We start from the raw sequence: 52474 nt of genomic DNA on the forward strand, positions 1-52474 counted from the left end.
AGAAGAACCATGGGATTACCTCACTTCTTGGGGGTGTGAACGGGTTAGTGGCAGAGCAGGAGGCTGAGGTTGCTCGGCTTGTAGGACTCGCAGCCGAGAACGGTCAGCGTGCTGCCGCCACCGCCGCCGCCACCGCCGGTGGGGGCTTCCAGGGTCTGGAGGTCGAGAAGTACCATGTGCTTACACCTCCTTCAGTGGCTCGTGGGAGCGGAGCCGCTCGGCGGATCCACGCACAGGCAATGCCATGGTCAGGGCGCCTGTGCCGCCGGGCGGCCCGGTAAAGGGGAGGAACACCGGCCGGTCGTGCAGCGCGGTGCTCATCGCGAACAGGACTCCGGCCGTGCCGGTCGCGAAGTCCATGGAGAGCCGGAGCAGTTGGTCGCCGGGGAAGGCCAGCCCGCCGCCGTAGGGCAGCGCATGCCAGCTCAGTCCGTGGATCTGCTCGGCCAGGTCGATGTCGGGATCGTGCGGCGCCGGTCCCAGGCCCGCGGCGAGGGCCGCGATCATGCCGCTCCGGCCGGTGAACAGCCCCGGCTGGACGAAGTAGCGGCCCTCGGTGACGCGCCGGCAGCCGCTGAGCGCGGCGCGGAAGCCGTCGTCGTCACGGTGGGCCAGGTAGCGGGAGAGGACCACGCCGATGCCCACGGAGCCCTCGTCCAGGTAGGGCAGCGTGCGCCAGCCCTGGCTGACCTGCAACGTGCCGTCCTCGCCCGGGACGCAGCGCCGCAGGTCCTGCCGGAGCGCCACGGCGGCCAGGTCGAGCAGCGAGGCGTCGCCGGTCCGCTCGTAGGCGTGCAGGAACAGCAGGGCGGGACCGGAGGAGCCGTACATCAGCCCCGCGCGGGGATTGGCCCCTCCACTGGTCTCCGGCACGTCGTCGGGGCCGCCGAGCCTGTCGGCGCAGAGATCGACGATCTGGAGCGCCAGGTTGGTGAACGCCTGCTCCCGCGTCGTTGCGCCCAGGTGGAGCAGGTTCAGCCCGACTCCCGCGAGCCCACCGAACAGGCCCGGTTCCAGCGACTCCCACTTCTCCCGCAGGCACAGCTCGACCGTGTCGAGCGCGTCCTGGCGGTGCCCGAGCAGGTCCAGGACGTAGGCCACGCCGTGCAGGCCGTCGTAGAAGCCGATGCCCGTCCCCCGGGCGGGGGCCAGCGCCTTCCTGCGCAGCCAGTCCTCGTGCTCGGGGAAGCGGCCCAGCCCGGCCGCCTTCAGCGCGTAGAGCACGCCCGCCGCGCCGTAGGCGAGGTTGACGCCCCCGCCGGCCTGGAACTGGGCCACGTCGCCGGGGAAGAGCCGGTCCTCCCGGTCGGGGGTGGCGCTCGCCATGATCGCCCGGCACATCGCCTCTCTGGCCCGCGGCCAGCCGTCCCGGTCCAGCCGGGGGATCGGCCGCGCCGTCACCGGGGCCGTCCCCATGATGGTCCGGACGGCCTCCTCGACCACCTCGGGCGGCACGGGGAAGGTCTCGGTGACGAGCCCGGCCAGGTGGACGACCTTGGCCCGGTCGAGCGGCAGCATGATCGTGAGCTGGGGGGCGAACAGTCCCAGGCAGAGGCAGGCCAGGGCGTAGACGTCGACGTCGACGCCCTGCCGGTCGGCCGGCGCGCCGAAGGCCGGGTGGGCGAGGGCGGCCCGGCCGCGGTCCGCGGCGAGGGTCGCGACCTCGTAGTCGATCAGGACCAGCCGCCCCTCGCCGGTGAGGAGGATGTTGTTGGGGTGCAGGTCGCCGAAGACCACTCCCCGCCCGTGCAGGGACTCGACCGCCTGCCGGACCTTGGGGAGCACGTCGAGCACCCACTCGGTGTATCCGGCGACGGTCTCCTGGTCGCAGCCGGCCCGGGTCAGCGGATATCTCTGCACGAGGAGCCGCTGCAGCGGATTGCCGTCGACGAACTCCTGGACCAGGAAGTGGTGATCGCCGAGCGTGAAGTAGTCGAGCAGCGCCGGCACCGCGTCCAGCCCGGCCAGGCGCTCCAGCATGTCCCGTTCGTGTGCCAGCCGCGTCACCGCGTCCCGGTCGGCGGCGTCGAGCCCGGCGTGCGGGCGCGCCTCCTTCAGCACCACCCGTTCGTCGGTGCGCAGGTCCCGGCCGAGATATACGCCCCCGCCGTTGGAGAACTGGATGACGCTCTCGATGGTGTACGGCAGGTCGTTGGTCGTGACCGCGTTGCGGGCGGCCAGATGAGGCTCCAGGAACCCCGGGAGCGTCACCCAGGCCGGCAGGTGAAAGGCCGCTCCACGCGTGTCGGGGACCAGCCGTCCCTCGCCGTCCTCGACGGCGAGGACCAGCTCGCCGTTGCCGCCCAGGCAGCGCCGCGGCGTGAAGCCGCCGTAGCGCACGTAGAGGGGGCCCTCGCCGTAGCGGAGGTCGCTGAGGATGTAGGGGCCGCTGACGCCGCGGAGCAGCTCGTCGAGCTCCTTCAGCGTGAGTTCGAGCTGCCCCTCGTCCAGCGGGTAGATCGTCACGAGCTTGCCGCTGGACCCGCGGGCCGCCGCCTTGGAGTTCAGCATCGTCATGACCGGCCGGTTGCGCAGGAACTTGAACGCGATCCCGCGGGGCACGCAGTAGTCCCAGACGGCTTCCATGGCCCGCTCGGCGTCATCCAGGCACGCCGAGACGTGGATCTTCCAGCCCTGTGCCGGCGTCCGGGTGGCGAGGGGCGCGTAGTGCATCCACGTGTCGGTCGCCTCGTGCTCCCAGCCGTCCGGGACATCCCTGGCGACGAGTGCGAAATCGGGGTGATCGCCCCGGCGGCCGTCAAGGGTGTCGTAAAAGAGCCGGTCCGCGAGGCAATAAAGCTCATACTGGTCATTCACGGCAATCTCCCTGCTGTCTTCCAGAAGAGAGAATTACGGATAACCCGAGAAATCACCAGTTACAAACTCAACTACTCATACATGCGAACTTCACAGGTCTAATCATGAGCATGTGCGCCACCTGGGCTTTCGCCTTAAAAATGAAACTTATTCGGAAAATTTTCGCGGCACCTCGGCGATCAGGGTGAACCAGCCGCCCTCGCCGGCGGTCGCGCGCACCGTGCCCCCGAGCCGGGCCGCCCGGTCGCGGAGATTGCCCAGGCCGTCGCCGGCGGACGGCAGGGGGGCCCGCCCGGGGGCGCCGTCGTTGGCGACGGTCAGCCGCAGCAGGCCGTCGCGCTCGGCCAGCTCGATCACGCAGGTCCTGACCGCGCTGTGCCGCAGCATGTTCGTGACGCCCTCGCGGACCACGGTCCCCAGTGCGGCGCTCACCTCCCGGGACAGCCCGGCGGCCTCCATCCGGACCGTGCAGGCGGCCCCGAAGCTCGTGAGAAGGGCCTGGGCGCGCATGCTCTCGCCGTGCAGGGACAGGTGCCGGTGTGCCTTGGAGGCGTCGCGCACCGCGTGCGCGGCGTGCCGTACGGCCTGGAGCGCCTCGCCCAGATCCCCGCGCAGGCGCGCGTCGCCCGCCGCCCGCCGGTAGGCCAGCTCGCTCTTGATGGAGGCCAGCCAGAGCCAGTGCCCCACGAGGTCGTGCACGTCGCGGGCGAACTCCTCGTGCGCGCGGGTGACGGCCCTCTCCTGCTCGGCGCGCAACCGTCTGATCCGCAGCGCCAGGGTGACGGTTACGCCCAGTGAGATCAGGACGATCCCGGCTATGGCGACATATAGCTGGGGTGGCATCGACCGACTCTCACTAGAAGGACGGCATACCTGGACATAAACTCAAGAAATCGTTTAACTGTCAATGAAAAAGAACAATACTCTGCGGTAGAGAGGTGATCGCGAAAAATGGTGCCACCGTTCATCCATAACGTGTTGTTATAACCCGTCCGGAGATCAGTGGCAGGCGAGGAACCTCGGCTCCGTCCGGCGATCAGAGGAGGGCGAGGAGCCCCGGCCGCCCGGCGATCAGGGGAAGGCGAGCGGCAACGGGACGAGCAGGTAGGCCCCGCCGAGCAGGGCGGCACCCGCCACCAGCAGGAACAGCAGCACCCAGAACCCGCCGGGCAGGAAGGTCAGCCGGGCGAGCTGGTCGGCGTCGGAACCCGGGGCGTGGCCGTGCCGCCGCTTGCGCTGCAGCTCCACGATCGGCCGGACACCGCCGAACAGCAGGAACCAGACGGCCAGATAGGCGAGGACGGCGTCCACGTCGGGCGGGGCGTACCAGGTGAGGGCGGCTGTCGCCCCGCCGGTGGCCACCAGGCTGACCACGCCGAACAGATTGCGGATCAGCAGCAGCATGCAGAGCAGCAGCGCGATCACGATCGTGATCAGGATCGCCACGTAGCCGGCGGAGGTCAGCCACGCCCCGCCGAGTCCCAGCAGGGACGGGGCGACGTATCCGGCCGCGGCGGTCAGGATCATTCCCGGGCCGGTGGGCCTGCCCCGGGTCAGGGTGACGCCCGAGGTGTCGGATGTTAGGGATTCCAAACGATCAAGGGTGGGCGGCTGAGGGCGGGAACGCGCTGGCGGGTGGCGATGTTGACAGCCAAATAGGAGCTTGGTAGCTTGTGGAGAGGGGCAGCGAGGGCCGGTGAATCGGCCCTCAACGCTCCAGTCTGGGGCTAGCAAGACCATCTCCGGGCGGCCAGGTTGACACCCTCACAAGAGGTTGGTAACTTGGGAAGAGCAAGACGCCGAGGGGCCGGTAAAACGGCCCCGAAGCACATAAGTTGCCAGTCAAACAAGAGGCTGGTAACTTAGAAATAGCGCACCACCGCTGAACGGCTCCAAAGGCCAGGAGGCAGAGTGGAGACGCGCTAGTAACTTGACAATCTATGGGCACCGTCGCCAGAAGAACGGTCCGGGGCAGGTAGCTGTTGCTGAAAGGCACAGATCCTAGCCTCGTGAGGTGGAGATATAAAGACGGCTGTCATTCGCCGCGCCCCAGTCATAAGGTTCCGTGAAACGACCGAAAACCGTGGGCCCGATCTTCGGGCAACACCGGCTCTGGGTTGGGACCTGTCGTCATTTCGACGCACCCCAAGCGCACGGGCGGACCTCACAAAGATCCTTATGTACCGTGCGTTTGGAAGTCTGCCGAAACCCCCCGACAGAACTTAAGAGAGATCTACTTGCGGTCTACCTTTGGTTTACCCAGCAGACCCGTGCGACTACCGATGAGCAAGGAGTACCATCCTGTAGGTGCGCATACACTGCCAAGGATGTGACCCAAATGGTTAACCAGCGCATTGATTCCCTTGAGCTTCGACGACTCGTAGAAGCAGGTAGGACGTACAGGGAGATCGCAACACATTTCAATGTCTCTGTTAGTGGCGTTCAGCAAGCTGTTGAACGCATCGGATTACAAAAGAAAACTCTTTCGCACAAGAAGTTCTTACCATGGACTCTAGCGAAAGAGCATGGGCATTCCGGTCCCGCTACTTCCTTGCGAAACTTGTCCAAAGTTGCACAAGGGCAGCAAGTTCCCATCGCCAAGCTGAACACGGCCCTTCGTTGGGCCTACCGGCTACACGACGGGGATATGGACATCGACTACACCCCGGAGGACGGTTTCTTCGAGAAACCAGCCTCTGACCCCTGGCACATACGCATGGTCCTTGAGGACGTGCAGCGTGCCGTCGATGGAGACGACGAATAGAACGGGTGGCCCCTTGGCTTAGGGGCCACCTTTTCTATCACCTCATATAGTAGATTGGTAACACCATGAAGCTGGGACCGCTGGACCTCATTGCTGAACTCAACGCCCCCGAGGTCCTCTACAGCAACCACGGCCTCATGATCGTCTGCACTGGCGGACGGGACGGCAATCTCTACGAGATCCTGCCCAACGCAGGAGCGACAGTCGCCGACCTTCAGGACGGGATTGCGCACCTGCCGCAGGGCGCACTGCTCCGTGACGCCTTCAACGACGAAGGTGAGATCTGCATCAACTTCTGGAAGGCAGCCTAACTTTTTTCATGACCGCAAACAAGAGTTTGGAAACGGTCTATTGAGCCGACGAACATCAGTATCGAGACTCACATCCATCGCCCGCTGCGGCACGGCCTTCGAGCTGGAGCGCATCGAGCGCCTCCCCGCCCTGCCGGCCGGATGGACCATCCAGGGCATCGGCGTCCACGACGCAGCCGATGGCTGGGAGAAGTCCGGCCGGACGATGACCGTACAAGCCGCCCAGGAGATCTTCAAGACCACCTGGCGCGAGGAGATCGCCAAGGCCGACCAGCGGTTCCCCGACCGGGACCGCTGGCTCGTCGGAGGTCGTAAGAAGGTCCAAAACGACCTGATCGACCGCTACGAAGGCGGCCAGCAGCAGATCGCCGACTACATCCGCTACAACCTGGAAGACGACCAGTGGCGGCCCTACACGATGCCTGACGGCACCGTGGCCGCCGAAGTCGGCTTCGAGGTCGAGTTCGCAGGCGTCATCGTCCGGGGCTACATCGACCTGCTCATGGAGCACATCGAGACCGGAGAGTTGCGCGTCCGCGACATCAAGACCGGCAGCAAGATCCCCGACGTGCCGTTCCAGCTCATCGTCTACGCCATGGCGGTCAACGACGTCATCGGCGCGCAGGTGGAGTGGGGCGAGTACTTCATGACCCGCGACGGCAAGCCCACTGTGCCCATCGACCTCACCAAGCTGGACCACGAGTGGATCAGGACGTGGTTCCTCCGCCAGGTGCAGATCGAGGAACAGCGCCTCTTCCTGCCCAACTCCGGCGATGCCTGCCGCACCTGCGGCGTCATCATCCACTGCCCCCTGAAGAAGTAGGAGAGCCCTTGAACGATCTCGCCTCCGTGAACACCAGCCCCTTCGACGCCATCCGTCGCGTGGACGATCGCGGCGAGTACTGGACCGGCCGCGACTTCTGCACGATGGTCAACTACGCAACGTGGCAGATGTTCGAGAAGTCCATCGCCCGAGCCATCAGGGCCATTGACAACGCCATGGGTGCAGGCGCAGGTCAGGGCATGATTAATCGACAGATTAACCATGTCGCTCGTGGCTTCGGTGGCACGCAGGAGCAGGTGGACTACCGCCTCACCCGCTACGGGGCGTACATGGTCGCCATGAACGGCGACCCGAGTAAGCCCGAGATCGCAGCCGCCCAGAACTACTTCGCGGTCCAGACCCGCAAGCAGGAAGTCCAGGACGAGGTAGACCTGTCCGACCCCCTGGCCGCTCTGGAGCGTGAGACGGACCGCACCAGGCGGGCCATCGAGATCGCCAAGGCCGAACGGCAGCGCGCGGAGATTGAAGCCTCCCGCGCCGACTACGCCGAGACCAGGGTGGCCGCGCTGGAGCCGGCCGCCGACGCCTGGGAGGTCCTGGCCAACACTGAGCGGGACTACTCGGCGCGCGAGGCCAGCTACATCCTCAACCGGGACAGCGCCATCGACATCGGCAGCGTCCGGCTGTTCCGCAAGCTGCGAGAGCTGAAGGTGATCGACCAGAAGAACGTGCCGTACGCCAACCACACCAATCACGTCCGCCTGCGACTTACTTCTTACTTCCACCCCAGGAGCGGAGAGGACATGGCCGGCACCCCCCAGGTCCGGATCACCGTCCTGGGGCTGAAGTGGCTGCACAAGCAGCTCGGCGGCGTGGACAAGTTCGACCCCTCGTGGGTGGCCAATGCTGCTGCTTAGTCACGCCAAGAGAAAAGCCAAGTCCGCGGGCGCCCCTATCCCCGTGGTGTGGAAGACCCTCGCCGAGGCGACCGTCCATGTCCGGCGCTCGCAGGTCGCCATGGTGGCCGCAGCGCCAGGAGTAGGTAAGTCGGCCTTCACGCTCAACCTGGCGATCCGCTCAGGCTGCCGAGGCATCTACATGAGCGCCGACTCCGACGAGGTCACCCAGGCCATCCGAGCAGCGGCCATCATCACCGGCGATCGAGTCTTCGACATCGAAGCCGCCTACAAGGCCGGCAAGGCCGAGAAGTACGACAAGGTCCTGCGCGAGTACACCAAGATGTGGTTCGACTTCGACGCGGCCCCCTCCTTGACCCACATCGAGGAAGAGGTGATGGCCTACGCCTACGCCTACGGCAGATGGCCTGAACTGATCGTGCTCGACAACCTGGCCAACGTCTTCGATGAGGCGGGCGGTGAGGGCTTCACCGGCCTGGAAGCGACCATGTCGTTCCTGACCGACCTGGCCAGGAAGACCGAAGCCGCCGTCGTCGTCCTGCACCACGTCGTGGGGGACGCCGAAAGCGGAGACCAGCCTCTCAAGTTGAAGGACATCAGAGGGAAGATCTCCAAGCTCCAGACCCTCATCCTGGGGCTCGCCTACACCGACACCTACACCACCTCCGGCCGGGCCCTCGGGGTGTACGTGTTGAAGAACCGCTCGGGCAAGGCTTCAGCCTCCGGAGACCTGTCAGTCGAGCTGAACGCCGACCTGGACCGGATGCTCATCACCGACATGGAAGGACGGGCAGGAGAGAACCTGCCGGACGCGGTCTGGGATGACTTCAAGCAGGAGTTCGGCGAGGAGCACCTCAGGGAGCGTGAGGCCCATGAGGAGGTGTAAGCGGTGCGAGAAGAATCGCTCGGATCGATTCTTCACGGGGCCTCGCGGAAAAATCTGCACCACCTGCCAGAAGCAGGCCCGCAGCGAAGCCCACCACCGCCGCCGGGTCGGAAAGACCTACGGCCTGGAGGCCGGCGAGTACGACACCCTCTTCGCGGCCCAGGAAGGCAAGTGCGCCATCTGCCTGGGCACCCGACGCCAGCGCCTCAGTGTGGACCACGACCACCGCGACGGAGTTGTGCGGGGCCTGCTGTGCCGGATGTGTAACGGCAGGCTCCTCACAGCCGCCAGAGACCGGCCCGAGGTCTTGCGGGCCGCCGCCGACTACCTGGAACGCCCGCCCGCGATCGAGGTCATCGGACACCGCTACGCATCCGAAGAGGCCAACAACAACGGACGGCAGAGGAAGAAGCGATGAAGCAGACCAAGTACTACGAGTCCAAGCCTCCGACCGACTTGAGCCGGCCGCCCGTCAAGGAGCCCAAGCCCATCAACCCGGTGATCATGATCGCTCTTGGCAAGGCTCTTTTCCTCCGCTGAAACAGGAGGTTGGAAATGGCTGATCTCCCCATCACCCCACTGCTGGAGTACTTCGGCGCGAGCGTCCCTCACGTGGAAGCGGGCGGCCGATGGAAGTCGATGAAGTGTCCCTTCCACGACGACACCCAGGCGTCCGCCAGCGTCCGCTACGACGCCTTCAACTGCCAGGCGTGCCCGGCCAAGGGCAACGTCTACACCCTGGTAAGGAGGGTAGAACTCAATGAAGGCTGTAGTCCCCAGTCAGTCCTCCAGGCTGTTTACGGAGAAGACCTCAAGGGCGTACCACGACCAGCTCGACGACGAGGCTTTGGCCTATCTGACGGGCCCGGAGAGGCACCTCACCGAGGCGACCATCGCCAGCCACCGGTTCGGCGTCGTCCGTTCTCCTGAGCCTGGCCATGAGGCCGTGCGCAACTACCTGTCCATCCCCTACCTCACCCCGGATGGCGAGTGCATCGCCATCCGCTTCCGGAGACTGGGGGACGGCCCCACCCCCAAGTACCGCAGCATCGCAGGTGACATCCCGCGCCTGTACGGCACCGAGGCACTTCAGTTGGGTACACGCAACATCTGCGTGACCGAGGGCGAGTTCGATCGGGCCATTGCCACGCAGGCCGGCCTGCCCGCCGTGGGAGCGCCCGGAGCCAACTCCTGGGAGCCCGTCTGGCGGCGGCTGCTGGTGCAGTTCGACGCCGTCTTCGTGCTCCACGACGACGATGATGCCGGACGAGATTTCGTGACCAAGGTGGCCGGGGGATTGGACAATGTCCGCCCCATACCCATGAGCCGGGGGGATGTTACTTCCTTCTACGGGGAGCACGGGAGAGAGGGCCTGAGAGCGAAGCTCGGGGCCTGAACTCGGACAAGTCACACATCACGCATTCCTGGACCGTGGACACCCGTTCCAGGCCCTCTTTTTTTCGAGCCAAACAAGAGGTTGGTATCACGATGACCAGCGAGGAACTCGCCCAGGAAATCATGTCCGCCGTGGTAGCCGTTCAGGCCCGCATCCTCGGCGTCGGCAAGGCGCAATACGACGAGGGCTCCCAGCAGAAGTTCGAGCTGATGAGCCTCCAGGAGCTGGTCCAGTACGCAATGGAGGAGGTTGAGGACGGTATCGCCTACAACGTGATGCTGCGCTACAAGCTCACGCTGCTCAAGGAGGCTGTGGACCAGGCGTTCACCGGCTACGCCACCAACACGGCCAAGCACGCCAAGCCGGCCGCCCCGCCGGTTCCGCCGAGCGAGCCGGCCCCGGTGTCCGTCCACGCCCCGAACTACACCTCCTGGCCGTCAGCCTTCGACGCACCTCTTAGGACGCCGGCCGACCCCGGCTACGGGCGGGGGCTTCGCTGATGCGGATCTCCGGGGAGTGGGAGCTTGATCCCACTGAGCTTTCAGGACTCTTCCAGGCCAAGGGCTGGTGCTACCACACCGAAGACGGCCTGATCATCCCCAGCGCCAAAACCATCGACACCGTGCTTGCGCACCTGGTGGAAGAGGCGCTCGACGCCCGCAAGGACGAGGTCCAGGGCGGTCGCTTCATGATCTGGAAAGACCCGGAGCTGCCAAACAGCTACGACCTGTGGCTGAACGTGGGCTTCATCTGGGACGAAGACGCCCTGAGCGGCGAGGAGAAGTCGATTCTCGGCCAGGACGAAGAGGAGAACGAATGACAGACCTGCTGCTCAAGTCCCGCCAGGCCGCCCTCAAGCGGCACAAGACCCGCCAGAAGAACGGCCTGTGGTGCGAGCCAGGCTGCATCTTCCACCGCCAGAAGACAGCCGAGGATCACTGGGCTACCCACACCGGCGGCTGGACCTTCATGTACGTGGACACCGTGGACAAGCTCGCCAAGGAGGGCCTGTGGGACTGACCAAGCGCATCGTGGTCATCAGTGACACGCAGCTCCCCTACGAGGACAAGCGGGCTCTCCGCAACGTGATCGCCTTCATCGGCGAGTACCAGCCGGACGCGGTCTACCAGATCGGTGACCTCATGGACTACCCGACACCGTCTAGGTGGTCCAAGGGCACCCGCAACGAGTTCGAGCAGCAGGTCATCTCACACAGCGACTACGGCAAGAAGAACTTCCTGGAGCCCCTGAGGGCCGTCTACAGCGGCCCGGTCGGCATCCTGGAGGGCAACCACGACGAACGCCCCCGCGTCTACCTGGCGCAGAACGCCCCCGCCCTCGCGGAGTTCTCCGAAACCTTCCACTTCGCCAAGCTCCTCGACTTCGACGGCTTCGGCGTGGACCTGATCAAGCCCTTCTTCAAGATCGGTCAGGACACCGTCCTGGTCCACGGCCACGAGATCAAGGGCATGTCCCAGATCGCCGGGACCTCCGCCTACAACCACGCCACCAAGGCCGGGGCCAACATCGTCATGGGCCACACCCACCGCCTTGGCATCCGCCGGCACACCGCCCAGTACATCGGCGGCAAGCCCGTCCGCCGCTGGGGATTCGAGGTCGGCAACCTCATGGACCACCGCAAGACCCAGTACCTCGGGGCCGGGGGAGTGGCCAACTGGCAGAGCGGCTTCGGGCTGCTGTATGTCGGCAAGTACGACGTCAGCCCCCACGCCATCGATGTGTGGTCGGACGGCTCCTTCGTCGTCGAAGGCGAGCGCTACGGCGCGATCAAGCGCGGCTCAGGTGGGAAGTTCGCCACCGCCGCCTGACGTATGCCCGGAAACAAGAGATTGGCAACTTGTTGATCAGTGATGAGCACGCTGAGCTGCTGATGCAGGTAGCAGCCCACGTTGGCCGGAAGTTCTCCTGGCAGTACCCGACCATGGCGGCCGACGACATCGCCTCCGAGATCGTGGCCGAAGCACTGCGCGAGTGGAAGCACAACGCCGCCCAGTTGGCCAAGGCCGCCGACTACGACCGCAGCGAGTATGAGGTGCTGTTCTTTCTTCTCTCTCGCAGGGCCAGCGTGTACTGCGGCAAGCAGCACTACGCCTACATGCTGGAGAACCCGCAGGCAGTGGTCTACACGCCGCGAGAGGTCAGGGCGCTGCTCAAGGAGTTCTACTACCACCCGGACTCCTACACCACCCCCAGCAAGGACGTCGATCACGCCGTGGCGGTGGACGCCAAGAGCCTGTGGGTCAACCTGGCCGACCTGAGATCGGCCCTGGACCGGGTCAGCGACAAGGTCCACGACACCATCCTGGCGGCCTTCGGGCCGGAGGACCTACAGCTCCCCGAGCCCGACAAGCGACGCGTCAGCGATGCGGTGGCCACCCTCACCCGCGAGCTGAACCGCCACCTCAACCCGCAGATCACCAGCCACGAAGGCCCCGGCCGGCGCAAGGCCATGACCAACGCGAACGCACTCACCACCACCAGAATCCAGGGGAACTGACTTGACCTACACCTTCGGCCCCACGGGCGAGACCGTCTACCAGCGCACCTACAGCCGCACCAAGCTGGACGGCACCAAGGAGAGCTGGCCCGAGACCGTCAGCCGTGTCGTCCACGGCAACCTCGACCTCGTCCAGTGGCCCAAGGACGGAGCCCCCTACTTCAGGGAAGGCAGGGAGCTTTCCGAGCTGATGGAGTCCTTCGCCGTCCTCCCGGCAGGCCGGCACCTGTGGGCCAGTGGAGTCCGCGGGCGGCAGTACCTGTTCAACTGCCACACCTCAGGCTGGACCGACAGATTCTCCGAGCACTTCGAGTTCACCTTCCTCCGCCTCATGGAAGGCGGGGGAGTCGGCAGCAACTACGCCTCGAACTTCCTCGACGTCTACGGCCCCGTACGGCACGAGCTGGACGTCCACATCGTGTGTGACCCGGCGCATCCCGACTACGAGGCGATGAGGTCCGAGGGCCTGCTGTCGGACGAGTTCTCCCACGAGTGGGACTGGCCCCTGGTCGTGGACGACTCCCGCGAGGGTTGGGCCGGCGCGCTGTCGGACCTGCTCGACTCGTACATGCGCCCCGACACCCTGCACATGGACCGGGTGTTCGACGTCTCCAACGTCCGTTGCGCGGGCTCCCGCCTGAAGACCTTCGGGGGCACAGCCAGCGGACCGGCGCCACTGGCACGCATGCTGCTCGAAGTCGCCGCCGTGCTCAACCGTCGAGAGGGTGAGACGGTTACCCCGCTGGACGCCATGGCGGTGGACCACGCCATCGCCCAGTGCGTCGTGGCGGGCGGCAACCGCCGCTCGGCCCGCATGGCGATGCTTCCCTGGGATGACCCGGCCATCTTCGACTTCATCGACAGCAAGGCGGGCGGCGGCCACTGGACCACCAACATCTCGGTGGTCATCGACAACATCTTCATCGACGCCATCCACGGCCACGGTTTTGATCCCGAGGAGCGCAGCCACGCCCAGGCCGTCCTGGAGCGCATCTCCCAGGGGATGCTGCTCAACGGGGAGCCTGGCATTTGGAACCGCGACCTGTCGCAGGAGGGTGAGACCGGGGAGGTCTACGCGACCAACCCCTGCGGGGAGATCGCCCTGGAGCCCTTCGAGAACTGCAACCTCGGCCACCTCAACTTCGCAGCGTTCGCCCAGAAGTCGTACTTCGACTTCGACGAAGCTGAGAAGGCCGCGAGGCTAATGACCCGCTTCCTGATCCGGGCAACCTTCGGGGACGTGAACGACCCCAACCAGGCGGCGATCCTCGCCAAGAACCGCCGCATCGGAGTGGGTCTGTTCGGCGTCCAGGAGGGTCTGGCCCTCATGGGCATCCCTTACAGCACGGCACCTAAGAGGGCTATCGTCCGTGCGATCCTGCGCAGGCTTAAGTTGGCCGTACGGGATGAGGCCCGCAAGTACGCCTTCCAGCTCAGGATTCCTGAGCCGGTCAAGGTGACCACCATCGCCCCCACCGGCAGCATCGCCAAGCTGCCCGGCACCACCGAAGGCATTCACCCGGTCTTCAGCCGCTATTACATCCGCCGCATCCGCTTCTCGACCCTCGACACCGACCAGCAGGCTCAGGTGGAGGCGTACCGCGCCCAGGGCTACAACGTGGTGGACGACCCGCAGGCCGCCAACACCGTCGTCGTGGAGATCCCCTCCAAGGAGTCCGTTGTGGAGCGGGTGGAGGCGGCCGGCTGGCCCGGCGGCATCGTGGAGTCCGCCGACGAACTCACCCTCGATCAGCTCCTGTCCTTCCAGGAGATGGTCCAGGAGGAGTACGCCGACAACGCGGTGAGCTTCACCGCCAACCTCAACCCCAGCGAGTACACCGTCGAGTCCCTGTCAGAGACGCTCAAGAAGTACGTCGGCACCCTCAAGGGGTCCACCATCTTCCCCGAGCGCGGCTACGAGCTGGCCCCCTACGAGCGGATCACCCAGCAGGACTACGAGGACTGGGTGGCTTCCACCGGCCTGACCAACGTCGAAGACGGCACCGACGAGGACTGTGCCAACGGAGCCTGCCCCATCAGGTAGCACACCATCCCTTTCCCACACCTTCAAACAGGAGATTGGTAGCTAGATGAGCGCGTTCGACGCAGACCCCTGGGCCACCGACACCCCCGCAGCGGACCCCTGGGCCGCTGAGGCCCCCGCCCCCGAACCGCCCGCCGACGAGGCGCAGGCGACCCCGAACACCACCACCCCGAGCAAGGAGAGCACCATCACCAGCAACGGCACCTCCGAGGGCAAGATCGTCACCACCGTCAAGTACGGCGCGGGCTTCGACGCCCCGTGGACCGTCATCCACTCCAACTCCGTGGAGGAGGCCATGGCCACGCTCAACGAGGCCAAGGCCCTGCTGGAGCTGACCGCCAAGGTCGCCAGGTTCGCCAAGTCCCTCGACTCGGGCACCGCTCAGGCGGCAGCCCGACCCGCCGCGAACGGCGGGGCCCCGGCCCGCCCGCAGGCATCTGCTCCGGCCGGCCAGGAGAGCAAGAGCTGTGCCCACGGTGAGATGACCTACCGCACCGGCAACGGTGCCAAGGGCCCCTGGGCCGCGCACTTCTGCCCGCTGGAGAAGGGCAACCCCGACCAGTGCAAGCCCCTGTTTGTCAAGCAGCGCTAAGTCACGCCCTGAACTAGGAGGTTGGTAGTGCGGACCCACGAGATGCGGCTCGCGGGCCGCACTGTCACCGGTCACGTTGTCGAAACTCAGGAGGACCTGCCCGCCTTCGCCGACTGGGCAGGCCGGCACACCGAGTTCGGCTACGACACCGAAACCACGAGCCTGGAGGTCTACAAGCCCGGCTTCAGAGTCCGGGCCGCCCAGTTCAGCGCCGGGGACCAAACCTGGTTCCTGCCCGTGGAGAGACACCCCCGCTTCGCCTGGTACACAACCACCACGCTGCGCCACGCCAAGCAGCTCTACATCCACAACGCAGCATTCGACCTCCAGGTGGCTGACCGCCACCTGGGGGTTCCCCTCGCCGAGCTGTTCCCCAAAACGATTGACACCGGCATCATCTCCCGCCTCGTGGACTCCCGCGCCCGCAAGGAAGGCGGTCCAGGCCACAAGCTGGAGGAACTGACCGAGGTCTTCATCGACCCCGTGGCCGCCAAGCAGATTAAGGGCTCGGTCGGCCAGCAGTGTAAGGAACTCGGCCTCAAGAAAGCCGATTACTTCGAGCAGGTCTCACTCGACGACGAGATCTTCCAGATGTACGCGCTCATGGACCCCGTCCTGGCCTGGGTCCTGGCCAAGACACTCCTCCCCAAGGTCCCCGACAGCGCCCGACACCTGATCGGCTACGAGCACGAGATCGCCCGGATCTGCTCCGACATCTCCAAGCAAGGCTTCCTCCTCGACCAGCCCTACACCAACGAGCTGGCCACCCGCCTCCGTCAGGAGGAGACCTGGTGGCAGATGGAGATCGAGCGCGAGGTCGAGAAGTTGGGCTTCATCGACGTCGACGAGTTCAACCCCAACAGCACCGACAACGTCTTCGAGGCCCTGGTCTACATGGGCCACCTGGAGTTCAAGCAGACCCCCACCGGCAAGCCCCAGGTAGACGACGACCTGCTTGAGCACCTGGCCGAAGGTGGCATGTACTTCGCCCGCTGCATCAAGGAGATGCGCAAGGCAGGCAAGTGGGCCGGCACCTGGCCCGAATCCTTCTTGGCCAACGCCGACGAGCACGGTCGCTGCCACGCCAACATCAACACCCTTCAGGCCCGCACGGGCCGCATGTCCATCACTGGCATCCCGGCCCAGACCCTCCCGTCCGGTGACTGGATAGTCCGCAGGTGCTTCTTGGCCGACGAAGGCCACGTCATGGCCTCGATCGACTACGCCGCACAGGAACTGCGCATGGCCGCAGTCCTCTCCGGTGACGAGCGCATGTACCGCGCTTTCGAGCTAGGCGAGGACCTTCACCAGATCACCGCCGACGCCGCAGGCGTCACCCGGAAGATCGGCAAAATGGCGAACTTCCTCGTCTGCTACGGCGGGGGATGGAAGGCCCTGGTCGAACAGGCCAAGATCCCCGAAGCCATGGCCAGGAAGACCATCGCGGGATTCAACAAGGCATACCCCGGCGTCTCCAAGCTCGCCAAGGAGATGACCGCAACCGCAGGTAAGCAGGGCTACATCGAGACCATCACAGGCCGCCGCCTGTACGTGGACTCCGCCCGCGCCTACAGCGCCATCAACTACGCCATCCAGTCCGCCAGCCGCGACGTGACAGCCCGAGGGCTGATCAAGGCCGACCGCGCCGGACTTACTTCCTTCTTGCGTCTCCCCGTCCACGACGAAGTCGTAGCCAGTCTCCCCAAGAACCAGGCCAACGACCTGGCCAAGGAGATCGGCGAGTGCCTACGCACACAGATCAAGGGCGTGGATTTCGTCACCGAGCCCGAAGTCGCCGCCCGTTCCTGGGGCTCCCTCTACGGAGCCGACCACTAACAAGGAGAACCTTGAGCAGCGTAGAGCTGATCGCCTGCACTCGTTTCGACACCCACGCCTTCCAGGAAGCTACTGGCTTCCAGACCGAGGCATGGGTCACCTGGGCAGACGCTCTGGCTGAGGCCGCCGGCCGCCAGTGCTACGAAGCCTGGGAGCGTAAGAACCCCGACACCTCGACCAACCGGGGATACCTCGCCAACATCATCGCCCACCAGCACTTCTCGGTGCTGGAGCACGCATCGGCCACCTTCCTCATCCAAGGCGTCAGCCGGTCCCTGCTCGCCGAACTGACCAGGCACAGGCACCTCAGCTTCAGCGTGCAGTCGCAGCGCTACGTGGACCAAACCGGCCGCGAGCCTGCCATCCCTCCCGCCCTGCGGGGGACCGACATGGAAGGCGACCTGCACGCCTTCCACGCCCAGGCCGTCGATCTGTACGTACAGGTACGGAACGAGCTGGCTGCCCAGGGCATGCCCCGCAAGCAGGCCCGCGAAGCGGCCCGCGCCTTCCTGCTCAACGCCCAGCCCGTGGACATGGTCGTCACCGGCAACCTGCGCGCCTGGCGCGAGGTCTTGACCAAGCGCTACCACGTTGCCGCCGACGCCGAGATCCGCGAGCTGGCCGAAGAGATCCTCGCCCACCTCCACTGCATCGCCCCCGGCGCTTTCCAGGACTTCGGAGACGTCCTCGGCAACGAGGAGATCCGGAGGGCCGCATGAGCGACACCAAGCTCACCTTCTTCCAGCGCGAAGACCGGTTCTGGCTCATCCCCAACGGGACGCACATCCCCCTCAAGCGCGCCGAGATCGAGTCGCGCTTCGGCACACCCACCTACGTACACATCACCGTCGAAGTCCCCGACGAGGGCTACGAGATCATCAAGGAGGGCGACCCCATGCCTACCAACCGGGACGCAGCCACCGCATCAGAGGTTGCCAAGAAGAACAGCTCCCAGGCCAAGACGTACATCGACCTCCTGGCCTACCAGGTCCAGAACCTGGAACTGGAGAACTCCGAGCTGAAGGCGAAGGCGAACTTCCACCAGCGCGCGGACTTCCGCGCCAAGGCCAAGCGCCACCTGGAGACCTACCGCCGCAAGCTCCAGCGCGCTCAGGAGGCCGGCGACCTCACCGCGGCCTCCCAGATGGACCAGCGCGTCCGCGCTCTCTCGTCGCTCCTCGAAGTCTGAAAGGGATCTGCATGGAGAAGCTCGCCAAGTTCGTGGGGAACACCGTCGCCCTACTCTTCTTCCTCCTCATCATCGTGACCTTCGTCGCCGCCATCGCTGGCCTCATTAAGGCGGTGCTCGCCTGATGCATCTGTACTTCTGGAGCCCCACCTGCGGCCCATGCCGCCGCATCAGCCCCAAGGTGGACGCCGCCATCGAGGCCGGCGCACCCATCCGGAAGCTCGACGTCAGCACCGACACCGGGCGATACGTCGCCCGGCTGTTCGGGATCACCGCCACACCGGCCCTCGTGAAGGTCAACAAAACCATCTACGTCGGCGACGTCGCCGTGGCCAAGGAGTTCGAGTGACTGACGGAGGATTCCCCACCGAGATCTACTTCGTGACGGGCATCCGGGCACGAGGCCAGTTGTTCGGCTCCACCGGCCCGCTGAAGCTGTCCATCCAAGGGTCCTTCAGAGGCGGCTGCGCCAAAGGCGTCAAGGTCTGGAAGCTCGACCCGCCCGGCTGGCGTGACGTCACCAACCAGTTCCTGACCGAGGAGGGCTACAAGGCGTGGTGAGAGACAACGAGGCCCGAGGCCCCATCTACCGGGAGGTCACGGCTGCGCCCGCCTACCACGAGTTCGAGGAGGAGCACGTGGTGCTTGTCCGGGCCACCTTCGAGGTACCCGGCCTGACCCAGCACCAGCCGCTTCCGCTGAGCATCGAGGCTGCGACCAAGCTCTACCAGCAGCTCCGCGAGGCGCTCAGCTCAATCCCGATCAGTGAGCAGCCCAGCTACCTGGGGGAGATCGCCGCAGCAGTCACGAGGACCGTCGAAAACATGGAGCGCGCGAAGGAGACGTTCAGCTTCCCGCCAGCACATAACTGCTCAATGCTCCGCTCACGTCTCGAAGAACGTCTCACCGCCCTGGAGGACCGCCTCCAGAACACCCTCGAAGTCAACGAACTCTGGGACGGCTCGTGAGACAGATCAACGACATCGTCGGACTCGTCTACTGCATGGTGATCCTCGGCGCGATCTGGACCATCGCGAAGGCGCTCGGCCTTGCCTAGCCCCGACTTCTGCTACTCCTGCGGGCGGGACGAGCCGGTCCCGCCCTCGGGCGTCTACTCCATCTGCGTGGAGTGCGGGCACGCCTACGTGACCGAGCAAGACCTGGTGGACCTCTACAACGAGGCCATAGCCGCGATGAACAAGCGGCTCACGGACGTGGCGCCGCTCGCCTTCCAGCTCTCCTCCCGGCACATCTACCACTGCCCGCTCTGCCTGCACGACTTCTAGGAGCCCCTTGCTCGACAACTACGAAGAGGTTGTCTCCTTCGATGGACAGAACCGATTCACCATCCAAGCTCGACCTGGCGAGGCTCACGGCCGGCCTGGCTGGGATGAGTACTTCCTTGGAATCGCTTCGGCTGTGTCTCAGCGCGGCGACTGCGTCCGTCGCCGCGTTGGTGCGGTCATCGCACGCCCCGACCACCGCACCGCAGGGACCGGCTACAACGGAGTCCCTCCCGGAGCACCGGGATGCATCGAGCGGCCCTGCCTGAGGGTGTCGAAGGCCGAAAGGGGCGAGGAGATATGCCCCGGATACAGCGACTGCCGAAGCGTCCACGCTGAGGCCAACGCACTGCTCGACGCCAACCGGGATGACTGCGTAGGCGCAACCCTCTACTGCACCGACGACCCCTGCCAGGGCTGCCTGAAGCTCATCAGGGGTGCCGGCATCGCCCGCGTCGTAACCCCTCACAAGGAGATGAACCCCTGAGCTGGTTCAACAACGTCTACGACACCCCCGAGAAGTTCAACCTGGAGATCGTCGGCTGCATCGACTTCTACGACGGCGGCTACGGGTTCGATTACACGGTCATCTGGCGCAACGCCGAAGGCCAGCTCCTCTTCGCCGACGACTCCGGCTGCTCCTGCCCAAGCCCCTTCGAGGCCCACGGGCTGGCGGACCTGACGCCGGCAACGCTGTTCACGCTCCAGGCACACCTGGAGGGCCGGCTGGAGAACAGTGACTACCGCGAGCACGAGACGGAACACATCAGGGCCCAGATAGTCGATTTCCTGGCCCGCATCCGCCTGGAAACCACCAAGGAGGCAGCATGACGGTCATCACTGAGGAGCCGGCCATCGGCTCCGTTGTCCTGGACTACATGGACGACGCCTGGCAGCGCAGGGACGACGGCCGGTGGTACTGCGCTATCGACTCCGACGAGTACAGCCGATGGGAGTGGCGCACGATCATCGAACATCTCTGCCCCATCACCCTCGTACACGACGCCAAGGAGGCCGTGTGACCGAGTTGCTTGTTGAGCCCAAGGGCTACAAGGCCATCGTCGTGGACAGTTATCAGGACGCCTGGCAGCTCCAGGGTGTCGGCCGCTGGGACTGCGCCGTGGGCGGATACGACTACTCCGGCTGGACCTGGTACCGGCTCGTGAACGAGCTGGGCCCCATCACCCTCATCTGTGCCGGAGATCCCGGCGACAACGGCGACGAGGAGACTGTGTGAGCGACACCTGCTATGCCTGCGGCCAGGACCTCCCCCTGCCCGAGGAGCCTCCGTATGGCTCCGTGGTGCTGGACTCAGACGGTGACGCCTGGCAGAACCGGGGAGGCCCAGACGGCTGGGCCTGCATCGTCGACACGGCGGAGTTCACGAACATCTCCTGGGCCCGGCTTAACCGTAGCTTCCGCCCGCTGAAGGTCGTCCATCTCGCCCCGGTAGGTGTGTGAGCGCCTAAGGTCGCCTACATCCAGTGAAAGAGACTGCCCCCGGCTCCGGCCGGGGGCCTTTTTTCGTTCCAGGCCCGTTTAGTCCGGGTCGCCGGCCTTCTCTGCCGCGCCCTCCAGGACGTAGCTACCAGTCCCAGGCTCCGTCTCGCCGAGGCCCGCATCCCGCAGGGCCCTGTGGACCTTCTGCGCCACGGTGTTGCTCATCTCGTAGTCGGCCATCAGCTCGTGGATAGTCGGCACGCGATCTCCGGGAGCCAGCTCGCCCACGCGAATCTGCTCCTTGATGACCCGGAAAGCCTGCCTCCACTTGGAGCGCTGGGGATGCATTTCAGCCACGAGCAGTCAACATAGGTAGCCATAGCAGGCTAGACATAGACACACGACGACGCACTGCAATGCACGTAGGGATGGTTTACTACACCTAGACGTGGCAGCATGACCCCATGGACGGAAACTCGATACCCCTTGGGCCTGGAGGCCGCGAAGTTCCGATCGGAATCCCCGGCTGGGTCGCGTGGATTCCCAGCGAGAGGGAAGCGGTTCACGCCAAAAGGGCGGAGCCCTCAGCAAGGCTCTCCGCAACGACAGTGCGGGCGTTAACGAGAAAGATCCGGGAGCTGGAGGCGGCCGAAGCGGAGGCCGACCAGCGGGCAGCTCTCTGGAAGTCCTGAGGGGGGTCTGTGAGAGTCGATGGCCCAGCCCACACCCGACGAAAGCCCCCCTACATCACGCCGTACGCCGAGGAAAGTCTCGACCTGCCGCTCGCATTCGAGTGGGCGGCGGGGCTCCCGAGGCTGACCTACCGCGACGCGCTTCCGCAGGAGTGGATGTTCGGAGCGCTATGGGTTCGCTGTGGCACCTTGCGGGAGGGCGTGCGGGAGGGAACGCCCCTGTGGCCCATGATCCATTCGCTGCGTCAACGGCGGTGCATGCTGAAGCAGCGATGTCGGGTCTGTGGCGAGTCGGCCACCGACCCCGACACCAGGCGTATCTGGTGGGTCATGCCCTCCGCGCTGCCCGTCAACGAGGCCCCGCAGGCAACTACCCATGCCCCCACCTGCCGAGCATGCGTCCCGGAGGCCCTAACCGCCTGCCCAGCTCTACGTAGGGGCTTGCCGGCCCTCTACACGGTTGGTAGCACCTCCCCCATCGGGGTCCTGGCCAACCTGTACGGCCAGGACGACGACGGCCGAGTGGTGGAGCTGCGGCATCAGGTGGGTGTTGGCCTGGATGATGTCCTACGGCTCCATCAGGCGCTAGCAACACAGCTCATCGTCCTCCTGGAGGACGTCGTGCGAGTCGAACGCTGGTAGACCCTGCCCCCCGCCCTCGTGGCGGGGGGCTTTCTTGCGTTTAAGAGCTTGTAGTAGGTTGGTACAATAGACCTTAAGGGCCCACTTCTTTCTTCTATCTAGGGCCCGGAGCCCGAAGGAGCAGACATGGCTACCAAGGTCATCACCATCTGTGATCACCATCGTGACAGAGATGAGGATTCCCACGTTGAGGCGACCCACCACAACACCTGGACCAACCTCAGGGGTGAGAGGCGGCGGGTTGACCTATGTGACGAGCACCAGAAGTTGTTCACGGAGGCATGGGAGGCTATCGAAGAGTGCTCTGTTGTCGTCCCCAAGGAGCCCGCGGACTCCAAGGCCGGCCGGGGCCGGCGTTCCCGCGCGAAGGGTGGACAGCCTACTGAGGCCGCTCTCGTGAGGGCCTGGGCCAAGAGTGTGGGAGAGCCCGTGAGCGAGCAAGGGCGCGTCTCTTTCACCGTGGAGCGTAAGTGGCACCTGGCAGGCCGTCCCAACGTCCTAACCGGGTAAAAAGAGAGCTACCTAGAGTTACGAAACTTCCTAGCGTAAATCGACATCTAGCGGTATACCTGTACGTTATGGACATTCCATACCACAAGGCCGGCCGGGGTTCCTCCCGGCGCGGCCCCAGGAACCCCTTGCGGCCTACGACGGATGTGGAAGTAATCGTCAACCACCCTTCAGGTATCCATATCGTCCGTCAGGGCTACGAGGACGGCTTCCTCTACGAGTACACGGTCCCGACCGGGATCAGTCTCAACAAGTCAACGTCGTATTATCTGCTTCCGCCCTTCAAGGGGCGGCTGTTGCGCTCGTGGAGCGACAAGAACCACAACTTCTTCGCCATCTGGATTCCCATCGGGGAGATCAACGAGGTTATGAGGGCTGCCGGAGTCCCTCCTGGGAGCCTGCACGGCTTTCCAGTTGGTGAAGTCGAGCTGCTCCACGAAGGTGACCGCTTCAAAGTCGAGCGGATGCGGTACAAGGGCAGCGGTTGGCTGTACCTGGTCCACTTAGAACTCGGCCGGCCGTGGCCGAGCTTCTTCTTCAACCCCGTCATGGCACCAACTCGTGAAGCCCCGATCATCATGGCCGACATAGAGGACGGCACCCTGACAACGGGGTTCTGGGTTGCGGACAGCGCTCCAAACGTTTCGACAGACGACACTAAGAACTGAGATCCGATATGCCCCGAATCAGACCTCGCCGGCATCCGGAGGGGCCCGATACGGGGCCCCCGTCGCACGGATTTCAGAGGCAGATTCCGGGTCGGCGACATGACCCACCAACAGCTCCACAAATAACCCCGTTCTAGGGCCCAGAAGGCCCCCCTGAGCGGGGTTTTTGTATTTTGGAGACCCGGCTACCAACCTTCTGCTAGAAGGCCGGCTACGGCCTCTACAGAGCGATCCCAGACTTGTACTTGGTCGGAGGAGGCAGGACCCTCGGGCTCGCGCGCAGGCGTATGTATGCACCCCCCCACACCCCCGCTGAGCAGGCGAGACCATGATCGTTGCGACCATGTGGCGCCCATGTTGAAAGAAGTAACAAAACCGCAGGTCAAGGCTTCTTTCTTCTCCATCACTGTGACCTCACATCGCGCGCTGTTGAGCGCGCTCATCTCACTGCGCTTGCTCACGTCATCGCCCTTCGCTCTGTCTCGCCTTGCTGTGCCGTGCCCTAGTGCCCTGCCTTGTCTGTGCCCTGCCCGTGTCTCAGCGCCTTGTCCTGCCCTTCTCTAGCGCTGCATGTCGCTCTCTTCCTGCCTGCCTCCCCTTGTCCGCAGTTCGGCCCCTTTCGTGGAAGGGAAACCGCGCACACAAAGGCGTCCACATTCCGCAGATCAGCGCCTTATTCGCCCTTTCTGTTTGCCAACTTCCATCCTCTTGTGCCAAGCTACAGCCATGCCAAGCACGACCGGCCACCACGGCGGAAGGGCAAGGCAGACCGCCACCCGCAAGGGAGGCGGGGGAGAGGTAGCGAGAGTTACCAACCTCCTGTAGAGTGGTGACCACGCCGAACAGGGCGGACCACGACGAACCCGTCAGAGTGCGGGGGAGTGGCCCAACAGCCCAGATCGGCAAAGTCGGCCCTCAAACAAGAGGGTGGAACAATCGCTAGGGGTTGGTAAGATCAGCCCCAGCAAGACCGAGACCGCCCAGCAAGACCGGGCGGCAGGCCGGAGAACCTTTCGGCCGGTGACCCTCTGAGCCTCCCGAGTGTGACGGGAGGCGACGGATCACGGCGACTCAAGCCGGGACCGTAAGCAGTTTGAGAACTTAAGAGCCCGGAGTCCGGGCAACACGCTGCGCCTAAGGCGCGCAATCCAGGCACTCGCTGTGCTTGCTGGCTTGTTGGATTGGCCAGTCGGGAAGCGAGGGGAAGGGTTGCGAACCCCTGGGAATGGCTGTTGCTGCTGAGATGCCGGGCCGGAGATTGAGCCTGAACCGAGCGTTAGGTATCGGTAGATGACTCGTCGGGAACAAAAGGCCCGTCCCCCCATTGCGGGACGGGAAATGGCTGGTGTTTGTCTGATCTAGGTCTGGGGTTACTTGCTACCTGCCCAGCAGATCGGCACCGTGGCCCGGCAACGTACTGCAAGGAAGGCCCGAAAGTTGGCCCCTTGCCCGCAATGCTTGGCGGTTAGGTGAGGCGGGATTCGTGAGAGTCCCGTGGTAATGGCAAGAGATCTCGCCGTCGCTTAGGCGACGGTTATCACAAAAACTCGGTACGGGAGTGGTTTCCCGTGCCATCGCAAGAGGGTGACCCGCGATTGACGCTGAAGACGGTCCCGCGTTTGGGAGCCGTGAAAGTCTCCGCTGATTGCAGCGGGTTGCCTGCAAGAACCACCGCTTCGGCGGTGGCCTAGGGATCACATGGAAGGCCATGCGGTTCCTAGGTCACAACTGAGGGAGATGGACATGATTCGCAAGATGGCAATGGCTCTGGGAATCGCGGCTGTGGCGTTCGCCGGAACGGCGGGCGTTGCACATGCAGCCCCGACCAAGCCCGCCAAGCCGACTGTCGCCTATGCGGCCCACGGCAAGGTGAAGCAGGACGCCTACTGGGCGCTCAGCTACAACCACCCCGGCGTGATCGTCTGCGTCACGAAGGGCGACAAGACAGAGGCGGTCTACAAGGTCGCCAAGTACGCCGGGGCTCACAAGAAGCTCGGCTACTACTGGGGCGGCCGGGCCGCCAAGAAGTACGACCAGCTCTGCACCAAGTAGAGCTGGACACCGCTTCGGCGGTGGTCTTGGGACCACACGAGTGTGTGGTCCTCAGATCACAACTGGAGGTTCGCATGAGCAGGTTTGAGCCGATCAACCGCAGGCCCCTCAACGGTGGATGGCAGCACCTCTACCGCTTCGACAATGGCTTCGGTGCGTCCGTCGTGAACCACTCGTTCAGCTACGGCACGGAGCTTGCGGTCCTGAAGTGGGACGGCGCCGACTACGAACTGACCTACGACACCCCGATCGCTGGTGACGTGATCGGGCACCTGTCCGAGGACGGCGTCGAGTCCCTGCTGGAGCGCATCTCGTCCCTCACCAGCAACGGCCATGCACCGATCTAAGAGGTTGGTAACACCGCTTCGGCGGTGGTCTTGGGGCCCGCAATTGGGCGGGCCCTTGGATCACAACTGGAGGAACCATGCTGATCCCTGACCCCGTGACGCTCACCCGCATTGTGGACGGCTTCATCACCGGCGTCACGTCCGAAGAGGAGTGCCTTGCCGACCTGACCGCGTACTGCAAGGGGGAGTGGCCTCCCGGCTCCTACCTCGCCGAGGGTCGCGACCGTCTGGAGTGGATCGGTCGCACCGACTCTGATGGCCAGAAGCTCTTTATCGGCCAGCGGGTGATGGTCAAGGGCTTGGGCTTCGCTCGGGTGGGCGGTCGCTGTGACATCACGGGTGGTGCCCTGGTCAAGCTTGACCAGGACGCTTCGACGGGCGGCTACAGGGCCGTGGACACCGAACTCATCTGGGCTGGCTAGCAGATACAGCACCGCTTCGGCGGTGATCACGGGATCACGTGGATGGCACGTGGTCCTTTGGTCACAACTGGAGGGATGTGCGCATGGCAGCGGAACCCAACTACAGGGAGATGGCCAAGATCAGCCTGGAGCTTCCCGATTGGAAGAGTAGCCAGGCTTTCGTACTCAGTGAGCAGGCGTGCGCCTACGTCTGGGGTTTCCAGGACGCCTCGGGTGAGCCCAAGAACTCCGATGAGGCATGGGACTTCAGCATGGCCTACTGGGCTCACGCGTTGGACTTCCTCAGCGAGAAGAGTCCCGTCCGGATCAGCATCCCCAAGGCGTTCAAGGTCTGGCGAGAGACCGGCGAGATCAAGGACAGGTAGTCCCCGGCCGGCCTTGGGATACACGTGCCCAGGCACGTCACCGCTTCGGCGGTGGTCACAGGGTCGCGTCGAAGGGACGCGGCCCCTTGGCCACAACCGGAGGACCGGCATGTTCAAAGAGCTGACGGATTCGGAGCTTCAGGAGCTGGGCCGGGCACTCACCGCGGCTTTGCTCAAGCTTGCGGAGGCCCACCACAGCCCCGCCTTCGGGTGGACGTCCAAAGCGGCTAGTGCGACATGGTCCGAGCTACTCGTCCTGGACTACCAGGTCGAGATGGCGATCGAGTTCTACAACGGGAGTGAGAAATGATCGACTTCAGCTACAGCGCGTACTCATATGAGTATGGCCTCAAGATGCTCAGCGGCCTCGGTGAGCTAAAGGGTCTAACCCTGCGCAAGGTCGAGCAGGTCGGATCGACCGAATGGGAGACGCACGAGGCATATGCGGTCCTCGGGGACCACGCCATTCTCGTTGGCTCGTCCTGGGACGAATGGTCCGCGTTCTCCAGGATCGAGGAGTGGTACCACAACCAGGAGAACTACTACCAGGCATTCGTCTAGCAGTCCGCAGAGGGCCCCTCTTTTTTGCCCTCAACTAAGAGGTTGGTACAAAGAGATTGGAAACGCAGTGAGCACGTACAAGCAAATGGTCGAAAAGCCCTGCGGGTGTCGGGTGAATGTCAACGACTACGGCGATTACCAGTCGATCGCCGGGTTCGCCAAGTGGTGCGATCAGGCCAAGGAGCTGATCTCTCAGCTCGCGGCGGTTGGTGGCAGGCGTCGGTGTGTGGCGGACATTGCCGACGAGATCAACGCACACGTGCTGTTCGCCTGATAGGCGGTCCCTAGCCCTCTGACCAGGGAGTAAGCGCTTCAAACGCGCCTAGGGACACCCATTACGGATTCAACCCCCGCCGAAGAAAGGCATTGCTATGCCCATCGACATTAACCCCGATGCGGCTATCCGAGAGGGCTACGTACGGAACATCCTCAAGGTTTGGGATTCCGCCACAACCGATCAGATGGCACGCGGAATGAACTGGTATCGCACCGCAAACCAGCTTGCGGAAATGATTTCCGATGGCAATGTGAATGCGGGTGCGGGCGTTATCGCTGCCCTTTCGGCCAACAAGTCGTGGGGCGAGAACGTCAAACTCGCGACTCGGGCATTTGCTAATGGTGAGCCCACTGGACATGTGGGTGACGCCATTAGAAAGGCCGCTCGGATTATGTCGGGCGAGTCTCCGGAATTGGTCCTACCGATGGATTCCAAGACGGGGCATTTCTACCGGTGCATTGCTGACCCGACCGATGCGGATGCGATCTGCATTGACCGCCATGCCCATGACGTTGCCGTGGGTGAGAGGTACGGGAGTGCTGATCGGGGCCTGGGCTCTAAGAACCGCTATGCGCTTCTGGCGCACGTTTACCGAGAGGCCGCACAGCGCCTCGGAATGCTTCCCCAGGTCGTGCAGGCCGTGACCTGGGTTGTCTGGATCGAAAGCAAGGGGAACTGAAATGCGCACTGCTACCGCCCGCCCTATCCACGTAATCGCGTCGGACATTCGGGCTGAGTGGAAGAAGGTCTACTTCGGCGCGGTGCCTTACCTGGAGGCGATGGAGGAGCTGAAGGAGGTCACGGATATGTACTACGCCGACAGTGCGGATTCCATCATCCGCTACTTCCTGTCCAACGCCTCCACGTTCCGTGGTCCGCGTGCCAAGGAAATCAAGGCCGAACTGAAGGCATTGATCTAAAACAAGGCGGTCTGAAATGACGTGCGACATCTTCATGTGCGAAGACGAGGCAGCGTTTAAGACAGAGATCCGGGCCAGCGAATGGGCCGGGACTTACCAGATCTGCGCCCCGCATGCGACGGGCGAAAGGCGCGTCGCCGGAACGATTCTCAGCGCCGAAAAGATCTGATCGGAAAGGCCGTAGTGAACTACAAGCGGTGCGAATGGGCGTTCTGCAATCACAAAGCGCGCTGGCACCTGTCCCGTAAGAAGCCTACCGGAGGTACTCGGGAAGCCGAGTTCTGCACGGGGCACGCGGTGGACGCCATGTCATATCCCGAATGCATATGGGAGCGCTTCGAGCGCATCAAGGAGGACGCGGAATGACCGATACGAGATTTTCCGAGTACGAGATTCGGATGCTATTCACTCGCCGGGTCACCTCGATCCCTCTGTTTGCGTGGGGCCGGGAGGCTGCGATTGCGGAAGCCCGCCGTGTGATGACGAGCTTGAACGGGATCACCTTCGCGCTTTACCACAACAACAAGCTGATCTTCTGCGACTGGGAGGACGAGGAATGAGCGTCATGAGCACGCTGGATCTGCTGATCAAAGAGAAGCTAGGGGAATTCAGAATGAGCACTGAAGACGCGCTGTCACTGGTACTCAACCGCATCCAGGACGTCGTATACAGCGACACCTGGGGCGGAGTATTCAACTGCGCCACCTGCGGTGAGCAGGTTTACGGGATCGACGACGGCGACTGGCTCGAATGCATCGTGAACAACGCATTCAACCACAAGTGCAAGTCGGTTGAGGTGCTCGCCCCCATGGGCCGTAGCTGAACGGAAGGTTGGGTCTGGCGGCCCTCGGGCCGCTTTACCGAGCAATCCGCTCATTCGAGAAAGGCTTGAGATGCTTCTTTCTTCTCTCACCGGTATGTCCACCATCTCGGTCCACTACTGGAACCTCAGCGCGTACAACTCGGGTGTTCTGATCGGCGGCTGGATCAACCTCGACGAGTGTGAAGACTTCGACGAGTTCCAGGCCAAGGTCTCGAAGGCCACCTTGGGCGCTGAGGAAGTTGTCATGGGCGACTACGAGAGCGACCACGGCGTTTCGTTCTCTGAGTACGAGAGCTTTGAGAAGGTCTGGGAAGTGCACGAGGCGCTTTGCGAGATCAGCGAAGGCGACCGCGACGCATTCACTGACTATCTCGCGCACATCGGCGGGATAGAGCACCTGGATGAGGCGCTCAGAAGCTGGCAGGACGCGTTCTGCGGGAACTTTAAGTCCATTGAGGACTACGCCTGGCATTACGCCGAGGAAATCTACCCGGAGCTGGCTAACTGCCCCCCTGGTTTCAGGATTCAGGTGGACACCATCTCGTGGGAGCAGGACCACTGGATTTCCTCCGAGGGTAACGTCTTCCGCTCCATCTAGCCCGTTTGGGATTGGCGGCCCTCGGGCCGCTTTTCCGAGACTGGCTGGTCTCATGACGGAGGGAATGTGATGGAACTCACCTATGACCAGAAAATCAGCCTTGGTATCGCCGTTAAGCGCCGGGTCGAGTACTTGAGCGATCTAACCCGCCGCTTTCGTGAGCAGAACCACGAGGACGAATACATCCAGTCTGAACTGGCAATCGCCCTGGAGTTGTCGGCTGCACTTAACAGAACCGCCGCCGTCACTTTCGCTACGTACCCGTTCTAAAGCCAAACAAGTAAAGCTCAAACAAGCAAGGAACCGAACATGAAGGTCTGGCGAGTAGCGCACAAGACGCTCACCTACAACGGCTTCCCCTCCGGCCCATACGTCAGCAAGGGCATTCCTGTTGAGGTCCAGGAAGGTCTGGCCCGCATGAACCAGGCCCACACCTTCGACTGTGAGCATCCTTCGCCTGACTCAGACGGGGGCCTGGATGGAATCCGCAACCACGAGCGATGCGGATTTGATTCCCGCGAGGCGCTCGACGAATGGTTCTACGGATTCACGAAGGACCTCCACGACTACGGATTCTGTGTCTACACCTACGACCTGCCTGACCGGACTGTTCGCGTCGGTCGGTTCGGCCAGGTCGTTTTCTCTGTGCAGTACGCACTGGAAACCGGCGTCGAAGAACTGGAGTTCACATGTGCCTGATGTGCGAACAATGCGAATCCGAGTTTACGCCTCACGAGGTACGGCTTAGCTGCACCGTCTGCCTGCTGTGCCAGTTGGTTAACCTGCTCGACCTCCCCGCCGACTTCTTCACGAAGGAGAACTAACAATGGCTAGCAACGACATGAAGGCCCGCAGGCGGATCAAGCGTCGGGCTATGGCCCGTCTCCCGAAGACGACCGGCGAGCCCATTGAGACTCTCGTCGGGGACCAGATTGCGGATGCTCTCCACCTGGTTCCGCAGGACGAATGGGAGCGCATTCTCCGGCTCGCCGTGGTCAACGCCTTTGAGGAGCTGAACGGCAACCGCACCGCGAAGCATGCGTCCCTGTGGATCGAAGGTCTGGAGTTCACCGATGCCGCTTAAGACATACACCGTGACCATCTCGGGCCGTGAGCGCGAGGACGGCGAGAAGCCTTACACGTGGGTTGTGGATGCCGAAAGCCCGCAGGCTGCCGAATCCAAAGCCCTGGAGATTCACGCGTATTCCCAGGACGAGGCATTCGAGGACCTGGAGGTTGAGGAGATCTTCCAGGGTCCTCCGGGTGCGAACTGCGGCTACTTCTGGAATGACATGAGGCCCCCTGAGAACGTCCGGGAGCTGCTGGACCGCACTCGCTAGAGGTTGGGCCTGGCGGCCTTCGGGCCGCCTTACCGAGCTTCTAGCTCGCTTTGGTTGACCCCCTCCACGAAAGGCATTCCCCTATGCAGGTTACGCCCCAGGACCGTCGCGACTACCCCTTCATTCTCGGCTACTGCCACTTCATTGGGTCGTACGACTACTGGACGGCCGAGCAGGTCCAGATGGCCCGTGAGGTTGGCGCTCCCCGGACGGCCATTCAGGTGTGGATCGAACCGGCTCACAACGTGCCGACCTGCCGCACGCTCGACAGCCTCTCGCCCGAGTTCAGGGCCCGGCTCATCAAGCACATGGAAGGCATCGGGCTGATCGACCACGAAATCAGGCTCGCAGTCGCCGCGTAGCGGCTGGGCCTGGGGCACCCCTCGCGGGTGCCCCTTACCGAACCTCTACCGACGTGCTTACTTCTTACTTCAAACAGGAGATTGGAAAATGAGCAACCTCACGAACAAGATGCCGGAACCGGACTTGGTCATGTTCACCGGGCCCATCGGGAAGATGGTGAACGAGCTGGACCCGTTCACGGAAGGCTCGAAGGTCGGTGTACTGACGACCTTGCTGGCTGGGTTCTCCGCCGCCGTGGGCAACCTTCCCGGTGTCGGCACGGGCAAGGGGTCAATGAACCTGAGCTTCTGGCCGGTCCTGGTCGGGCCTACGGGGGTGGCCCGGAAAGGCACGGCCACGGGGATTGCCATGAAGGTGCTGACGGAGGGTCTGGGCACCTTCGGGATCAACAACGTGGTCTACGGGTGCCCGGCTACCGGTCTGGGGTTTGCCGCCGAACTGTCAGAGCGCGCAATCCGTGGAGTGGCTGCCCCGGTCCTCTTCATCGAGGAGGAGATGGACACATTCATCTCCAACAGCAAGCGGGACACGAAGATCGGTACCTACCTGCGCAAGGCGTGGGACGGGGCCACGATCAACCACCGGACCAGCCAGACGGACCTGGTCATCATGAAGCCCCATGTCGCGATCGTGGGCCATGTGCAGCCGAAGAACTGGGGTGCGATCAGCGGCTCCAAGGACGCGACGGGTGGCACCTACAACCGGTTCTTCCCGGTGTGGGTCATGCAGAGCAAGAAGCTGCCCGTGTTCGCGACACCGAACCCCGAAGAGATCATCAAGAAGCTCGGGAACCGGTTCCGGCAGATGGTCAACTTCGCCCAGGAGGTCACCGATTTGGTGGTGCCCGATGACGTCGCGGAGGTCTTCGAGCACAAGCACCGCGAGATCTGCGACGCGCTCACGACCGGTAACGAGGAGCTGGGTCAGTACACCGAGCGGGCCATGGCCTACATGATCCGGATCGCCGGGCTGTACTGCCTGGCCGACAAGCGAACCGAGCTGAAGGTCGCAGACTTTGATGCGGCTCTGGCCTTGGTCCACTACATGGTGGAGACGGTGACGTACACGTTGCCTGAAGCGGAGTCTGACGGCAGCGACATCCCGGCCCGGATTCTCGCCTACATCCGCGAGGCAGGCCCCGAGGGTGCGACGAGCACCGAGGTTGCCCGCAAGTTCCAGCGGGTCAGGGCTGCGGAGATCAGGGCGATCACAGACGCCTGCGTACAGATCAAGACCACCAAGATGCGGTCCGAAGGTGGACGTCCCGCAACCCTGTTCACCTGGGTTGAGGAGATCGCCGAAGAGGACCAGGAGCAGGACCCCAAGCCTCTGCTTGTCGCCTGACGGTCCCTCTGCTCACCGGGTCGGAAGTGTCCGGCCCGGTCGGGTGGGGAGATCGCCATAGCGGTCTGCTAGGTACCACCGAAGGGAGTCCATCCATGGGAGAGACCTTGAAGTTCGGCGCCGCGCTCAACAATGGCGCAATAGTCCTGCACTACACCCCCGGCCAGGACGGGCGGGCCGGGTGCGTGTTCGCCTTCTCCGTCTGGGATGGCCAGTTCGTTAGCTGGCGCACCCCGCGCGACAAGGACGGCAACCTCGGCAGCGTAGAGCTGGGCCGGTACTTCGGCTTGGACTTCGAGAAGGGTTGGCAGGTCCACTGCGAGCGTGCAGGGATCAGCAACGGATGAAGGTGGACTTTGGCTTCCGGCTGGATGTCTCCGAAGAAGCGTGGGCCAGGCGAATGGGGATCGATACCGCCCGTGTGGGTGCGGACGTATCCAACTACGTCAGCGACACGTTGTGGTGGCTGCCCGGCATCGCCGATAGCGGCGCGGTGCCCCGCTGGAAGAAGGACCCGCGTCCACGCGAGGTGGTCGACGGGGTGCTCAGCATGTGGTGCCGGGTGGTCATCGAGGTCCAGGCCGGCGACTGGCAGGAGTGGGCCGGAGTCCCAGCCGGCCGGGCCCGTAGGGATCTCATCGAGTACGTGACCTATCAGCTCGCCCACTGCACCGGTCTGGCTGATGCCGGGGCTCGGTTCACCTGGTCGATCCGGAGTAGAGGCCCCGCGGATTCCACCACGAACGAACTGGCCGCGCTGATGTGGCGCTGGCCGTCGATGCGGGTCAGTGAGTGACCGCGCCGCAGTAGTACGACTCCATCTCAGGCTCGCAGGACCGCCTGCGGGCCCTTCTCTATGCAGGAGGTATCCGATGTCAGGGTGTGGCACGTCCCTTCAGGGGCGCTCAATCTTCGAGATCTATGAGAACAGCATGGCGGCTCACGAGTACGACCGGTGGGTTACGAACTACATCTCGGTCCAGCAGGGGCTGGCCGAGGGGCGGTTTACGTCCGAGGAGGCCGACTGGTCCAAGACCGCCTTCTACATCAAGGAGGCTGGCTCAACCGATCTGACCCCCGTCTCGATGAAGATCCGAGAGCGCAATGGGCTTCACGAGGTGAGCTGGATCTACTGGTCTTACTGGGATGACGGCGAGGATGTATACCTCGTTGACGATGCGCCGTTGGCCTTCAGCTACGACCCGTACGAGGGTCTGACTCGGTTCACGCTCACGATCGTTCCTCGCGCATCCGGGGACGACCCGATCCCGGAGAGCTGGAACGGGACGCTGTTCTTTGAGGAGGGTTGCCCCCTCCGGGGGTTCGACGTCCTCCGCAACGTGTGGGAGTGGGTGGACGCGCACACGTTGGACGTCAACGTCAGCGGAGACCTCCTGGTGACGCCGTACGGCGAGGACCACGGCGTTCCCAACCCCATTGCTACCCGAGAGATCGCGGTCAGGCAGACCCGCTAGTCCCTGTTGAGGAGAGAAGGCATCATGCACCGAATTGTGGATGAGACGCTCGATGACGGAGTTACCCGCCACTTGATGGTCCTGCGTAAGGAGGACTGCGGCCTGGTCGAGTTCGTGATCGAGAACTCCGGGTCTGGGATGACCGCCACGGCTGCGCTCACAACTGAGCCTGAGGACTTGGAGCGGCTGATCAAGTTCCTGATCGTCGCCCACAACCGGCACGTAGACAGCGGCCTGGTGGACGCCCTGAAGTTCACGTCCACGCTGTTCGAGTGACCCCGAGATGGGAGAGAGGGTTGTGATGTCGGGGGTGGCGGCTACGCTCGTGATCTATGGGCAAAGCGAAGCCGTTACTCCTCCTCAGCCAAGTGGCGTGTCTCGTAGTAGGCGCCATCGGGTGTACGGCCACAGGCCATGACCCGCAGGCGAACCCCTTCTACAAGGAGGGTCGGGAAGCGGCCTACGAGGTCACGATGGTGACGCCGTCGCTTCGGGAATTCACCTCCTGCGAAGAGGGGCTAAGCCACCTCAAGGGCCCTGATGGTCGGGTGCGTAAGAGCCTCGGCCGGCCTGAGTCACCAGCGGACGATGATGCCTACCTGGCCGGGTGTGATGCCATGGTCAAGGAGATCCTCGCGAAGCGCGGAGCTACGCAGGCACCGTCTCCTCTGAACGGGTAGCCTTCTGAAACGCAAAAAGGCCCCCGGTCCGAAGACCGGGGGCTTCTTTCTTCTTGCTACGCAGGTGGGCTACTTGATGGGGACGCCCCAACCCGTGAACGGAGTAATTACGGGAACGGGCAGGATTTCGATCGCCGACCAGGCCCAAACGTAGTTGGCAGCTCCGGAGCCGTTGAACGTCATGGTTACGCCGGTTCCGGGCGTAGCCGTCGCGGCATTCTTGTAGAGCATGACGCCGGAGGTTTGATCGACAATTCGGAACGGGAATCCAGTGGCGTCTGCACCCGTCGAAACGGTCCCGGCGAGGAACTCATCGGCAACGCCGATGCCCAGACTGTTCGCGGTTGTCGATGTGTAGGCAGTCACGGTCGTTGAGGCCGTTGCACCGGCAGCGCCACCACCTCCGACAGCGCCCACAGGGTTGACCAGGTCGGCTCCTGTGACGACGAAAAGCTTCATGCCGAGAGAGACGGCCGAGTCTGGCGTAGCGGTAACCGTCAGGGCTCGGCCGGTCACCAGCGGAGCGGTGAAGATGGCCGTGTAGCTGTTGGTGTTGGTCTCTCTCCGCTTGGTCCACGCCAGCGCCGCACCGGAGTTGGTCAGGGTCATGACCCGCTCGAACTGCACCCCCAGGCACGCCACTAGCAGCGAGTTGTTGGGTGGGGTGAATGACGCCGTGGTGACATTGGCCACGGTATTTCCCGAGACCGTAGCCGGAGAAGTCGCAATTGCGAGAGCCATGCAACCTCCTCAGTATGCGGTGATCTGAACGGTCAGGTTCGCACCAGGAATCGTCGATCCGATCTGGTCCACGTCCACCGTCAGATAGGCCCCGTCAGCGAGCGTGGTAACGCTCATCCCCGTGGACTTCGCCGTGTTGGTGGAAACCGCGATTGTGGGCCGGTTGGCCGGAGTGCCGAACACCGTGGTCCCATTGATGTTGACGTCAATGATGATTGCCGCACCGGTAGGTGCGGTTCCCACAGAGGCGCGAACCGAAGAAAGCGTGAGCGTCCTTCCGGTGTCGTTGTAGATGCGGAAGACCCCCACGCCGACAGTGAGGTTTCCTGTCATGGAGAACGGGGGCAGGACCGCCGGGTGGGTGTGAGCCAGCGGCGCGTAAGCCGCGTCGTGGTTGTGGCCGACAGCGGAGTAAGCCGCGCTCCCCTCCGCCGCAGTCAGGTACTGCGGGTGTGGGTCGAGCGCCTCTTCGTGGACGGTGACGTTGGCATCGCTACCTGCCGGGCCTTCCGGACCGATCGGCCCCTGGTCACCAGGGTCACCCTTGACTCCCTGAGGCCCCTGAGGGCCTTCCGGTCCCTGCGGACCGGTGGAGCCGGTGTCACCCTTGGGCCCCTGCGGGCCGATGTCACCAGCCGGGCCGACAGCACCCGGAGTTCCGGGGTCGCCCTTCGCGCCCTGGAGACCCTGAGGTCCCTGGATACCCTGATCGCCCTTGGCTCCCTGCGCACCGGTCGCACCGGCAGCTCCCGGATCACCCTTCAGACCGGGCACGCCCTGGATGCCCTGCGGGCCAGCGTCACCCTTCGGGCCAGTCTCACCAGCGGGACCGGCGGGGCCTTCGGGTCCGGCAGGACCTTCCGGGCCGGTAGCACCGGCAGGGCCCTGGGGTCCTTCGACTCCTGCGGGACCTGCGGGGCCCTGGTCGCCCTGGGGGCCCTGAGCTCCAGCCGGCCCCTCGGGGCCAGCGACGCCGGCCGGGCCCTTGAGGGATGCGAGCCATTCGGCTTCGGTCCCGATGAAGCCCTCCCGGACGGCGATCTCGTAGGCGCTGTAGCCTCGACCGCCCTCCACGTAGCCGACCTCGACGGTTTCGATCGTGTCCTGGGTGTTTACCTCAACGGTGTCGTCAGGGGCCTCGAAACCCAGCACACCCTCTTCGGAGATCTCGACGATGTCACTCACCGGTCGTCACCTCCGCAGAGATCGCGACGGTGCCCTGAATCAGGCGGGTCACGGTCTCGTCGGGGAAGATCACCTCAAGGTCGTAGACGCCCTGGAGCGTCCCCCAGGCCGTAGAGGCGGCGGCCGGTATGAGGATCTGGATCGTGCCGTCCGTGCCGCCCAGGACGAGGCCGCCGTTGATGGTGTCCAGTCGGTGCAGAAGCGTCCCGCCTGCGGACGTGCGGATCTCCATACGTGCCTTGGCTCCGGTGAGGTCCACCGGTACGCCGTTGCGGAGCCAGCGCAGGGCCCGCTTCACGGTTGAGCCCTGGTCAATCTTCAAGCGGTAGATACCTGCCACTTCCAACCTCCTGTTTGAGGGGATGAAAAAACCCCCGCCCGAGCGGGCGAGGGTCGAGAGATCTTTCTTCTTGCTACGGGGTCACTCAGAGGTGCCCGCGCTCTTGTCGTTGTGCAGGAACGAGATGACGGCGGTGAGGACCGCCTGGCCGGCGGACAGGCCCAGAAGCTTCCAGTCAATGTCCGCGCCAACGGTGAGCGAGGTCAGAACCCCGCCGACTGCGACTAGGACGGACGCGATCAGGCCCTGGTAGCCGGTGCGCTTGGCGCGGTAGGCAGCGTTTGCAGCGTTGGTGATCTTCACATCTCCTGCTTCCTCGTTGTCTTCGAGAAGGTGGTCGTCGAACTGGTTGGGGATGGGGCCCACGGGCACGAAGTAGTGCTCGTAGGGGTCGGGGTCCGGAGCGGTAGCGACCAGCACGCCAGCCGGTTCTGGCTCGTGCCGGGGGTTCTGGGGACGGACCTTGTCCTGGTCCATCAGGGCTTGCAGGCTGGCCTGAAGCTCGTTCACATCCACGCGGGGTGTTCCTCCTTACAGGCCCAGGGCCTTGCGGGTAGCGGGCCCGATCTGGCCGTCCACTCCGAGTCGGTGGCGGGCCTGGAAGTCCATGACGGCGACGGTCTGAAGCGGGCCCCACTTCGAGCCGGGCTTGAGGTAGACGTAGCCGAGGGCGATCAGCCGGTCTCGGACGCGCTTGACCTCCGGGCCTGAGTCTCCGACCTTCAGGGGGGAATCCGCGGGCGGCTTACCCGCAGGTGGCGGGGTGGTTTCAGGCCCATCAGACGGGACGCCGGCCAGGGCCTTCCATGTGGATCGGCCTACGACGCCATCAACCGTCAGCTTGTGGTCACGCTGGAAGACCCTCACCGCACGATCGGTGGAGGGTCCGAAGTCTGCGTCCACGGTGAGCTTCGCGCCGGAGGCGTTGAGCATCCGCTGAACGGCCTTGACCTCCGACCCACGATCGCCCTTGCGGATCAGGTGGCCGGGGAAGGTCTTCCCGTCCCAGGGCTTGACCGGCTCGTCGGAGGCTCCCGCGTAGTGGGGGCGGACGTAGCCGTAGATACGGGAGTTGCCCAGGGAGATGGTCTTGCGGTAGCAGCCGTCCCCCTCGCCCTGAACGTTCCCGGCGGACCCGGAGGTGTTGCCTCCGATGGTCGTGATGGAAGAGGCTGACACCTTCTCCACCAGCTCGACGTGGTAGATGCCGGCCGATCCGCCCTTGGAGTACAGGACGAGGTCCCCCACCTTGGGTGTGGAGTGCCAGCGCCTGTTGGACCTCGCCCAGTTGTACTGGGTGATGGTGGATGCGGTGTGCGGGTAGTCGGTGTTCGGCTTGAGCCCAGCGGCCTTGCACCACATGGATGTGGCGGCGGCGCACCAGGGGTAGCCGTAGCCCCCTCCGGGGTAGCCGGGGATTCGGCCGAAGGCGCGGGTGATGGGCACGAGGTTGGACCTGGGGGGTCTCTCCTGCATGCCCAGGTCTGCCCGAGCCTCTGCGATCACCTTGGCGGCGGTTGTCATCGAGCAGACCTCCAAAACAGAAAGACCCCGCCGTTGGCAGGGCCCAGCACTTCTTTCTTCTTGATCAGGGGTTGAAGAGTTGGATGGCGGCGAAGATGGAGCTGGCCACCGCGACCAAGACGGTTACGAAGGTGAGGATCAGCCGGGTTCGCTCGGTGAGCTGCGTGTTGGTGACAGCGTTCTTGTCCACCTCGGACAGGACGTCCTCCAGCTCGTCCACACGCTTGACCAGCTCGGCATGCTTGCCGTCCCCCTGGTCCAGGCGCAGCAGGATGAGCGAAGTCTGCCCGCCGGTCCTCTCGAACCCCACCTCAACGAGGCGCTGCAACCTCTCCAGGGCGATCCCCAAGTACGGGTCGGTCTCGTTCACTCGATCACCCCAACATCCAAGAGCCGGTCAGGTCGACGGTGAGCAGGTTGTTCGATGCCGTTGCGTCAGTGAGGATGGTCATCCCGCCCACCGTGTTGATCAGCGCGGACAGGGAGTAGGAGGCGGTCGTGCCGTTACGGCCGGTCAGGCTGAGAGCCACGGTCGCGGAGGGGAAGAAGCCGGGGGGGAGGGTAAGGACGGTGGTCGTTCCCCGGATGGCAGCCGCAAGCGCAGTGCCGTTCGTCCTGCGCAGCGAGCCTCGGATGTGGACGATGTCCCCCTGGCGGCGTACCTGGATCGGGGAGGCCACCACGTTGCCCAGGCCGGTGGCAAAAGTGGTGACGTCCACCCAGGTCCCCAACGGGATCAGGTCGAGCTTGGCCTGTGCGGCAGCCAGGCCGGCCTCGGCGGTGTCGAGGTCGCTCTGGAGTGAGGCGGTCTGACCCTCCAGGGTTGTGGCCCTGCCCTGAAGGGCGGTGATGGCCGGGCCGTATGCGCCGTCGTTGTTGAACACCTGCGCGGCCGGTACCCACGCACCATTCGAGCCCACCACGAGGTAGTGGTTGGTGATGTCCACCCCGAATTCCCCGTTGTAGGGGGCGGGGTCCAGGAACGGCACGCTGCCTCGGATCGGGCGCACCTGCTTACCGACGAACCAGCGGCGGTCCAAGGGTTCGGTCGTCAGGCCGGTGTCCTTGACGATGTCGAGCTGGACGAGCGGGATCTCGTCCGCTACTTCCATGCTGAGAACCTGACCCACCATGTCGATTCCGCCCTTGATCTGGACGAGGTGGAAAGTCTCCCCGGCACGGTCCAGGCGCAGCGTTATCAGGTCGTGCCTGGTGTTGGTGTCATCCCAGCCTGAGCCGGTGATGTCGAGGTCGAAGGTCTTGGCCAACTTCAGCTCGAAGTAGTGTCCGCCGATGGTGGCCACCCCCGGCAGGATCACGATCTGGGTTTCGTTGACCTTCGTGGCGAACAATCCGCGGTTGCCGTCAGACGGGTTGGCGCTGGTCTCGGGGTAGCCCACGACTCCGGAGAGCTGCCACGTGCTGGCCATGGTCTCCCAATCACGCACGGAGACAACCTGGCCCGGCCCGGTGGCGAAGGGCCAACCGTGCTCGGTACTGGGGGGAGGTGGCATGGTCAAGGTGGACTCCTTAGTCCTTAGCGAAGGGGGTAGTGCCAGGTGACGTCGAGGCTGTTGGAGAAGGGGCTCTCCTGACCGCCCATGACGGCCTTGGCCCGATACCGCAGGATCTTGTAGGGCAGGGGCTTAGTGGACTGTTCGCTGTATACGTGGGTCCGCCAGGTGCCATCTCTCTTGACCGTGGTCCGCTGCGGCACTTGGGTGGCGTTCCCCCATTCAGTGACGCGAGTGACCTCGAATATCAGATCAGATCCGGGCAGGCCCGTGCCGAAGAGTTCCATCCAGGTGGATGCTCGTTGGTTGTGGTTCAGCGGGCCCGCGATGATTGGCGCTGCCAATGGGGGTACCGGATCGGGGGGCCCGGCAATCATGGTGAAGTGGTTAAGCGTCCCGTAGGTCGGCTGGTGTTTGCGGACTTTCCTGACCGCGATAGCCCACTGAGAGCCTGCCGGGAAGTCGGTCGGATTGGTTTTGAGGGTTGCGAACCAGAAGCCCTCTTCGTCCGGTCGGAACAGGCCATCTCCCACGGGCTTCCACAGCCCCGTCGTGTCCTTGGGCGCGTAGTCCAGCTTCACCCACTCGCTGCCATCGGTGGCCAGCGGCCGAGCGTCGTCTATGGCCTGGATGATGACGGTGTCTCCGGGAAAGAACTGGGAGGTCTCCTGAGAGATCGGCAACGGGCCGCCCCCGAGGGAGTCGGCCTGCACTACGAACCACAGGAACGCCGTGGCTCCCAACCATCCGTCGTTCAGCCGCGTCTCGGCCTCGATGAGATGCTTGCCGCCATCGGCCGGGATGGTGATAGTCCGGGGTTGGTAGTCGCCGTTGCTCAGCGTGATCTCGGGGCCGGACACCTTGCCGTCCATCAGCAGCCGACCGGTGAAAGTCCCGGAGGTCTCCCCGTCGTGGGAGACCTTCACGGTCACGTACTTTTCGCGGGTCGTGGGGTTCGGAATCGTCTCAACGACTTCGGCCTTGAGCACCCCAGGGCAGGCGGAGGTCAACGTGACGGATGTACTTGCCGCCGCAGTCGTACCAAGCCTGCCGGTGTCCACGATCTGAACTGTGTGTGAGCGGCCGTCGTTGGGGATCTCGATGGAGAACTTGGCGATCGAGTCGCCGTCCTTCGGCCAAATCACAGGTGTGGTTTTGCGGTAACCGTCGATCTGCACTTCGACGTAGTGTGTGGTGTCGACCTTCGCGGAGACCAAGTAAGCGGTAGCGCCTAGCGGGTAATTGCCGACAGCCGCTGTGTAGCAGCCCCGGCTCTCAGCGGTTATGGGCCCGATGGTCACGTATACACCATCTTCCTAATTGAGCAGGTGATGTCGGGCAGGTCCTCTAGCGGCTCAGGGCCTTCTCGGGTCTCCACGCCATGGACTCGGTCCCACAGGGCCCGGATTGCTGCGTACAGGTAGGGCGTTTCGGTGGAGCCGAAGGTGCCGATGGTCGGCTGGACCAGCGGGCCGGCCTCTACGGTGGAGCTGAGGCGGGCCTCACGGACGACCTCGTCTCGCACCTCGCCGTCGACAATGACCCGGATCAGATCGCCCAGGCCGTAGTCCCGGCCGAACATGACGTTGTTGGTCTCCAACGGGTCGATCGTGATGGAGGCAACTGGGCCCGATTCGAGGTTGAAGGCTTCCACCTCGTCCTGGAGAAGCCGGTACTGCGATGTCCAGGGGGGCGGGTCCTCTGCCCAGCCTTCGGGCTTACCTGGGACCTGCGTCCACATCCAGGGGATGTCCCGCTTGTCCTTGTAACGTTCGGCAGTGACTCCCCACTCGGTTTCAGCGGCGGAGAAACCCGCGTTGGCCCAGGCCAGTGTGTGCTGGAGATCGTCCGGCGTCTCGTAGGGGTCGCCCCACCAGTCGGGGTCGTACATGTGGTTGGTGTAGTAGCCGAACCACCGCTCTGGGCCGGACCTCTCCTTCGTGGTGAAGGTGTAGCCGTCCCCGAGCCCGTTGTCACCGAAGGTGGGTTGCTTCACCGTCTCGGTCCACGTCCGGTTTTTGGTGCCGATCACCAGCCGGGTCGCTTCGGGAGCCTTGGTCATGTAGGAGTAGCCCCGGAGGTTTCCGAACTCGGTCCCGAACCTCACCTCATTGGTGCGGTTGGCGATGGGTTCCAGCTTGAGCAGAATCCCAGGGCCGGTGGCGTTAGGGTCACCGTTGGAGGCGACCTCGGCGGGGTTCGGGTGCCAGATGAAGCGGATACGGAAGCCGTAGACAGCGCTCAGCATCGCCACGAGCTGGTCGGGCTGGTCGAACATGATCTGGGCGCTTCTGGAGGTGTCGTCTCCGAGGAGGTCCGCCGTGGACTCCGGGCCGGGGATGAACAGCCGCTCCAGGCGGCGCATCGGCTGGCCCTGAGTGTTCTCCAGGAACAGATTGCGTAGCACCTCGGCCACGTTGGGCCAGATCGGATTCATCTTCCAGTACCTGAACGCGGAGGCCAGGTGAATATCGGCCTTGGGGTTGGTCCAGGCCAGGCGCTCAGCCATCAAGCAGTTGTCGTCGACCCCGGTTACCTCCACCGTGCCGGCCCCGGCATCCTGGGAGCCCCATATCTTCTTGAGCTGCCGGATGGGTCCGGAGAAGAGGGGCTCGGCTACGCCCTCCTGGAAGACCACGATCCCTCGGCCGGGGGTCAGCATCCTTGACTGAGGGTGGCCGGCCGGGATGGTCATGGTCCATGAGCCGACAGCGTTGTGGCGGACAATCGCCTCGAACTTGGTGTGGGCGTCGGCTTCGCCGACGATGACGAGCGGGGCCAGGTCGTCGCCGCCCTCCGCCTTGGTGCGGGGGAACAGAGACTCCCTAACGAAGACTCGGAAGTTGCGCATGATCAGATTCCCATGAAGGAGGGCAGGTAGGTCGCCACGACGTTCGGTTGGTTGGCAGCCTCCCAGGCGGTCTCCTGCTCGGGGGTCATGCCGGTGGGCTTGTCGATGACGAGGGATATGTGGTTGAGGCCCGGCTGGAGCGCCCACATGTCGGAGGCGATGTCCAGCGCCCACCACATCGAGCGACCTCCGAGCGGGTCGTATTCGATGCCGATCTCGCGCGCCGGGTAGATGCGGATGTACTGGGAGCCCTTGGTGGTCTCGATGACCATGACCTCTCCGGTGGCGATGGTGAGCGACGCGGACAGCCGAAGCTCAGCCACGGTGTTGCCGTCGTCGTCCTTGCGGACCAGTGACAGTCGAGAGGACAGGGGCCCGCGGATTTCCCAGCGAGGCTGAGCCTCGACATCTCCAGGGTTTTCCAGGTCGATGTCGTTGACCCAGATCGGGGTGGAAGACAGGCCAAGGCCCTTGCCTGGGGTCGTCCCGTCCACGCTGAGGAACGGCTGTGCGCCCTCGGGCGGGTCGACGAAGGGGCGAACCAGGTCGTACACCTGGAAGGTGGCGATGGCGCGGCTCGTGTGTTGGAAGTACGGGTGCGGCGTACGCATCACCAGGCCGTACTTGGCCCAGTGGACGCCGTCCTCGGTCCCCTCTCCGCCCTCCATGCCGCTGACGTAGTAGCCGGTGATAGCTCGGGGAGTCTCGGCCACCAGAGATTTGCCGACCTGGGTGTACTCGATCGTCTGGAGGGAGATGAGCCCCCGCTTCGGGTTGAGGCTGGCGATGAAGCGGCGCTTGAGCGCCATCATCTCTGCCCTGGTCGTGCCGGTGATCGTGAGGGGCAGGAAGATCTCGCGGATGGGGGCTCGGGCGAACCGGTAGAAGCCGCCATCGATGGCCGGGTACTCGTCGGCCTTGGTGTCGAAGGCCGGCGCATCCAACCCCTTGGCTCCGGGCTGTAGCAGGACGGCTGCCCCGGTGGAGCCCTCATCGGTCAGGGTGTAGAGGCTTCCGTCCACTCCCCGCAACTGCACGACGGTGGGCTGAAACAGCACGGGCAGACCTCCTGGGCAGGAAGAAAGAAGGGCCCCGGCCGGAGTCGGCCAGGGCCCATCAAGGGGGTGGGGGGAGTTACTTACTTATTTCTCGTAGAGGGTGTCGGCGTAGGACAGTTGCCTGCGGAGAGACTCCTCGGTGGGGACGTTCGGGGCGGCGTTGACCGTGATGTTGTAGACCTTGGTTACCCCGGACCCTTCGGAGGCCGGCTGTTTGTCGGACGACCTGACCGCGCTGATGTAGGTGGCCACCCCAGCCGCCAGCGTGGCCAGAGGCTCGGCACTGGAGTCCAGCGCCTTCACTGCCACCGGCTCTGCCATCAGCATCATCCCCATGGGGGCTGACTCGGGGGCGAAGGAAGGCTCCTGCCCACCTCCACCACCTCCGCCGCCCTCCACCTGAGGTGCGGTGATGGTCGGGCCTTGGAAGGTCTGGTTCAAGCTCTCCAGGGAGGCGATGATGTCCGCCACCGCCGAAGCGACGGCTTCCCTGGCCTGGGACATCGCCGACTGGATCGCCGAGACGAAGCCTGACAGTTGCCCGTGCGAGGCAGCCTGGGTGGCCATCTCCTTGAACTTCGCCACGGCCTGGGTGACGGAGGTGGTGATGCTCTCCAGCACCTTCGCCATGTTCGCCTTCACCGTGGCCGGTGTCTGGTCAGCCGTGGCGGCAGCGTTCATCTCGGTCGGCAGCTTCTTGAAAGCCACGACCGACAGGTTGACGCCCGTTGTGATCTCGGAGTTCACCTTAGTCATCTGGCCGGTGATGCCGGCCACGATCGAGGCGTCCGAAGTGACCACTGAGGCCAGGCCCACGGGGAGCTGTGCGAAGGAGGTCTTGGCCGTCTCCACTCCGGTGGTCACCGCAGTGTTGATCTTCGTCATGATCCCGGTGATGCCGGTGGAGACGTTCTCCGACAGCACCGCCTGGTTCATCCCATCGGGCAGCTTCTTGAACTCGTTCGCGCCCTCGGTGGCCTTCTGCCCGATGATGGTGTTCATCTGGGACAGCTTGGCCGCCAGCTCCTCCGGGGTTCGGGAGGAGTTGATGACCTCCTGCATCACCTGGGGGAGCTTGGAGAAGCTCTCCTTCGCCGTGTCTACACCGGTGGTGATCTGCTGGTTCGTCTCGCCCATCTTGAGGCCCATCATCTGGGCGATCTGGGCTGCCTGAACCTGGTCCGTCATCCCCTGGAGCATGGCCTGAACCTGGGCGATGCCCTGGGGGCCGGCCTCCTGAAGAACGGTCAGGATCTTCTGCATGTTCGCGCCCATGGACGCGGCCAGAGGGTCACCTGAGGACTGGGTGGCCGTGATCAGCGACTGCATCGCGGCGACCCACTTGGAGTCCAGCTCAGTGCCGGTGAACTCGATCGTGTTCAGCAGGCCGAGGAACTGCGTCCGGAAGGTCTCGTTTAGCTGAGCTGATCCGGTCTGCCCGGTCTCCACCAGGCTGTCGATGCTCTCCTGCCAAGAGGTGCGAAGCTCGCGCATCTTGTTCACCGCTTCGGCGACCGCCGTGCCGAAGGTCACCTGGAGCTGCCGCTGGAGGTTGTCTGCGGCCTCCTTGGTGGAGTCGGCCTGGTCAACCAGGCCCTTCAGGTGCTCGGTGGTGACGGTGGAGGTGTGCTGGAGAGTGCCGTTGATCCCATCGACGAAGTCCGCCAGTTGCTGGCCGGCGTTACCGAGGTTGGCGGCCATCGTCGCGGCAGCCTCAGCCGCTGCTGAACCGAAGTTGATCAAACCGGTGGTCAGGTTGGTCAAACCCTCGGCAACCGCCGGATTGGACAGCGTTTCAGCGAAGGAGGCGACCGCAACAGCCAAGGTAGCCAAGACGTCCGGAGCCATCAGGGCGAAGGCCGCAGCCACAGCCTCCAGGGCCGGGGCCATGCTCACCAGGGCGTCGGCGAACGCCTGGGCCGCTGCACCGTAGATTTCCTTGTTCGCGGCGAAAGCGTCGAAAAGCCGCGCAAAGGCGAGGGCTAGCCCATTGATGACGTCGGGCGCAAACGTTGCGAAAGCACCCGCCAGGTTGGCCAGGGACGGCAGAAGGACGGCCATGCCGGACCCGAGCGCCTCGAACGACGACGCGAGGGCGGGGCCCCACTCCGACAGCTTCGTGAAGAAGTCGCCGAAGGCTCGACCGAGGTTCTCGAACCCGGACTTGATACCCTCCCAGAAGCCGGAGTCATGCAGGTTCGCCAGGGCCGTGGTCATGCCGACCAGCGCGTTGCCGACAAAGGCACCGATGGCCTCGGTCAGCGGCCCGAGCGCATCTGAGGCCGCATGCAGTGCTCGGGCCCATGCCTCGTAGGCCGGCTGGCCTTCCTTCAAGGCGTCGGCCGCCTTGGTGGCCAGCTTGCCGATCTCGTCCAGCATCGGCTGGATCGAGGTTCGGAAGGCATCGGTGAAGTCACCGATGAGTGCGTCCCACTCCTCCTTCAGCTCCTTGGAGGACTGCATGAAGCTGTAGACCACCCCGGCGAGGATCAGCGGAATGGCGAGCAAGCCGGCCACACCGACCAGCACGCCACCGATCGCGATGGCTGCCGCACCGGCGGCTGTGACGATCGTGCCGAGTAGCGTCACGATCGCCGCCATGACAGCGGCGCCCGCGCCGAGCTGGAGGATGCCGGACGCGATACCTGCGACCGCACCACCGACCTTGCCCAGTGCGTCCTGGGCAATTCCGCCGCTGCTGATCAGCCCGGAGAAGGCACCCCCTGCGGTGGAGGCCAGCGTGGCGATCCCCGACACGACCTTGCCAACGGCCCCGGAGAGCCCGTCGAAGATGCCTCCGACCTTGCTGCCGATCGAGGAGACCTCGTTGGAGACCGAAGACAGGGAGGTCTTATCGACATCGATATTGATCGTCTTGGTCTCGGGCCGGGTGAGTTCCTTGATCCGGGCCTCAGCCGCGCCGGCATCGACGTCAATGTTGATCGTCTTGGAGTCGGCCTTGGTGATGCTCGCGATGCGGGCGCTGGCCGCGCTGGTGTCAAGGTCGAGCTGGACGCTGATGTTGCGGTTCCGTAGGAACGTCTGCAACGCCGCTTCGGCCTTGGCCGTCTGAAGCTCAACTTCGACGTCAAGCGTTCGGTCGGTCAGAGACTTCTTCAGGTCCGCTTCAAACGTGGCAAGGTCGGCTTCGACCTCGACGCTGATCTTCTCGTTGGACCATCGGGCAAGCTCTGCCTTCAGCTCCTTACCGAAGTCGCTGGTGTCCGGAACGACCTTGACCCCGACGCGCCCAACTTCCTTGCGCGCAGGACTCCCCGCCATGTGTTTCCTCCATCTGGCTCAGGGGCGAGGAGGAGGAAGAGGGATCTTCGAGCCAGGCCCGAGCACGGGCGCAGGGGCGTCCTCGCCCCGCAATCGGGCAAGCAATGCGTTGGGTTGGGTGGCCTTCTCCTCGACCACCACGCCGGGACGGGGGTAGGGCGGGAGCGGCTTGACCTTCTTCGGCTTGTCGCTGTGCGCTGCCTGGTAGAGGTAGGTCAAGGCGTTGAAGGCGTCGTAGAGGTCCGCCATCACGTAGGCGTGCCGGTCCCAGCCGGCGTACTCCGGGCCGCGTAGCGCGGTCACATAGGCGGAGTCGATTGGGAGATGCCTGATCAGAGCCAGGGCCAGCGTGGGGGAGAGCAGTCCGCGGCGAAGGTCCCGCAGGTCCAGTTGGTAGAACCGCAGGAAATCGGCGAACAGCTCATCCCCGTGGCTGTCGATGAGGTCGATCAGGCGGAGGCTTCCGGGCCCTTACCGGCCTCCATCCAGGCGTTGAAGACCTTGGTACGGATCTGCGGGGGCAGGTCGGCCAGGGACTTCTTCAGCGAGTCCTTCTTGTCGGCGGCGGCGATGAGCATGTTCTCCATCGCGTCGATCCGGGCGAAGGTGTCGGCCGTGTCGTCACCGATGACCTTCAGGAGGGCCTGGACGACCTTCAGCTCCTCCTTGCCCAGCAGCATGATCGGCCGCAGGATGACGGTCTTACCGTCCTTGGCGAGGAACGGCAGGCCCTTGTCGGCCGTCTCACGCTCGACCTCTTCGACCAGGTCCTCATACCTCAGAACAGCCACGGGGGCTCCTTTGCATACGTGGGAATGGTGGGAATGGCGAAGCCCCGCCGCACGGCCATTCCCAACGCGTGCGGCGAGGCTCGGTGCCTGGGCGGGTTTCGAGGCCGCGCCCAAGCTGAGGGGGGTTAGGACTGGTCGATGGTGAAGGGCTTCTCGGCGGACTCACCGAAGTTGTTCTCGACCTTCACCTGAACGGCCACGTCGCCGGTCTCGACCGGGTCCGGGACCGTGACGGTGACCTGAGTGCCCAGCGGCGAGGTGATCACGTTGGTGCCCTCGTAGACGCCGAACCACACGGTGAGCGGAGCGGTCAGGTTGGTACCGGTGAGCTGGATCGTCGCGCCGGGCGCAGCCGTGGCCGGGGTCACGGTGTCCAGGGTCGGCGGGGTGATCACGACCGCCTTGCCCCACATGACCGGGCTGATCTCGCCCAGGCCGTTGGAGCCTCCGAGGATGGTCGCCTTGACCGGCATCTCGCTCAGCGCGGCCGGGTCGTAGGTGACGCCATCGGAGCCGATCATCGAGACCCGCTCGTAGTACTCGACCACGTGACGGTCACCGTCTACCGCGACGACGAGCATCGCCTTGGTGGAGGAGGCCGGCACGGACGGGATCACGAACGACCCATCGGCCGCCACGGTGCCGCCGCCGTAGTAGAGCTTGTAGGTCTCCGTGGTGAAGTCGGCCAGCGCCAGGGTGACCGTGTAGACCTTCGGCGGGTTGGTCGTCCGCAGGGCCGGGTTCTGCCAGGTCCCCAAAACCTCCGCGTCGTCGCCCTCGGACTCGTGGGCGATGCCGTTCTCCAGCGAGGTGTTGCCGATCGATGCCCAGGAGACGCCGACGCTCTCGCGCAGGGTGCGCAGGTTGCGGATGTCCAGCGGCAGGGTGGGCTTGGGAGTGCCCTCGGGGGCAACGAACACATAGCCGGTGTTCGGGACGAGGACCGGGTCCTTGGTCAGGTAGGTGGGAGCCATTGAGTTACCAATCTCCTATATGCATGCAGGGGGATGAAGAAGAAAGAAGGGCTTCAGCGCAGCGGGCGGGTGGAGATCTGGTAGGTCCCCTGGAACATGTAGGTGTCGCCGTGCTTGCTGCTCAGGCCGTCGTAGATGCGGCTGGGCGCGTTGACCTCGCGGAAGCGGAACAGGTAGCCCATCTCGGGGCCGTCGATGTAGCGGAAGTTCTCCCGAGCGGCCTTCTCCATGGCGACTCCGGATTGGCGGGCCAGGCGAGAAGCCTCACCGCGCGACGACGCGAACGACTCGATCTCGAAGTAGCACGTGCTGTAGAGGTGCGGCTGCCTGGAAGCGCCGCCTGGGGTGGCACGCACCACCAGGAAGTTCTGCTTGTCCCAGTCTTCGGGGGCCTGGCTGTAGACGCGGGAGCCGGCCTGCGTGAGCAGCTCGGGCATGTAGTGGTGCAGGGCAGCGATGATCGCCTTCTCTGGGTCAGGGATCATCACATCTCCCCGATAGTTCTTTCAATCACGCGGCTGCCAGAGATGTCCGTATCGGACCAGGTGTTGTGGTGGCCGAAGTTGTAGCCGATCGCGCCCTCGTCGCCGATACCGAAGAAGGCGTCCTTGTCTCCCAGTGCCTCGGCCCTGACGCTGCGCGCCATTGCCCCGGTGCGGTTCCTGATGTTCTTCTTCAGCAACCTCGCGCCTCGTTGGGCGGTTGAGATGACCTCGGCATGCACACCCTCCAGGCCGGCCACGATCTCTGCGACCCTGGGGTCCACTGAGTAGCTCAAGGGGTGCCGCCCTTCAGCTCGCACAGCGCGGTGATGTAGTCCGTGCGCCGGGTTCTCCAGCGCTTGGGGTCCTGGACGACCGTCCAGATGCGGCCCTGTGCCTCAATCTGGGACCACTGGCCCAGCTCGGCGAGCTTGGGCGACCACTTGATGACGACCGTGACTCGGGCGGTGTCAGCCCAGCCCTGGGAGGCAAGACGCATGTTGGCCGCCCAGCCGGCTCCGGCGAAACCGGTCGGCAGGAGGAACGCGTTGGCCGAGATGAAGGAGCTGGAGGAGACGGGGCTCTTGCCGCCGCCGTACCCGTCAGACACCCACTCGGTCTTGAAAATCTTGACTGGCTCCGGGGCCCTGTCGAGAATCACGGAGGGCTCCCCTCGGCCGGAGGGGGAACGAGGTGGCTGATGACCTGGATCGAGCCCAGACCACTGCGCCACTTAAACGGCCGAAGCGCCGTCTTGACGTCGCTCGACAGTGCGACCACCGACCCGCCGTAGGCGTAGTTGGTGGACAGGTCACCGACCCGGTCAGCAGCAATTCCGGGGTCAGTGTTTAGATATCGGATCACCTCCAGGCAGGCGACCGCCCTCACGGCGGCCGGAGGGGTGGCGGTGTCGTAGGTGCGCCCCAGGAACGACTCCACCAGTGCGGTCACATCGGTGATGTAGGCGTTGACCTGATCCAGCCGCTCGTCCTCATACACCTGCCCGGTGCGCGCCTCGATGTCGGCAACCGACATCAGCATGGGTGTCTCCAATCGAGCAGGGGCCAGGCCCCCGACCTCAAGCCGGGGGCCCAACCAGTGGGGCTCAGGGGGTGGCCGGCGTGCCCACGACGATCTCGGCCGGGGCGATCACCTTGGCGTCGTAGTGGACGCGGGCCTTGACGGCGTCGGTGAACTTCGCCTCCGGCTTGTAGGTGTCCATGTCGATGTTCGGGATGACCGCAGCGACCGAACCCCGCGTGCCGAGGATCATGTCCACGGAGGTGGCGGCGGTGTGGGTCTGGCCGAACAGCGCCTGCTTGCCCTTGCGGGCGACGCGAGCACCAACGGTGTTGGAGACGACCACCGGGACGCCCAGGACGGAGCCGACGAAGCCGTTCACCATGATGGGAGTACCACCCCAGTGGCTCGCGTCGATGAACTCCTTCATCTTCAGGATCTCGGAACGAACCGAGGTGCCGATGACCAGGAACCGCTCACCCTCGCTGTTGGCGTCGTCGAGCAGCGCGAGCATGTCAACGATCTGGTTGTAGCGGGCGGTGGCCCCGGTGCCCAGGGCGACCGACTCGACCAGGCCGTGGAGCGCGGCGGTGCCGCCGTCGCTGTTGGCGTCCTTGCCCAGACCCGAGGCTGCGGCGGTCTCGATCGAGCCCTGAACGATGGCGGTGGCCACCAGCGCGTCGAGCGCCAGAGCGGTCTTACGAGCCCGCTGGCGGACCAGCTCGCTCATGAGGTCCACGCCCTGCTTGGTCTGGAGCTGGTGGAGGGAGTCCACCTCGAAGTGGAAGCTGGAGCCCTTGGCCACCTGCATCTTGATGTACTCCAGCTCAGCCTTGTCAGCCGTGCCGATGGAGCCGTACGCAGGCACAACGCCCTTGTCCACGACGGTGTCGCGGAAGTGCGGGATGCGGATTACGTCGCCCTCGCGCTTGAACTCGCCCTCGTACGTGGAGGTACCGAAGAGGTTGCCGAGGACGAGCTGGTCCTCAGTGTCCGTCAGGAGCTGAGCGCTCCAGACCTCGGGGACGAAGACGCCGGCCGTGCCGTTGGTGAGACGCGCACCGCCGTCCTTGTAAAGGCCGTTGGTGAAGGTGGTTGCCAAGGGATGTCCTTAGTTCTGGGCATACAAAAGGCCCACGGCGTGCTGCCATGGGCCCGGTATGCGGGGGGTTAGTTTTCGCCGCGCAACACGGCGTCCAGGCGACCGTCCTTACGGGCCTGAGCGATCTCGCGAGGAGACATGCTTGGCAGGTCCGCTCGGGTGAGCTGGCCTGCTGCGCTAGAGCCCTGCGGGCCGATGCCGAGCCCCTGGGCGAACTTGGGCCCCTTGGGAGGGGCGAATTGGCTGGCGACCTGTGCGACGAAGTTGTTGATCGCCTGTGCGTTGACGTCGCCTTCGGCGACGAACTTGGAGACATCGAGCGCTTCAAGGACGGGCGTGAGATCCACGCCGGCCTTGGCAGCAGCCGTCTCCAACTTGTCCTGCGCACGCTGCTTTGCGACGGACTCCAGGGCCTCACGGCGGCCCAGCTCCTTGGCCTCAGCGACCGTACGCTCAGCGTCGGTCATGTTGGCCTCGTTCAGCTTCTCCAGCTCCTTGGAAGCCTTCTCCCAGTTGGCCTCATGCGTCCTGGCGAAGTGCTTCCACTTCTTGGCCTCCGCCTCCCAGTCCGTGTCAGCGTCGCTACCAACCCCCTGATTGGGGGAGGGTGGAGCCGGGGGAGTGTTCTGGTCGGAGGGCGGCTGGTTCTGGTTGTCGTCCATCGGTGTCCTTCTCCATGTCGGATTGGGGAATGCAAAAAGCCCTGACCATGTCGGCTAGGGCTGGCGTGCGTACTGCGAGGGGTTAAGCGGCC

Annotated in this window: 81 protein-coding genes and 1 pseudogene (1 of these 82 cut by a window edge); 56 read left to right on the forward strand and 26 right to left on the reverse strand. The window is 64.4% G+C overall.

What is annotated here, in order from left to right:
* Positions 1-44 precede the first annotated feature (44 nt).
* From BM085_RS08660 to BM085_RS08675, 4 genes are all read right to left on the reverse strand, one after another.
* Positions 45-176, reverse strand: a complete 132-nt coding sequence (locus BM085_RS08660; RefSeq protein ID WP_086578608.1) for a SapB/AmfS family lanthipeptide — start codon at positions 174-176, stop codon at positions 45-47.
* A gap of 4 nt (positions 177-180) precedes the next feature.
* The gene (gene lanKC / locus BM085_RS08665) at positions 181-2817 is read right to left on the reverse strand and encodes a class III lanthionine synthetase LanKC (RefSeq protein WP_093886499.1); all 2637 of its coding nucleotides are present in this window, start codon (positions 2815-2817) and stop codon (positions 181-183) included.
* Positions 2818-2964: 147 nt separating this feature from the next.
* Positions 2965-3660, reverse strand: a complete 696-nt coding sequence (locus tag BM085_RS08670; protein WP_093886500.1) for a sensor histidine kinase — start codon at positions 3658-3660, stop codon at positions 2965-2967.
* A 228-nt stretch (positions 3661-3888) separates the two neighbouring features.
* On the reverse strand, positions 3889-4410 hold the full coding sequence (locus BM085_RS08675) for a M50 family metallopeptidase (protein ID WP_245789213.1): 522 nt from the start codon (positions 4408-4410) through the stop codon (positions 3889-3891).
* Positions 4411-5155: 745 nt separating this feature from the next.
* Between BM085_RS08675 and BM085_RS08680 the strand changes: the two genes are divergently transcribed.
* The 28 genes and pseudogenes from BM085_RS08680 (at position 5156) to BM085_RS08795 (ending at position 20798) form a co-directional block, all read left to right on the forward strand.
* Positions 5156-5581 (forward strand): helix-turn-helix domain-containing protein, encoded by a 426-nt coding sequence (locus BM085_RS08680; protein WP_093886501.1) that lies wholly within the window; start codon positions 5156-5158, stop codon positions 5579-5581.
* A 65-nt stretch (positions 5582-5646) separates the two neighbouring features.
* The gene (locus BM085_RS44270; protein WP_177245015.1) at positions 5647-5892 is read left to right on the forward strand and encodes a hypothetical protein; all 246 of its coding nucleotides are present in this window, start codon (positions 5647-5649) and stop codon (positions 5890-5892) included.
* A gap of 40 nt (positions 5893-5932) precedes the next feature.
* Positions 5933-6715 carry a RecB family exonuclease gene (locus BM085_RS08685; protein ID WP_177245016.1) on the forward strand — a complete coding sequence of 261 codons (783 nt, stop codon included), beginning with the start codon at positions 5933-5935 and terminating at the stop codon, positions 6713-6715.
* 8 nt (positions 6716-6723) lie between these two features.
* Complete coding sequence (locus BM085_RS08690; protein ID WP_093886503.1) at positions 6724-7593, forward strand: phage antirepressor KilAC domain-containing protein; 870 nt, start codon at positions 6724-6726, stop codon at positions 7591-7593.
* 43 nt (positions 7594-7636) lie between these two features.
* Positions 7637-8479 (forward strand): AAA family ATPase, encoded by an 843-nt coding sequence (locus BM085_RS08695; RefSeq protein WP_177245017.1) that lies wholly within the window; start codon positions 7637-7639, stop codon positions 8477-8479.
* Positions 8466-8897 (forward strand): endonuclease VII domain-containing protein, encoded by a 432-nt coding sequence (locus tag BM085_RS08700; RefSeq protein ID WP_245789214.1) that lies wholly within the window; start codon positions 8466-8468, stop codon positions 8895-8897. The genes BM085_RS08695 and BM085_RS08700 overlap by 14 nt, the downstream gene beginning before the upstream one ends.
* On the forward strand, positions 8894-9019 hold the full coding sequence (locus BM085_RS46760) for a hypothetical protein (protein WP_281249833.1): 126 nt from the start codon (positions 8894-8896) through the stop codon (positions 9017-9019). Before BM085_RS08700 ends, BM085_RS46760 begins: the two co-directional genes overlap by 4 nt.
* Positions 9020-9118: 99 nt before the next feature.
* Positions 9119-9223: pseudogene (locus tag BM085_RS47360) on the forward strand (hypothetical protein); the annotation flags it as partial.
* A gap of 16 nt (positions 9224-9239) precedes the next feature.
* Positions 9240-9875, forward strand: coding sequence for a toprim domain-containing protein (locus BM085_RS08705; protein WP_093886505.1), 636 nt, complete (start codon positions 9240-9242; stop codon positions 9873-9875).
* A 92-nt stretch (positions 9876-9967) separates the two neighbouring features.
* On the forward strand, positions 9968-10375 hold the full coding sequence (locus BM085_RS08710; protein ID WP_093886506.1) for a hypothetical protein: 408 nt from the start codon (positions 9968-9970) through the stop codon (positions 10373-10375).
* Complete coding sequence (locus tag BM085_RS08715; protein WP_093886507.1) at positions 10375-10695, forward strand: hypothetical protein; 321 nt, start codon at positions 10375-10377, stop codon at positions 10693-10695. The genes BM085_RS08710 and BM085_RS08715 overlap by 1 nt, the downstream gene beginning before the upstream one ends.
* Positions 10692-10895 carry a hypothetical protein gene (locus tag BM085_RS08720; protein WP_093886508.1) on the forward strand — a complete coding sequence of 68 codons (204 nt, stop codon included), beginning with the start codon at positions 10692-10694 and terminating at the stop codon, positions 10893-10895. Before BM085_RS08715 ends, BM085_RS08720 begins: the two co-directional genes overlap by 4 nt.
* Positions 10886-11704 carry a metallophosphoesterase gene (locus BM085_RS08725; protein WP_218158658.1) on the forward strand — a complete coding sequence of 273 codons (819 nt, stop codon included), beginning with the start codon at positions 10886-10888 and terminating at the stop codon, positions 11702-11704. The genes BM085_RS08720 and BM085_RS08725 overlap by 10 nt, the downstream gene beginning before the upstream one ends.
* Before the next feature lie 29 nt (positions 11705-11733).
* The gene (locus tag BM085_RS08730) at positions 11734-12393 is read left to right on the forward strand and encodes a hypothetical protein (RefSeq protein WP_143120848.1); all 660 of its coding nucleotides are present in this window, start codon (positions 11734-11736) and stop codon (positions 12391-12393) included.
* A gap of 1 nt (position 12394) precedes the next feature.
* The gene (gene nrdJ, locus BM085_RS08735; protein WP_093886510.1) at positions 12395-14437 is read left to right on the forward strand and encodes a ribonucleoside-triphosphate reductase, adenosylcobalamin-dependent; all 2043 of its coding nucleotides are present in this window, start codon (positions 12395-12397) and stop codon (positions 14435-14437) included.
* A 46-nt stretch (positions 14438-14483) separates the two neighbouring features.
* Positions 14484-15029, forward strand: a complete 546-nt coding sequence (locus tag BM085_RS08740) for a hypothetical protein (RefSeq protein WP_093886511.1) — start codon at positions 14484-14486, stop codon at positions 15027-15029.
* Between the two features lie 27 nt (positions 15030-15056).
* Complete coding sequence (locus BM085_RS08745) at positions 15057-16865, forward strand: DNA polymerase (RefSeq protein WP_218158659.1); 1809 nt, start codon at positions 15057-15059, stop codon at positions 16863-16865.
* Between the two features lie 11 nt (positions 16866-16876).
* Positions 16877-17584 (forward strand): FAD-dependent thymidylate synthase, encoded by a 708-nt coding sequence (gene thyX, locus BM085_RS08750; protein ID WP_093886512.1) that lies wholly within the window; start codon positions 16877-16879, stop codon positions 17582-17584.
* Positions 17581-18054, forward strand: a complete 474-nt coding sequence (locus tag BM085_RS08755) for a hypothetical protein (RefSeq protein WP_093886513.1) — start codon at positions 17581-17583, stop codon at positions 18052-18054. The genes thyX and BM085_RS08755 overlap by 4 nt, the downstream gene beginning before the upstream one ends.
* Before the next feature lie 124 nt (positions 18055-18178).
* Positions 18179-18403: a thioredoxin family protein gene (locus tag BM085_RS08760; RefSeq protein ID WP_093886514.1), complete on the forward strand. Its 225-nt coding sequence runs from the start codon at positions 18179-18181 to the stop codon at positions 18401-18403.
* A complete protein-coding gene (locus BM085_RS08765; RefSeq protein WP_093886515.1) occupies positions 18400-18615 on the forward strand; it encodes a hypothetical protein in 216 nt (71 codons plus the stop codon). Before BM085_RS08760 ends, BM085_RS08765 begins: the two co-directional genes overlap by 4 nt.
* A complete protein-coding gene (locus BM085_RS08770) occupies positions 18609-19022 on the forward strand; it encodes a hypothetical protein (RefSeq protein ID WP_093886516.1) in 414 nt (137 codons plus the stop codon). The genes BM085_RS08765 and BM085_RS08770 overlap by 7 nt, the downstream gene beginning before the upstream one ends.
* A gap of 81 nt (positions 19023-19103) precedes the next feature.
* Positions 19104-19340: a hypothetical protein gene (locus tag BM085_RS08775; RefSeq protein WP_093886517.1), complete on the forward strand. Its 237-nt coding sequence runs from the start codon at positions 19104-19106 to the stop codon at positions 19338-19340.
* A 7-nt stretch (positions 19341-19347) separates the two neighbouring features.
* Entirely contained in the window at positions 19348-19824 is a 477-nt protein-coding gene (locus BM085_RS08780; protein ID WP_218158660.1) for a deoxycytidylate deaminase, read from the forward strand.
* A gap of 59 nt (positions 19825-19883) precedes the next feature.
* Positions 19884-20168: a DUF7574 domain-containing protein gene (locus BM085_RS47365; RefSeq protein WP_425443263.1), complete on the forward strand. Its 285-nt coding sequence runs from the start codon at positions 19884-19886 to the stop codon at positions 20166-20168.
* The gene (locus BM085_RS08785; protein ID WP_093886518.1) at positions 20165-20359 is read left to right on the forward strand and encodes a hypothetical protein; all 195 of its coding nucleotides are present in this window, start codon (positions 20165-20167) and stop codon (positions 20357-20359) included. The genes BM085_RS47365 and BM085_RS08785 overlap by 4 nt, the downstream gene beginning before the upstream one ends.
* Positions 20356-20574 (forward strand): hypothetical protein, encoded by a 219-nt coding sequence (locus BM085_RS08790; RefSeq protein ID WP_093886519.1) that lies wholly within the window; start codon positions 20356-20358, stop codon positions 20572-20574. The genes BM085_RS08785 and BM085_RS08790 overlap by 4 nt, the downstream gene beginning before the upstream one ends.
* Entirely contained in the window at positions 20571-20798 is a 228-nt protein-coding gene (locus BM085_RS08795; protein ID WP_093886520.1) for a hypothetical protein, read from the forward strand. Before BM085_RS08790 ends, BM085_RS08795 begins: the two co-directional genes overlap by 4 nt.
* Before the next feature lie 78 nt (positions 20799-20876).
* Here BM085_RS08795 and BM085_RS08800 read toward each other — a convergent pair whose 3' ends face one another.
* On the reverse strand, positions 20877-21125 hold the full coding sequence (locus tag BM085_RS08800; protein ID WP_093886844.1) for a GntR family transcriptional regulator: 249 nt from the start codon (positions 21123-21125) through the stop codon (positions 20877-20879).
* 116 nt (positions 21126-21241) lie between these two features.
* On the opposite strand from BM085_RS08800, the gene BM085_RS42810 reads away from it, so the two are divergent.
* The 28 genes from BM085_RS42810 to BM085_RS42820 all read left to right on the forward strand — a co-directional run bounded on the left by BM085_RS42810 (position 21242) and on the right by BM085_RS42820 (position 34856).
* Positions 21242-21469: a hypothetical protein gene (locus BM085_RS42810; RefSeq protein ID WP_143120850.1), complete on the forward strand. Its 228-nt coding sequence runs from the start codon at positions 21242-21244 to the stop codon at positions 21467-21469.
* Between the two features lie 258 nt (positions 21470-21727).
* A complete protein-coding gene (locus BM085_RS42815) occupies positions 21728-22111 on the forward strand; it encodes a hypothetical protein (protein WP_143120851.1) in 384 nt (127 codons plus the stop codon).
* 126 nt (positions 22112-22237) lie between these two features.
* A complete protein-coding gene (locus BM085_RS08810; RefSeq protein WP_093886522.1) occupies positions 22238-22621 on the forward strand; it encodes an Lsr2 dimerization domain-containing protein in 384 nt (127 codons plus the stop codon).
* Between the two features lie 146 nt (positions 22622-22767).
* Complete coding sequence (locus BM085_RS08815) at positions 22768-23289, forward strand: hypothetical protein (protein ID WP_093886523.1); 522 nt, start codon at positions 22768-22770, stop codon at positions 23287-23289.
* A gap of 1755 nt (positions 23290-25044) precedes the next feature.
* On the forward strand, positions 25045-25341 hold the full coding sequence (locus tag BM085_RS08820; protein WP_143120852.1) for a DUF190 domain-containing protein: 297 nt from the start codon (positions 25045-25047) through the stop codon (positions 25339-25341).
* A 74-nt stretch (positions 25342-25415) separates the two neighbouring features.
* Entirely contained in the window at positions 25416-25688 is a 273-nt protein-coding gene (locus BM085_RS08825) for a hypothetical protein (RefSeq protein ID WP_093886525.1), read from the forward strand.
* A gap of 77 nt (positions 25689-25765) precedes the next feature.
* Complete coding sequence (locus tag BM085_RS08830) at positions 25766-26110, forward strand: hypothetical protein (protein WP_093886526.1); 345 nt, start codon at positions 25766-25768, stop codon at positions 26108-26110.
* An 83-nt stretch (positions 26111-26193) separates the two neighbouring features.
* Positions 26194-26475, forward strand: coding sequence for a hypothetical protein (locus tag BM085_RS08835; RefSeq protein ID WP_093886527.1), 282 nt, complete (start codon positions 26194-26196; stop codon positions 26473-26475).
* Positions 26476-26584: 109 nt separating this feature from the next.
* Positions 26585-26785 carry a hypothetical protein gene (locus tag BM085_RS08840; RefSeq protein ID WP_093886528.1) on the forward strand — a complete coding sequence of 67 codons (201 nt, stop codon included), beginning with the start codon at positions 26585-26587 and terminating at the stop codon, positions 26783-26785.
* Between the two features lie 44 nt (positions 26786-26829).
* Entirely contained in the window at positions 26830-27036 is a 207-nt protein-coding gene (locus BM085_RS08845; RefSeq protein WP_177245018.1) for a hypothetical protein, read from the forward strand.
* 67 nt (positions 27037-27103) lie between these two features.
* On the forward strand, positions 27104-27310 hold the full coding sequence (locus BM085_RS08850; RefSeq protein WP_093886530.1) for a hypothetical protein: 207 nt from the start codon (positions 27104-27106) through the stop codon (positions 27308-27310).
* Between the two features lie 97 nt (positions 27311-27407).
* A complete protein-coding gene (locus BM085_RS45200; RefSeq protein WP_218158661.1) occupies positions 27408-27992 on the forward strand; it encodes a DUF7178 family protein in 585 nt (194 codons plus the stop codon).
* Between the two features lies 1 nt (position 27993).
* Entirely contained in the window at positions 27994-28233 is a 240-nt protein-coding gene (locus tag BM085_RS08860; RefSeq protein WP_093886531.1) for a hypothetical protein, read from the forward strand.
* Positions 28234-28249: 16 nt separating this feature from the next.
* Positions 28250-28402 (forward strand): hypothetical protein, encoded by a 153-nt coding sequence (locus BM085_RS44275; RefSeq protein ID WP_177245019.1) that lies wholly within the window; start codon positions 28250-28252, stop codon positions 28400-28402.
* A gap of 193 nt (positions 28403-28595) precedes the next feature.
* A complete protein-coding gene (locus BM085_RS08865) occupies positions 28596-28793 on the forward strand; it encodes a hypothetical protein (protein WP_093886532.1) in 198 nt (65 codons plus the stop codon).
* Between the two features lie 5 nt (positions 28794-28798).
* Positions 28799-29056 (forward strand): hypothetical protein, encoded by a 258-nt coding sequence (locus BM085_RS08870; RefSeq protein ID WP_093886533.1) that lies wholly within the window; start codon positions 28799-28801, stop codon positions 29054-29056.
* A gap of 94 nt (positions 29057-29150) precedes the next feature.
* A complete protein-coding gene (locus BM085_RS08875) occupies positions 29151-29654 on the forward strand; it encodes an antirestriction protein ArdA (protein WP_177245020.1) in 504 nt (167 codons plus the stop codon).
* A 69-nt stretch (positions 29655-29723) separates the two neighbouring features.
* On the forward strand, positions 29724-29924 hold the full coding sequence (locus tag BM085_RS08880) for a hypothetical protein (protein ID WP_093886535.1): 201 nt from the start codon (positions 29724-29726) through the stop codon (positions 29922-29924).
* A gap of 39 nt (positions 29925-29963) precedes the next feature.
* Positions 29964-30353, forward strand: coding sequence for a hypothetical protein (locus BM085_RS08885; RefSeq protein ID WP_093886536.1), 390 nt, complete (start codon positions 29964-29966; stop codon positions 30351-30353).
* A gap of 127 nt (positions 30354-30480) precedes the next feature.
* Positions 30481-30738, forward strand: a complete 258-nt coding sequence (locus tag BM085_RS08890; protein ID WP_093886537.1) for a hypothetical protein — start codon at positions 30481-30483, stop codon at positions 30736-30738.
* Positions 30728-30994, forward strand: coding sequence for a hypothetical protein (locus BM085_RS08895; protein ID WP_093886538.1), 267 nt, complete (start codon positions 30728-30730; stop codon positions 30992-30994). The genes BM085_RS08890 and BM085_RS08895 overlap by 11 nt, the downstream gene beginning before the upstream one ends.
* Positions 30995-31077: 83 nt before the next feature.
* A complete protein-coding gene (locus tag BM085_RS08900; protein ID WP_093886539.1) occupies positions 31078-31356 on the forward strand; it encodes a hypothetical protein in 279 nt (92 codons plus the stop codon).
* A gap of 88 nt (positions 31357-31444) precedes the next feature.
* Complete coding sequence (locus BM085_RS08905) at positions 31445-32701, forward strand: DUF3987 domain-containing protein (protein ID WP_093886540.1); 1257 nt, start codon at positions 31445-31447, stop codon at positions 32699-32701.
* A gap of 95 nt (positions 32702-32796) precedes the next feature.
* Positions 32797-33048 (forward strand): hypothetical protein, encoded by a 252-nt coding sequence (locus tag BM085_RS08910; protein WP_093886541.1) that lies wholly within the window; start codon positions 32797-32799, stop codon positions 33046-33048.
* A complete protein-coding gene (locus BM085_RS08915) occupies positions 33045-33497 on the forward strand; it encodes a hypothetical protein (RefSeq protein WP_093886542.1) in 453 nt (150 codons plus the stop codon). The genes BM085_RS08910 and BM085_RS08915 overlap by 4 nt, the downstream gene beginning before the upstream one ends.
* Before the next feature lie 136 nt (positions 33498-33633).
* Positions 33634-34176, forward strand: coding sequence for a hypothetical protein (locus BM085_RS08920; RefSeq protein ID WP_143120854.1), 543 nt, complete (start codon positions 33634-33636; stop codon positions 34174-34176).
* Between the two features lie 75 nt (positions 34177-34251).
* Complete coding sequence (locus BM085_RS08925; protein WP_143120855.1) at positions 34252-34452, forward strand: hypothetical protein; 201 nt, start codon at positions 34252-34254, stop codon at positions 34450-34452.
* A gap of 56 nt (positions 34453-34508) precedes the next feature.
* Complete coding sequence (locus tag BM085_RS42820) at positions 34509-34856, forward strand: hypothetical protein (protein WP_143120856.1); 348 nt, start codon at positions 34509-34511, stop codon at positions 34854-34856.
* 69 nt (positions 34857-34925) lie between these two features.
* Here BM085_RS42820 and BM085_RS08930 read toward each other — a convergent pair whose 3' ends face one another.
* The 21 genes from BM085_RS08930 to BM085_RS09030 all read right to left on the reverse strand — a co-directional run.
* The gene (locus BM085_RS08930) at positions 34926-35597 is read right to left on the reverse strand and encodes a hypothetical protein (RefSeq protein ID WP_143120857.1); all 672 of its coding nucleotides are present in this window, start codon (positions 35595-35597) and stop codon (positions 34926-34928) included.
* A 9-nt stretch (positions 35598-35606) separates the two neighbouring features.
* Positions 35607-36782, reverse strand: coding sequence for a collagen-like domain-containing protein (locus tag BM085_RS08935; RefSeq protein ID WP_093886546.1), 1176 nt, complete (start codon positions 36780-36782; stop codon positions 35607-35609).
* Positions 36775-37104 carry a hypothetical protein gene (locus tag BM085_RS08940; RefSeq protein WP_218158662.1) on the reverse strand — a complete coding sequence of 110 codons (330 nt, stop codon included), beginning with the start codon at positions 37102-37104 and terminating at the stop codon, positions 36775-36777. Before BM085_RS08940 ends, BM085_RS08935 begins: the two co-directional genes overlap by 8 nt.
* Before the next feature lie 99 nt (positions 37105-37203).
* Positions 37204-37638, reverse strand: a complete 435-nt coding sequence (locus BM085_RS08945; protein ID WP_093886548.1) for a hypothetical protein — start codon at positions 37636-37638, stop codon at positions 37204-37206.
* A 15-nt stretch (positions 37639-37653) separates the two neighbouring features.
* On the reverse strand, positions 37654-38646 hold the full coding sequence (locus tag BM085_RS08950; RefSeq protein ID WP_093886549.1) for a peptidoglycan-binding protein: 993 nt from the start codon (positions 38644-38646) through the stop codon (positions 37654-37656).
* 64 nt (positions 38647-38710) lie between these two features.
* The gene (locus BM085_RS08955) at positions 38711-39016 is read right to left on the reverse strand and encodes a hypothetical protein (protein ID WP_093886550.1); all 306 of its coding nucleotides are present in this window, start codon (positions 39014-39016) and stop codon (positions 38711-38713) included.
* Between the two features lie 4 nt (positions 39017-39020).
* A complete protein-coding gene (locus BM085_RS08960) occupies positions 39021-40094 on the reverse strand; it encodes a hypothetical protein (RefSeq protein ID WP_143120858.1) in 1074 nt (357 codons plus the stop codon).
* Between the two features lie 89 nt (positions 40095-40183).
* Positions 40184-41461: a hypothetical protein gene (locus tag BM085_RS08965; protein ID WP_093886552.1), complete on the reverse strand. Its 1278-nt coding sequence runs from the start codon at positions 41459-41461 to the stop codon at positions 40184-40186.
* Positions 41458-43011 carry a Gp37-like protein gene (locus BM085_RS08970; RefSeq protein WP_093886553.1) on the reverse strand — a complete coding sequence of 518 codons (1554 nt, stop codon included), beginning with the start codon at positions 43009-43011 and terminating at the stop codon, positions 41458-41460. Before BM085_RS08970 ends, BM085_RS08965 begins: the two co-directional genes overlap by 4 nt.
* 2 nt (positions 43012-43013) lie before the next feature.
* Positions 43014-44069, reverse strand: coding sequence for a hypothetical protein (locus tag BM085_RS08975; RefSeq protein ID WP_093886554.1), 1056 nt, complete (start codon positions 44067-44069; stop codon positions 43014-43016).
* 84 nt (positions 44070-44153) lie between these two features.
* Positions 44154-47351, reverse strand: coding sequence for a hypothetical protein (locus BM085_RS08980; RefSeq protein ID WP_093886555.1), 3198 nt, complete (start codon positions 47349-47351; stop codon positions 44154-44156).
* Positions 47352-47369: 18 nt separating this feature from the next.
* Positions 47370-47654, reverse strand: coding sequence for a hypothetical protein (locus BM085_RS08985; protein WP_093886556.1), 285 nt, complete (start codon positions 47652-47654; stop codon positions 47370-47372).
* A 146-nt stretch (positions 47655-47800) separates the two neighbouring features.
* Complete coding sequence (locus tag BM085_RS08990) at positions 47801-48142, reverse strand: phage tail assembly protein (protein WP_093886557.1); 342 nt, start codon at positions 48140-48142, stop codon at positions 47801-47803.
* Positions 48143-48267: 125 nt separating this feature from the next.
* On the reverse strand, positions 48268-49116 hold the full coding sequence (locus tag BM085_RS08995; RefSeq protein ID WP_093886558.1) for a phage tail tube protein: 849 nt from the start codon (positions 49114-49116) through the stop codon (positions 48268-48270).
* Between the two features lie 53 nt (positions 49117-49169).
* Positions 49170-49601: a hypothetical protein gene (locus BM085_RS09000; RefSeq protein WP_093886559.1), complete on the reverse strand. Its 432-nt coding sequence runs from the start codon at positions 49599-49601 to the stop codon at positions 49170-49172.
* Entirely contained in the window at positions 49601-49882 is a 282-nt protein-coding gene (locus BM085_RS09005; protein WP_093886560.1) for a hypothetical protein, read from the reverse strand. Before BM085_RS09005 ends, BM085_RS09000 begins: the two co-directional genes overlap by 1 nt.
* Positions 49883-49890: 8 nt before the next feature.
* Complete coding sequence (locus BM085_RS09010; RefSeq protein WP_143120860.1) at positions 49891-50208, reverse strand: hypothetical protein; 318 nt, start codon at positions 50206-50208, stop codon at positions 49891-49893.
* Positions 50209-50255: 47 nt separating this feature from the next.
* Complete coding sequence (locus BM085_RS09015; protein ID WP_093886562.1) at positions 50256-50639, reverse strand: hypothetical protein; 384 nt, start codon at positions 50637-50639, stop codon at positions 50256-50258.
* A 64-nt stretch (positions 50640-50703) separates the two neighbouring features.
* A complete protein-coding gene (locus tag BM085_RS09020) occupies positions 50704-51720 on the reverse strand; it encodes a phage major capsid protein (RefSeq protein WP_093886563.1) in 1017 nt (338 codons plus the stop codon).
* A 68-nt stretch (positions 51721-51788) separates the two neighbouring features.
* Positions 51789-52382, reverse strand: coding sequence for a hypothetical protein (locus BM085_RS09025; RefSeq protein WP_093886564.1), 594 nt, complete (start codon positions 52380-52382; stop codon positions 51789-51791).
* Between the two features lie 82 nt (positions 52383-52464).
* Positions 52465-52474: the 3' end of a phage portal protein gene (locus BM085_RS09030; protein WP_093886565.1), read on the reverse strand. The gene runs 1499 nt beyond the window's last position; the window shows 10 of its 1509 coding nt (coding positions 1500-1509); its start codon lies off the right edge, out of view — the gene reads right to left on this strand; its stop codon occupies positions 52465-52467.

The sequence above is a fragment of the Streptosporangium canum genome, from assembly GCF_900113865.1.
GTDB classification, from domain to species: Bacteria; Actinomycetota; Actinomycetes; order Streptosporangiales; family Streptosporangiaceae; genus Streptosporangium; species Streptosporangium canum.

Coding starts and splice junctions, on each gene's coding strand:
- BM085_RS08720 (WP_093886508.1), top strand. CDS start 10,692: ATGACAGACCTGCTGCTCAAGTCCCGCCAGGCCGCCCTCAAGCGGCAC.
- BM085_RS08700 (WP_245789214.1), top strand. CDS start 8,466: ATGAGGAGGTGTAAGCGGTGCGAGAAGAATCGCTCGGATCGATTCTTC.
- BM085_RS08705 (WP_093886505.1), top strand. CDS start 9,240: ATGAAGGCTGTAGTCCCCAGTCAGTCCTCCAGGCTGTTTACGGAGAAG.
- BM085_RS09000 (WP_093886559.1), bottom strand. CDS start 49,601: ATGATCCCTGACCCAGAGAAGGCGATCATCGCTGCCCTGCACCACTAC.
- BM085_RS08865 (WP_093886532.1), top strand. CDS start 28,596: ATGACCGATACGAGATTTTCCGAGTACGAGATTCGGATGCTATTCACT.
- BM085_RS08890 (WP_093886537.1), top strand. CDS start 30,481: ATGGCTAGCAACGACATGAAGGCCCGCAGGCGGATCAAGCGTCGGGCT.
- BM085_RS08910 (WP_093886541.1), top strand. CDS start 32,797: ATGGGAGAGACCTTGAAGTTCGGCGCCGCGCTCAACAATGGCGCAATA.
- BM085_RS08950 (WP_093886549.1), bottom strand. CDS start 38,646: ATGACAACCGCCGCCAAGGTGATCGCAGAGGCTCGGGCAGACCTGGGC.
- BM085_RS08760 (WP_093886514.1), top strand. CDS start 18,179: ATGCATCTGTACTTCTGGAGCCCCACCTGCGGCCCATGCCGCCGCATC.
- BM085_RS44275 (WP_177245019.1), top strand. CDS start 28,250: ATGACGTGCGACATCTTCATGTGCGAAGACGAGGCAGCGTTTAAGACA.
- BM085_RS08835 (WP_093886527.1), top strand. CDS start 26,194: ATGGCAGCGGAACCCAACTACAGGGAGATGGCCAAGATCAGCCTGGAG.
- BM085_RS08860 (WP_093886531.1), top strand. CDS start 27,994: ATGCGCACTGCTACCGCCCGCCCTATCCACGTAATCGCGTCGGACATT.
- BM085_RS08915 (WP_093886542.1), top strand. CDS start 33,045: ATGAAGGTGGACTTTGGCTTCCGGCTGGATGTCTCCGAAGAAGCGTGG.
- BM085_RS08800 (WP_093886844.1), bottom strand. CDS start 21,125: ATGCATCCCCAGCGCTCCAAGTGGAGGCAGGCTTTCCGGGTCATCAAG.
- BM085_RS08660 (WP_086578608.1), bottom strand. CDS start 176: ATGGTACTTCTCGACCTCCAGACCCTGGAAGCCCCCACCGGCGGTGGC.
- BM085_RS44270 (WP_177245015.1), top strand. CDS start 5,647: ATGAAGCTGGGACCGCTGGACCTCATTGCTGAACTCAACGCCCCCGAG.
- BM085_RS08900 (WP_093886539.1), top strand. CDS start 31,078: ATGCAGGTTACGCCCCAGGACCGTCGCGACTACCCCTTCATTCTCGGC.
- BM085_RS08670 (WP_093886500.1), bottom strand. CDS start 3,660: ATGCCACCCCAGCTATATGTCGCCATAGCCGGGATCGTCCTGATCTCA.
- BM085_RS08970 (WP_093886553.1), bottom strand. CDS start 43,011: ATGCGCAACTTCCGAGTCTTCGTTAGGGAGTCTCTGTTCCCCCGCACC.
- BM085_RS42815 (WP_143120851.1), top strand. CDS start 21,728: ATGCTGAAGCAGCGATGTCGGGTCTGTGGCGAGTCGGCCACCGACCCC.
- BM085_RS08810 (WP_093886522.1), top strand. CDS start 22,238: ATGGCTACCAAGGTCATCACCATCTGTGATCACCATCGTGACAGAGAT.
- BM085_RS08880 (WP_093886535.1), top strand. CDS start 29,724: ATGGAACTCACCTATGACCAGAAAATCAGCCTTGGTATCGCCGTTAAG.
- BM085_RS08995 (WP_093886558.1), bottom strand. CDS start 49,116: ATGGCTCCCACCTACCTGACCAAGGACCCGGTCCTCGTCCCGAACACC.
- BM085_RS08845 (WP_177245018.1), top strand. CDS start 26,830: ATGCTCAGCGGCCTCGGTGAGCTAAAGGGTCTAACCCTGCGCAAGGTC.
- BM085_RS46760 (WP_281249833.1), top strand. CDS start 8,894: ATGAAGCAGACCAAGTACTACGAGTCCAAGCCTCCGACCGACTTGAGC.
- BM085_RS45200 (WP_218158661.1), top strand. CDS start 27,408: ATGCCCATCGACATTAACCCCGATGCGGCTATCCGAGAGGGCTACGTA.
- BM085_RS08710 (WP_093886506.1), top strand. CDS start 9,968: ATGACCAGCGAGGAACTCGCCCAGGAAATCATGTCCGCCGTGGTAGCC.
- BM085_RS08930 (WP_143120857.1), bottom strand. CDS start 35,597: ATGGCTCTCGCAATTGCGACTTCTCCGGCTACGGTCTCGGGAAATACC.
- BM085_RS08895 (WP_093886538.1), top strand. CDS start 30,728: ATGCCGCTTAAGACATACACCGTGACCATCTCGGGCCGTGAGCGCGAG.
- BM085_RS08870 (WP_093886533.1), top strand. CDS start 28,799: ATGAGCACGCTGGATCTGCTGATCAAAGAGAAGCTAGGGGAATTCAGA.
- BM085_RS08905 (WP_093886540.1), top strand. CDS start 31,445: ATGAGCAACCTCACGAACAAGATGCCGGAACCGGACTTGGTCATGTTC.
- BM085_RS08875 (WP_177245020.1), top strand. CDS start 29,151: ATGTCCACCATCTCGGTCCACTACTGGAACCTCAGCGCGTACAACTCG.
- BM085_RS09015 (WP_093886562.1), bottom strand. CDS start 50,639: ATGCTGATGTCGGTTGCCGACATCGAGGCGCGCACCGGGCAGGTGTAT.
- BM085_RS08680 (WP_093886501.1), top strand. CDS start 5,156: ATGGTTAACCAGCGCATTGATTCCCTTGAGCTTCGACGACTCGTAGAA.
- BM085_RS08715 (WP_093886507.1), top strand. CDS start 10,375: ATGCGGATCTCCGGGGAGTGGGAGCTTGATCCCACTGAGCTTTCAGGA.
- BM085_RS08885 (WP_093886536.1), top strand. CDS start 29,964: ATGAAGGTCTGGCGAGTAGCGCACAAGACGCTCACCTACAACGGCTTC.
- BM085_RS08740 (WP_093886511.1), top strand. CDS start 14,484: ATGAGCGCGTTCGACGCAGACCCCTGGGCCACCGACACCCCCGCAGCG.
- BM085_RS08755 (WP_093886513.1), top strand. CDS start 17,581: ATGAGCGACACCAAGCTCACCTTCTTCCAGCGCGAAGACCGGTTCTGG.
- BM085_RS08980 (WP_093886555.1), bottom strand. CDS start 47,351: ATGGCGGGGAGTCCTGCGCGCAAGGAAGTTGGGCGCGTCGGGGTCAAG.
- BM085_RS08920 (WP_143120854.1), top strand. CDS start 33,634: ATGGCGGCTCACGAGTACGACCGGTGGGTTACGAACTACATCTCGGTC.
- BM085_RS08830 (WP_093886526.1), top strand. CDS start 25,766: ATGCTGATCCCTGACCCCGTGACGCTCACCCGCATTGTGGACGGCTTC.
- BM085_RS08925 (WP_143120855.1), top strand. CDS start 34,252: ATGGTCCTGCGTAAGGAGGACTGCGGCCTGGTCGAGTTCGTGATCGAG.
- BM085_RS08840 (WP_093886528.1), top strand. CDS start 26,585: ATGTTCAAAGAGCTGACGGATTCGGAGCTTCAGGAGCTGGGCCGGGCA.
- BM085_RS42820 (WP_143120856.1), top strand. CDS start 34,509: ATGGGCAAAGCGAAGCCGTTACTCCTCCTCAGCCAAGTGGCGTGTCTC.
- BM085_RS08825 (WP_093886525.1), top strand. CDS start 25,416: ATGAGCAGGTTTGAGCCGATCAACCGCAGGCCCCTCAACGGTGGATGG.
- BM085_RS42810 (WP_143120850.1), top strand. CDS start 21,242: ATGGACGGAAACTCGATACCCCTTGGGCCTGGAGGCCGCGAAGTTCCG.
- BM085_RS09025 (WP_093886564.1), bottom strand. CDS start 52,382: ATGGACGACAACCAGAACCAGCCGCCCTCCGACCAGAACACTCCCCCG.
- BM085_RS08785 (WP_093886518.1), top strand. CDS start 20,165: ATGACGGTCATCACTGAGGAGCCGGCCATCGGCTCCGTTGTCCTGGAC.
- BM085_RS08820 (WP_143120852.1), top strand. CDS start 25,045: ATGGCAATGGCTCTGGGAATCGCGGCTGTGGCGTTCGCCGGAACGGCG.